Annotated in this window: 56 protein-coding genes and 6 pseudogenes (1 of these 62 running past the window's edge); 14 read left to right on the top strand and 48 right to left on the bottom strand. The window is 34.2% G+C overall.

Going from position 1 to position 57671, the window contains the following annotated elements:
* Positions 1–427, bottom strand: partial view of a methylated-DNA--[protein]-cysteine S-methyltransferase gene (locus CER22_RS14855; protein ID WP_046959201.1) — the 5' portion only. It extends 26 nt beyond the left edge of the window; the window shows 427 of its 453 coding nt (coding positions 1–427); the start codon lies at positions 425–427; its stop codon lies beyond the left edge, outside the window.
* 133 nt (positions 428–560) lie between these two features.
* On the opposite strand from CER22_RS14855, the gene namA reads away from it, so the two are divergent.
* Positions 561–1598 carry an NADPH dehydrogenase NamA gene (namA, locus tag CER22_RS14850; RefSeq protein ID WP_087982772.1) on the top strand — a complete coding sequence of 346 codons (1038 nt, stop codon included), beginning with the start codon at positions 561–563 and terminating at the stop codon, positions 1596–1598.
* 297 nt (positions 1599–1895) lie between these two features.
* On the opposite strand, the gene CER22_RS14845 is transcribed toward namA, so the two are convergent.
* From CER22_RS14845 to CER22_RS33070, 3 genes are all read right to left on the bottom strand, one after another.
* A complete protein-coding gene (locus CER22_RS14845) occupies positions 1896–2387 on the bottom strand; it encodes a DinB family protein (protein WP_088063107.1) in 492 nt (163 codons plus the stop codon).
* Positions 2388–2876: 489 nt separating this feature from the next.
* The gene (locus tag CER22_RS14840; protein ID WP_048559679.1) at positions 2877–3536 is read right to left on the bottom strand and encodes an oxidoreductase; all 660 of its coding nucleotides are present in this window, start codon (positions 3534–3536) and stop codon (positions 2877–2879) included.
* Positions 3537–3651: 115 nt separating this feature from the next.
* A complete protein-coding gene (locus CER22_RS33070) occupies positions 3652–3801 on the bottom strand; it encodes a hypothetical protein (RefSeq protein WP_000540925.1) in 150 nt (49 codons plus the stop codon).
* 267 nt (positions 3802–4068) lie between these two features.
* Between CER22_RS33070 and CER22_RS14830 the strand changes: the two genes are divergently transcribed.
* Both CER22_RS14830 and CER22_RS14825 read left to right on the top strand, forming a co-directional pair.
* Positions 4069–5019: a metal ABC transporter substrate-binding protein gene (locus CER22_RS14830; RefSeq protein WP_088609006.1), complete on the top strand. Its 951-nt coding sequence runs from the start codon at positions 4069–4071 to the stop codon at positions 5017–5019.
* 135 nt (positions 5020–5154) lie between these two features.
* Positions 5155–5625, top strand: coding sequence for a GNAT family N-acetyltransferase (locus tag CER22_RS14825; protein ID WP_088063105.1), 471 nt, complete (start codon positions 5155–5157; stop codon positions 5623–5625).
* 97 nt (positions 5626–5722) lie between these two features.
* Here the strand turns inward: CER22_RS14825 and CER22_RS14820 are convergent, their stop codons facing one another.
* Entirely contained in the window at positions 5723–6673 is a 951-nt protein-coding gene (locus CER22_RS14820) for a CobW family GTP-binding protein (RefSeq protein ID WP_000613417.1), read from the bottom strand.
* Between the two features lie 165 nt (positions 6674–6838).
* Between CER22_RS14820 and CER22_RS14815 the strand changes: the two genes are divergently transcribed.
* A complete protein-coding gene (locus CER22_RS14815; RefSeq protein WP_088063104.1) occupies positions 6839–7741 on the top strand; it encodes an aldo/keto reductase in 903 nt (300 codons plus the stop codon).
* Positions 7742–7765: 24 nt separating this feature from the next.
* Here CER22_RS14815 and CER22_RS14810 read toward each other — a convergent pair whose 3' ends face one another.
* Together CER22_RS14810 and CER22_RS14805 are read right to left on the bottom strand one after the other, a co-directional pair.
* Positions 7766–8350, bottom strand: coding sequence for a GNAT family N-acetyltransferase (locus CER22_RS14810; RefSeq protein ID WP_088609005.1), 585 nt, complete (start codon positions 8348–8350; stop codon positions 7766–7768).
* Positions 8351–8434: 84 nt separating this feature from the next.
* Positions 8435–9898: a flavin monoamine oxidase family protein gene (locus CER22_RS14805; protein WP_098649353.1), complete on the bottom strand. Its 1464-nt coding sequence runs from the start codon at positions 9896–9898 to the stop codon at positions 8435–8437.
* A gap of 240 nt (positions 9899–10138) precedes the next feature.
* Here CER22_RS14805 and CER22_RS14800 point away from each other — a divergent pair, with 240 nt between their 5' ends.
* Both CER22_RS14800 and CER22_RS14795 read left to right on the top strand, forming a co-directional pair.
* Positions 10139–10330 (top strand): DUF3896 family protein, encoded by a 192-nt coding sequence (locus CER22_RS14800; RefSeq protein ID WP_048543153.1) that lies wholly within the window; start codon positions 10139–10141, stop codon positions 10328–10330.
* 105 nt (positions 10331–10435) lie between these two features.
* Positions 10436–11437 (top strand): LLM class flavin-dependent oxidoreductase, encoded by a 1002-nt coding sequence (locus CER22_RS14795; RefSeq protein WP_048543155.1) that lies wholly within the window; start codon positions 10436–10438, stop codon positions 11435–11437.
* 45 nt (positions 11438–11482) lie between these two features.
* Here the strand turns inward: CER22_RS14795 and CER22_RS14790 are convergent, their stop codons facing one another.
* From CER22_RS14790 to CER22_RS14780, 3 genes are all read right to left on the bottom strand, one after another.
* Entirely contained in the window at positions 11483–12427 is a 945-nt protein-coding gene (locus CER22_RS14790; RefSeq protein WP_088063102.1) for an alpha/beta hydrolase, read from the bottom strand.
* 207 nt (positions 12428–12634) lie between these two features.
* Positions 12635–13090: a DUF3939 domain-containing protein gene (locus CER22_RS14785; protein WP_060490081.1), complete on the bottom strand. Its 456-nt coding sequence runs from the start codon at positions 13088–13090 to the stop codon at positions 12635–12637.
* A 107-nt stretch (positions 13091–13197) separates the two neighbouring features.
* Entirely contained in the window at positions 13198–13641 is a 444-nt protein-coding gene (locus tag CER22_RS14780; RefSeq protein WP_000105195.1) for a Dps family protein, read from the bottom strand.
* A 241-nt stretch (positions 13642–13882) separates the two neighbouring features.
* Between CER22_RS14780 and CER22_RS14775 the strand changes: the two genes are divergently transcribed.
* Positions 13883–14923, top strand: a complete 1041-nt coding sequence (locus CER22_RS14775) for a YkvI family membrane protein (RefSeq protein ID WP_087982788.1) — start codon at positions 13883–13885, stop codon at positions 14921–14923.
* A 36-nt stretch (positions 14924–14959) separates the two neighbouring features.
* Here the strand turns inward: CER22_RS14775 and CER22_RS14770 are convergent, their stop codons facing one another.
* The 6 genes and pseudogenes from CER22_RS14770 to CER22_RS14745 form a co-directional block, all read right to left on the bottom strand.
* Positions 14960–15328 carry a DUF3979 family protein gene (locus tag CER22_RS14770; protein WP_000965083.1) on the bottom strand — a complete coding sequence of 123 codons (369 nt, stop codon included), beginning with the start codon at positions 15326–15328 and terminating at the stop codon, positions 14960–14962.
* 296 nt (positions 15329–15624) lie between these two features.
* Positions 15625–15930: a hypothetical protein gene (locus CER22_RS14765; RefSeq protein WP_000539573.1), complete on the bottom strand. Its 306-nt coding sequence runs from the start codon at positions 15928–15930 to the stop codon at positions 15625–15627.
* 195 nt (positions 15931–16125) lie between these two features.
* Positions 16126–16761, bottom strand: a pseudogene (locus CER22_RS34290) (methyl-accepting chemotaxis protein); the annotation flags it as partial.
* 306 nt (positions 16762–17067) lie between these two features.
* Positions 17068–17913: pseudogene (locus CER22_RS34285) on the bottom strand (HAMP domain-containing protein); the annotation flags it as partial.
* A 401-nt stretch (positions 17914–18314) separates the two neighbouring features.
* On the bottom strand, positions 18315–19364 hold the full coding sequence (gene rsgA, locus CER22_RS14750) for a ribosome small subunit-dependent GTPase A (RefSeq protein WP_088063100.1): 1050 nt from the start codon (positions 19362–19364) through the stop codon (positions 18315–18317).
* A 152-nt stretch (positions 19365–19516) separates the two neighbouring features.
* Positions 19517–20072 (bottom strand): annotated as a pseudogene (locus CER22_RS14745) (DinB family protein).
* 196 nt (positions 20073–20268) lie between these two features.
* On the opposite strand from CER22_RS14745, the gene CER22_RS14740 reads away from it, so the two are divergent.
* Together CER22_RS14740 and CER22_RS14735 are read left to right on the top strand one after the other, a co-directional pair.
* Positions 20269–20616 (top strand): DUF4257 domain-containing protein, encoded by a 348-nt coding sequence (locus CER22_RS14740; RefSeq protein WP_060490074.1) that lies wholly within the window; start codon positions 20269–20271, stop codon positions 20614–20616.
* Between the two features lie 84 nt (positions 20617–20700).
* On the top strand, positions 20701–20925 hold the full coding sequence (locus tag CER22_RS14735; protein WP_000162604.1) for a hypothetical protein: 225 nt from the start codon (positions 20701–20703) through the stop codon (positions 20923–20925).
* A gap of 45 nt (positions 20926–20970) precedes the next feature.
* On the opposite strand, the pseudogene CER22_RS34110 reads toward CER22_RS14735, so the two are convergent.
* The 3 genes and pseudogenes from CER22_RS34110 to CER22_RS14720 form a co-directional block, all read right to left on the bottom strand.
* Positions 20971–21157 (bottom strand): annotated as a pseudogene (locus tag CER22_RS34110) (hypothetical protein).
* A 152-nt stretch (positions 21158–21309) separates the two neighbouring features.
* Positions 21310–22485: an MFS transporter gene (locus CER22_RS14725; RefSeq protein WP_088063098.1), complete on the bottom strand. Its 1176-nt coding sequence runs from the start codon at positions 22483–22485 to the stop codon at positions 21310–21312.
* A 49-nt stretch (positions 22486–22534) separates the two neighbouring features.
* Positions 22535–23470, bottom strand: coding sequence for an aldo/keto reductase (locus CER22_RS14720; protein WP_088609004.1), 936 nt, complete (start codon positions 23468–23470; stop codon positions 22535–22537).
* A 109-nt stretch (positions 23471–23579) separates the two neighbouring features.
* Between CER22_RS14720 and CER22_RS14715 the strand changes: the two genes are divergently transcribed.
* Positions 23580–23888, top strand: a complete 309-nt coding sequence (locus tag CER22_RS14715; protein WP_064474209.1) for an ArsR/SmtB family transcription factor — start codon at positions 23580–23582, stop codon at positions 23886–23888.
* 304 nt (positions 23889–24192) lie between these two features.
* Here the strand turns inward: CER22_RS14715 and galT are convergent, their stop codons facing one another.
* The 4 genes from galT to CER22_RS14695 form a co-directional block, all read right to left on the bottom strand.
* Entirely contained in the window at positions 24193–25689 is a 1497-nt protein-coding gene (gene galT, locus CER22_RS14710; RefSeq protein WP_088609003.1) for a UDP-glucose--hexose-1-phosphate uridylyltransferase, read from the bottom strand.
* A 210-nt stretch (positions 25690–25899) separates the two neighbouring features.
* Entirely contained in the window at positions 25900–26850 is a 951-nt protein-coding gene (locus tag CER22_RS14705) for a serine protease (protein WP_088063095.1), read from the bottom strand.
* A 275-nt stretch (positions 26851–27125) separates the two neighbouring features.
* Positions 27126–27413 (bottom strand): AbrB/MazE/SpoVT family DNA-binding domain-containing protein, encoded by a 288-nt coding sequence (locus CER22_RS14700; RefSeq protein WP_048543174.1) that lies wholly within the window; start codon positions 27411–27413, stop codon positions 27126–27128.
* Positions 27414–27528: 115 nt separating this feature from the next.
* The gene (locus tag CER22_RS14695) at positions 27529–29409 is read right to left on the bottom strand and encodes an ABC transporter permease (RefSeq protein WP_088063093.1); all 1881 of its coding nucleotides are present in this window, start codon (positions 29407–29409) and stop codon (positions 27529–27531) included.
* Between the two features lie 270 nt (positions 29410–29679).
* On the opposite strand from CER22_RS14695, the gene nadE reads away from it, so the two are divergent.
* The gene (gene nadE, locus CER22_RS14690) at positions 29680–30498 is read left to right on the top strand and encodes an ammonia-dependent NAD(+) synthetase (protein WP_087982839.1); all 819 of its coding nucleotides are present in this window, start codon (positions 29680–29682) and stop codon (positions 30496–30498) included.
* Between the two features lie 45 nt (positions 30499–30543).
* Here the strand turns inward: nadE and CER22_RS14685 are convergent, their stop codons facing one another.
* From CER22_RS14685 to CER22_RS14670, 4 genes and pseudogenes are all read right to left on the bottom strand, one after another.
* The gene (locus CER22_RS14685) at positions 30544–31005 is read right to left on the bottom strand and encodes an NUDIX hydrolase (RefSeq protein WP_088609002.1); all 462 of its coding nucleotides are present in this window, start codon (positions 31003–31005) and stop codon (positions 30544–30546) included.
* Between the two features lie 30 nt (positions 31006–31035).
* Positions 31036–31234, bottom strand: a pseudogene (locus CER22_RS14680) (DUF4083 domain-containing protein).
* Between the two features lie 99 nt (positions 31235–31333).
* A complete protein-coding gene (locus tag CER22_RS14675) occupies positions 31334–32494 on the bottom strand; it encodes a transglutaminase domain-containing protein (RefSeq protein WP_088609001.1) in 1161 nt (386 codons plus the stop codon).
* 145 nt (positions 32495–32639) lie between these two features.
* Positions 32640–33392: a YwqG family protein gene (locus CER22_RS14670; protein WP_088063091.1), complete on the bottom strand. Its 753-nt coding sequence runs from the start codon at positions 33390–33392 to the stop codon at positions 32640–32642.
* Between the two features lie 224 nt (positions 33393–33616).
* Between CER22_RS14670 and CER22_RS14665 the strand changes: the two genes are divergently transcribed.
* Together CER22_RS14665 and CER22_RS14660 are read left to right on the top strand one after the other, a co-directional pair.
* Entirely contained in the window at positions 33617–33769 is a 153-nt protein-coding gene (locus tag CER22_RS14665; RefSeq protein WP_060490062.1) for a YjcZ family sporulation protein, read from the top strand.
* 87 nt (positions 33770–33856) lie between these two features.
* The gene (locus tag CER22_RS14660; protein ID WP_000686805.1) at positions 33857–34822 is read left to right on the top strand and encodes a patatin-like phospholipase family protein; all 966 of its coding nucleotides are present in this window, start codon (positions 33857–33859) and stop codon (positions 34820–34822) included.
* A 109-nt stretch (positions 34823–34931) separates the two neighbouring features.
* Here CER22_RS14660 and CER22_RS14655 read toward each other — a convergent pair whose 3' ends face one another.
* Together CER22_RS14655 and CER22_RS14650 are read right to left on the bottom strand one after the other, a co-directional pair.
* Positions 34932–35099 (bottom strand): DUF3933 family protein, encoded by a 168-nt coding sequence (locus CER22_RS14655; protein ID WP_087982849.1) that lies wholly within the window; start codon positions 35097–35099, stop codon positions 34932–34934.
* A gap of 12 nt (positions 35100–35111) precedes the next feature.
* On the bottom strand, positions 35112–36554 hold the full coding sequence (locus tag CER22_RS14650; protein WP_088063088.1) for an aminotransferase-like domain-containing protein: 1443 nt from the start codon (positions 36552–36554) through the stop codon (positions 35112–35114).
* A 118-nt stretch (positions 36555–36672) separates the two neighbouring features.
* Here CER22_RS14650 and CER22_RS14645 point away from each other — a divergent pair, with 118 nt between their 5' ends.
* Positions 36673–37287 (top strand): LysE/ArgO family amino acid transporter, encoded by a 615-nt coding sequence (locus CER22_RS14645; protein WP_048543181.1) that lies wholly within the window; start codon positions 36673–36675, stop codon positions 37285–37287.
* 53 nt (positions 37288–37340) lie between these two features.
* On the opposite strand, the gene CER22_RS14640 is transcribed toward CER22_RS14645, so the two are convergent.
* The 19 genes and pseudogenes from CER22_RS14640 to CER22_RS14550 form a co-directional block, all read right to left on the bottom strand.
* On the bottom strand, positions 37341–38570 hold the full coding sequence (locus tag CER22_RS14640; RefSeq protein WP_088063087.1) for an MFS transporter: 1230 nt from the start codon (positions 38568–38570) through the stop codon (positions 37341–37343).
* Positions 38571–38807: 237 nt separating this feature from the next.
* The gene (locus CER22_RS14635; protein WP_000113545.1) at positions 38808–39014 is read right to left on the bottom strand and encodes an alpha/beta-type small acid-soluble spore protein; all 207 of its coding nucleotides are present in this window, start codon (positions 39012–39014) and stop codon (positions 38808–38810) included.
* Positions 39015–39140: 126 nt separating this feature from the next.
* A complete protein-coding gene (locus tag CER22_RS14630; protein WP_088609000.1) occupies positions 39141–39983 on the bottom strand; it encodes a sugar phosphate isomerase/epimerase family protein in 843 nt (280 codons plus the stop codon).
* A 37-nt stretch (positions 39984–40020) separates the two neighbouring features.
* Complete coding sequence (gene asbE, locus CER22_RS14625) at positions 40021–41004, bottom strand: petrobactin biosynthesis protein AsbE (RefSeq protein WP_142293485.1); 984 nt, start codon at positions 41002–41004, stop codon at positions 40021–40023.
* A 44-nt stretch (positions 41005–41048) separates the two neighbouring features.
* Positions 41049–41303 carry a petrobactin biosynthesis protein AsbD gene (gene asbD / locus CER22_RS14620; RefSeq protein WP_001250756.1) on the bottom strand — a complete coding sequence of 85 codons (255 nt, stop codon included), beginning with the start codon at positions 41301–41303 and terminating at the stop codon, positions 41049–41051.
* Positions 41300–42538 carry a 3,4-dihydroxybenzoic acid-AMP ligase AsbC gene (gene asbC / locus CER22_RS14615; RefSeq protein ID WP_088608998.1) on the bottom strand — a complete coding sequence of 413 codons (1239 nt, stop codon included), beginning with the start codon at positions 42536–42538 and terminating at the stop codon, positions 41300–41302. Before asbC ends, asbD begins: the two co-directional genes overlap by 4 nt.
* The gene (locus CER22_RS14610; RefSeq protein ID WP_142293484.1) at positions 42525–44363 is read right to left on the bottom strand and encodes an IucA/IucC family protein; all 1839 of its coding nucleotides are present in this window, start codon (positions 44361–44363) and stop codon (positions 42525–42527) included. The genes asbC and CER22_RS14610 overlap by 14 nt, the downstream gene beginning before the upstream one ends.
* A 58-nt stretch (positions 44364–44421) precedes the next feature.
* Positions 44422–46230, bottom strand: a complete 1809-nt coding sequence (locus tag CER22_RS14605) for an IucA/IucC family protein (RefSeq protein ID WP_088608997.1) — start codon at positions 46228–46230, stop codon at positions 44422–44424.
* A 297-nt stretch (positions 46231–46527) separates the two neighbouring features.
* Positions 46528–47049 carry a GNAT family N-acetyltransferase gene (locus CER22_RS14600; protein WP_097906846.1) on the bottom strand — a complete coding sequence of 174 codons (522 nt, stop codon included), beginning with the start codon at positions 47047–47049 and terminating at the stop codon, positions 46528–46530.
* Between the two features lie 96 nt (positions 47050–47145).
* The gene (locus tag CER22_RS14595; protein ID WP_000119502.1) at positions 47146–47826 is read right to left on the bottom strand and encodes an MgtC/SapB family protein; all 681 of its coding nucleotides are present in this window, start codon (positions 47824–47826) and stop codon (positions 47146–47148) included.
* Between the two features lie 159 nt (positions 47827–47985).
* On the bottom strand, positions 47986–48642 hold the full coding sequence (locus tag CER22_RS14590; RefSeq protein ID WP_087982867.1) for a YkyA family protein: 657 nt from the start codon (positions 48640–48642) through the stop codon (positions 47986–47988).
* Positions 48643–48656: 14 nt separating this feature from the next.
* Entirely contained in the window at positions 48657–49478 is an 822-nt protein-coding gene (locus CER22_RS14585) for a peptidoglycan-N-acetylglucosamine deacetylase (RefSeq protein ID WP_088608996.1), read from the bottom strand.
* A 100-nt stretch (positions 49479–49578) separates the two neighbouring features.
* Positions 49579–50034, bottom strand: a pseudogene (locus CER22_RS14580) (sensor histidine kinase); the annotation flags it as partial.
* An 82-nt stretch (positions 50035–50116) separates the two neighbouring features.
* Positions 50117–51118, bottom strand: a complete 1002-nt coding sequence (locus tag CER22_RS14575; RefSeq protein ID WP_000093639.1) for an LCP family protein — start codon at positions 51116–51118, stop codon at positions 50117–50119.
* A gap of 283 nt (positions 51119–51401) precedes the next feature.
* Positions 51402–53705: a glycoside hydrolase gene (locus CER22_RS14570; protein WP_088608995.1), complete on the bottom strand. Its 2304-nt coding sequence runs from the start codon at positions 53703–53705 to the stop codon at positions 51402–51404.
* A 213-nt stretch (positions 53706–53918) separates the two neighbouring features.
* A complete protein-coding gene (locus CER22_RS14565) occupies positions 53919–54128 on the bottom strand; it encodes a DUF6366 family protein (protein WP_088063078.1) in 210 nt (69 codons plus the stop codon).
* Between the two features lie 112 nt (positions 54129–54240).
* On the bottom strand, positions 54241–55134 hold the full coding sequence (gene thrB / locus CER22_RS14560) for a homoserine kinase (protein WP_088063077.1): 894 nt from the start codon (positions 55132–55134) through the stop codon (positions 54241–54243).
* Entirely contained in the window at positions 55131–56189 is a 1059-nt protein-coding gene (thrC, locus tag CER22_RS14555; protein ID WP_000276442.1) for a threonine synthase, read from the bottom strand. Before thrC ends, thrB begins: the two co-directional genes overlap by 4 nt.
* A complete protein-coding gene (locus tag CER22_RS14550; protein WP_087982880.1) occupies positions 56182–57477 on the bottom strand; it encodes a homoserine dehydrogenase in 1296 nt (431 codons plus the stop codon). The genes thrC and CER22_RS14550 overlap by 8 nt, the downstream gene beginning before the upstream one ends.
* Positions 57478–57671: the final 194 nt, after the last annotated feature.

Here is a 57671-nt window from a genome sequence, read left to right as displayed (position 1 = left end):
ATAACCACTCTTTCCTCCATAAACCACCAGCATATCCAACAAGCTTTCCACTCTTTCCTATTACACGGTGACATGGAACGATTATTGAAATTGGATTCCGACTATTTGCCCCTCCTATCGCCCGTACAGCTTTCGTATTTCCAACCTTCTCTGCAATATCTAAATATGAAGCACTTACGCCATAAGGGATAGTATAAAGCGCATCCCATACATTTTTTTGAAATACTGTTCCCTCAGCAGATAGCGGGACTGTGAACTCTTTTCTTTTCCCCTTAAAATATTCATCTAGCTCATTTATACATTGATCTATTATTTCATTTTTATGTTCTTCTTGTCTCTCATCAACAAATATAACAGACGTAATTCCTTTATCGTTCGCTGTAATTTCCAGCAAGCCTAATTCACTTTCATAATAAGCCTGGTACATATGTCATCCTCCAATTCAATTCATATTAATTATTGTAACACGAATAGACAAAATTTTTCGTATAAGCGTTTTATTAGGGAAACAAAAACAAGAATGATACAATGTAAGAAAATTCAATCTAGGAGGCTATTGGATGAATTCTGAACTTTTTTCACCTTATACAATTAAGGACGTTACATTAAAAAACCGTATCGTTATGTCACCTATGTGCATGTATTCATCAGAAAACGAGGATGGCCAAGTAACTAATTTCCATCACGTTCATTACGGAACAAGAGCTGCTGGTCAAGTTGGTTTAGTTATGATCGAAGCAACAGCCGTGTTACCTGAAGGAAGAATTTCTAATAAAGACCTAGGTATATGGGATGATAGCCTAATTGAAGGCTTACATAAAACGACAACTTTTATACATGATAACGGCGCAAAAGCCGCCATTCAACTTGCTCACGCCGGAAGAAAAGCTGAATTAGAAACGGATGCTCTCGCTCCATCCGCAATTCCGTTTAATGAAACTATGAAAATCCCAGTAGAAATGAGTATACAGCAAATAAAAAAGACCATATTAGCTTTTCAAGAGGCTGCAATACGATCCAAACAAGCTGGATTTGACGTTATTGAAATACACGGCGCTCACGGTTATCTTATTAATGAATTTCTTTCTCCACTTTCTAATAAACGGACCGATGAATATGGAGGTTCACCTGAAAATCGCTATCGTTTCTTACGTGAAATCATTGACTCAATAAATGAAGTTTGGAACGGACCGTTATTTGTTCGTATTTCAGCAAACGATTATCATCCTGACGGTTTAACGGTTCAAGATTACGTTCCATATACAAACTGGATGAAAGAACAAGGAGTAGATTTAATTGATTGTAGTTCTGGAGCTGTTGTTCCGGCACACATCGATGTATATCCCGGGTATCAAGTGCAATATGCTAAACATATTAAAGAACATGCTAACATTGCAACTGGGGCTGTTGGTTTGATTACGAATGGAGTACAGGCAGAACAAATTTTAAATAATAACGAAGCAGATTTAATTTTTATCGGACGTGAGTTACTTCGCAATCCTTACTTTCCAAGAATAGCCGCCAATGAACTTAGTTTTGAGTTAGAAGAACCGTATCAATACAAACGAGCACCGGGGAAACTCCATACAAATAAATAAAACCGAGAATAATATGTACTACTGAATCTAGAGGAATAAAAAGTATACTATAAGATAACGTATGTTATTTCATAATATCGTTTTAAGGTGGATCAACATTTTGCTTGATACACCTATTTTTTTATGTATTTATCTCCCTTTCTGAATATGTGACAGGGTTAAAAATCGAATTCCACAATCATGATTACGAAAAAAAACAATTCCTCAGATTAAGTGAGAAATTGTTTTTTCATATAGTAGTATTCTACATATTAATTCGTTTGTTTCGTTTATAACTCCAACAATTTTAAGTATCATTTACAAATAAGAACGATGCGCTGGCCATGAACCTTGAAGCTTGCGAAGTTGCACAATTTGCCCGGTATGATAAGCATCGTGCAAAAGGATGTTCATATATTGTTGCCAAATTGGTAGAGAAGGAGTTAATTGATTTAGTTCTGCTTCTTGAAGGGATATTAATGCAGATTGTAAGGCATCATGCACTTGAATTGTTCGCAACACTGTTTGTTGCCAAGCATCCTCATCATTACGTCCACCTTGGACAAACGTTTCATCATTATTTTGTGGCGCCACAAATGTTTCATCTTGATGCAAGCGGGCAAGTAAGCGTTCTTTAAAGATAAGTAAATGGTTTACATTTTCCCAAATCGTATTACTAGCCTCTCCTTCTGGTTGCCAACATGCTTGTGCAGCAGTAAGGTGCTTTAACGCGTCTGATAAAGGTGGATACCATTCTTCTTCGTAAAACACTTGCTTAATTCCATTTTGCAACATTTCTTTTTTACTCATTCTTATATCCTCCTTTTGCAAATCTCCCAAAAATACGGAGTAGTACATATAGGACTTTTATACCTTCGGAACCCAATTCCCTTCAGATTTTACTCAAACAGATTATTTCCAAATAGAAAGTATATTCTATTTGATTTATTGGCATTACAAACAATGGATATATGATAGTAGTATATTTTCAAATGAAGTGAAACATTCTTATAAGACGAAATCATCCGTTAGTATAATACGACTCTAAAAATAGCATTGCAATAAACGAGGTCACTTGTCGTACTAGAGTTGGAGACGTATAAAGTGAAACTTTAATCCGCGGGGGTTTTGCTGTCCACAAATAGCGGGATAAGAATGCGATTTGCATAATAAATTATCGTAAAAAAGGAGTGGGATTCCCACTCCTTTTTTACTTTCTTATAATTGCTAAACTACATGTATTTACTATTCATTCAAGATTCAAACTTGATTTTTAATACATGCCATTTTTCACGTTTTTTATTCTATCGTTGTAATTTCATTTGAGTTATAAATATAAATACCCGTTTCTTCTCTCAATGCAGTTATATACATCCCTTTCGCCACATCTTTCGCTGAAATTGGTTTATACTTTTTGAAAGCCCCTTTAAATATAAAAGGAATGATACGAGATAACTTTTCAGCCATTCGTTCACCGAAACGAAATTCTTGTCGATTTCCTACTAATAAAGATGGCCTAAAAATGTGAATACCACCAATGACTAACTTTTGTAATTCCTCTTCCATTCTCCCTTTAACTTGCGAATAAAAGAAAAACGATTTAGGTTTTGCTCCCATTGAAGACACAACAAGGAAATTTTGTACCCCTTGTTTTTCAGCTAAACAAGCAGCTCGTAACGTATATTCATAATCTACCTTTTTGAAATTTGCCTTTGTTTTTGCTTTTTTGATTGTTGTTCCTAGACAACTAAATACGTCATCTACAGCAAAAAACTCTTTATATTCCTCTAACATCGAAAAATCTATTTGCTTTTGCTGTAATTTTTCATGTTGCCATTGCATTGGTTCCCTTACAAAAATAGTAACCGAATCGTAGTAATCTGATTCAAGTAATAGACGCGTTATCTCTTGTCCAACTAAACCACTTGCACCAAGTACTAACGCTGTTCGCTTATTCATATATGCATATACCTCTTATTTTACTTTTCTCTCCTTCAGTAAAATACAACTTTTAGGAGTTTCCTGCTCTCATTTTACCACAAGTAAAGCACTATGCGTACGCATAGTGCTTTACTCACTCTTTTTTCTCATCTTTCTCTCGCAATTTTGTTACTGTTGATGCATCTCCTAAATTACTTATTAATCTTCTTAAAAAAATTAAGACTAATGCTAATGGTAATACTACCGCTAATATCAATAAAATAGCTTCCATTAAGTAACCCAAACACTCATCCCCCTCTACACCCTCCTTTCAAATATATGAACGTAGCGTTGTCACATATGCATGCATTCCTAAAAATAATACATCCAAATTTGACAACTTTATAACAAAAACAAATCGGAATGATTATTATTTATTGCAACTTTATAAAAGATGTATTATACTAAGTTCGCAAACTAAAACGTAATTATTCCGTTTTGTATTAAAATGATATTTTTCTTCTATAATTGGGGAAAATATATCCGTAAAAAAAGAAAAGAGGAGAACTTCATGCCTAAAAGATTGACTATATTTTCATTCTTACTTATTTTCACTTTAATTTTTACTGGCTGCTCAAATAAAAAAGAAGGTAATGCCAAGAAAGACGGAAAGCTAACTGTTTATACTACTATTTTTCCTCTTGCAGATTTTGCAAAAAAAATTGGTGGCGACTATGTAACTGTTGAAGCGATTTACCCACCTGGTGCAGATTCACATACATTTGAACCAAGTCAAAAACAAACAGTACAAGTTGCAAAAGCCGATTTATTCGTTTATAACGGCGCTGAATTAGAACCATTTGCTGAAAAAATGGAAAAAGCATTACAAAAAGAAAATGTTAAAATTGTAAATGCATCAAAAGGTATTGAACTGCGTACTCCTACTGAAGAAGAGCATCATGATCACGGAGACGGCCATAAAGAGGATGAACATCATCACGATAAAGACCCACACATTTGGTTAGACCCTACTCTAGCAATGAAACAGGCAGAAAAAATTAAAAATGCACTTGTAGAATTACAGCCTGATCATAAACAAGAGTTCGAAAAAAATTTCGCAGCACTGCAAACAAAATTTACTGATTTAGATGATCAATTTAAAGCAGCTGTTGCGAATGCAAAAACGAAAGACATTTTAGTTTCTCATGCGGCTTATGGATACTGGGAACAACGCTATGGCCTGAAACAAATTGCTATCGCTGGTATTTCAGCTTCTAATGAACCATCTCAAAAACAGCTTGCTGACATTACAAAAACAGTAAAAGAACATAATCTACAATATATTTTATTTGAAACATTCTCTACACCAAAGGTAGCGTCCGTAATTCAAAAAGAGACGGGTACAAAAATTTTACGCTTAAATCATCTTGCTACTATTTCTGAAGATGATGCGAAGAGCAATAAAGATTACTTCACTTTAATGGAAGAAAACGTAAATACATTAAAAGAAGCTACTAACTAATCAAATTTTTAAAAGAAGCTGAATATGTCATTCAGCTTCTTTTTTATTTGTTCTTACTTGACTTGACCAAAATAACAAGTAAAATTATCCATATTAGCTTTTAAGCTATATTAATTTAGAAGGTGAGTTGGAATTATGACTCTTCACATTTGTGAAGTTACAGCAAAAAATTGGCGTTCGGTAGCTGCTTTAAACGTCGCAAAAGACCAGCAGCAATTTATTGAAAGCAATGCGTTTTCTCTAGCAGAATCATTATATGAGGGAAACGGAACGTCAGTAGGTTTATATGATGGAGAAACACTTGTAGGATACGCAATGTATGGATGGTATTGGGAAAAACGTAAAAGTGTGTGGTTAGATCGCTTTATGATTGACGAGCAATATCAAGGAAAAGGATACGCAAAACGTTTCCTTCGCATACTCATTCAATTCTTACAAGATAAATTTGAATGTAAAATAATTTATTTAAGTTTACATCCAGACAACAAACTCGCAATGGGATTATACGAGTCATTTGGTTTCCGTTTAAATGGTGATATTGATGACGAAGGTCCAGTTGTAGGTGTTGTAATGGAGTTACTATTAGATGAACATACAAGCCTGTGAAAACAGGCTTTTTATTATCCTTCGTTTTTTGCAATCTAGCATTTTTCTACAAAATACTTAGTTAAGTTAAAAAAATAAGCCTGCAATATATGCAGACTTATTTCACACACTCCCCGAAATGTTCTTGGAACCATTCTTTATTAATATCTTTTCCGATAAACACAACTTCACTTACTCGTTCTTCGCCCTCTTGCCACTCTCTATCATATGATGCAGCAAACAGTGTATGCACACCTTGGAAAACGATACGTTTATCTACTCCATCAATCGATAAAATTCCTTTGTAGCGATATAAATACTCCCCTAGCTCTTGAACGACAGCTGACATCCACTCATTTAGTTTTTGTAAATCTAACGGTCGCTCTTCGCGTAGTACAAACGACTTTACCCCTTCTAGATGATTATGCTCTTTATGAGGATAAATTTGTAACGTATCTTTCGTTTTAAACGTTTGAATTTGTAGTAACGATGGAATATCTACATCACAGTTAGTCGCCTCGATTAACTTTGCAGTTGGGTTAATACCTTGCAGTTCCTGCAATAGATTTTCCTTTTCACTTTCATCCACTAAATCTAATTTATTTACTAAAACGACATCAGCAAATGCAATTTGTTCCTTTGCTTCTAGTCCTTTTTCAAAATGTTTATGTATATGATAACTATCTACTACTGTTACAACGCCGTTAATTTGGTATGCAGATTGAATCACAGGATCTAAAAAGAATGTTTGAATAATCGGACCTGGATTTGCAAGACCAGTCGTTTCAATTACTAATCCATCAAATTCCATTTTACCTTCTGCTTTTACGTCCAGTAATTGTTTTAAAGCGACTAGTAAATCTTCACGTACAGTACAACATAAACATCCATTCGTCATCTCCATAATCTCTTCTTCGACATTCATAATCAGCTGATTATCAATACCAATTTGTCCTATTTCATTTACAATCACTGCTAATTTATGACCGTGATTTTCTGATAAAATGCGATTTAATAATGTCGTTTTCCCTGATCCAAGAAAACCAGTTAATATTGTTACTGGAATCATTTCGTACATCTCCTTATAGCTATATGTTTTTACATTATAGCATATAGAGAAAATCGTTTTTGTAGCAAAACATATTTATTGTATGTACGACACTGTAACTATATAATAATATGTAGCAAGAAAGCCTTTTCAAAAAATGATTCATTCATCAAGGAGGTACTTATAATGGAACGAGTTCAAATGGCCGAAACACTAGAATTTTCTCGTATTATTCAAGGTTTTTGGCGTTTAGCAGAATGGAATATGCCAAAGCAAGAGTTACTTTCTTTTATGGAAGCTTGTATGGATATGGGAATTACTACTTTCGATCATGCTGATATTTATGGCGGATATACGTGTGAAGGATTATTTGGAGAAGCGTTACAACTCAAGCCTTCCTTACGCGAAGACATGCAAATTATCACAAAATGTGGAATCGCTCCCCCATCACCAAAATTTCCAGAGAGATATGTTGCGCACTACAATACGAGTGCTGAACATATAATAAAAAGCGCGGAAGACTCACTACAAAACTTACATACAGATTATATTGATGTACTGCTCATTCATCGCCCTGATCCATTTATGGATCCAAATGAAGTAGCAGAAGCGTTCTCACGCTTAAAGCAAGAAGGAAAAGTCCGTCACTTCGGTGTATCTAACTTTTTACCTTCACAGTTTAATATGTTAAGTTCTTATTTAGATTTCCCGCTCATTACAAATCAAATTGAAGTATCTGCGATGCAGCTTGAACATTTCGAAAAAGGGACAATTGATTTATGCCAAGAAAAGCGAATCAATCCTATGATTTGGTCGCCTCTTGCTGGCGGAGAAATCTTTACTGGTCAATCAGAACGTGCTGTACGTTTACGTGAAACTTTACAGAAGGTTGCTACTGAACTAGATGTTACTAGCATCGATACAGTTATGTATGCATGGCTGCTTGCTCATCCAGCTAACATGATGCCAATCGTTGGATCTGGTAAATTAGATCGTGTTAAAACAGCCGCCCTTGCTACAAAAGTTAATTTAGATCGTCAACAATGGTTTACAATTTTCGAAAGCTCTAATGGACATCCTGTACCATAATACACAAAAAGAAGAGCTGTTTCTTTACAGCTCTTCTTTTTCATATGTATTTCTAGTCATGGCAAATACACACATATCCCTTAATCCATTTCCATCTACCGCTACACTCGCACTTTCCAATGTACCTTCTAACTTAAATCCTAATTTCTCAGGTATCGCTCTACTCTTCTTATTTAAAGAATCACATCGAATTTCTACGCGATTTGCTTTCAGCTCAGAAAAAGCATAATCTGTTATACCCTTTGCAGCCTCTACCATATAACCCTTTCCACTAAACCTTGAATCAATCCAATACCCAATTTCAAATTGAGGTATATCCCAATTAATACGATGCAATCCAGCTGATGCAATAAATTCACCTGTTTCTTTCGAAAAAACTAGTAATCTTAAATCCTCACGCTGTAAAAATTGAATATGCGATTTTCTAATGCTCACTTCTACTTCTTCCTCTGTTTGCTCTTTTTGTGCAAAAACCATCCAAGGTTTTAATTCTTTCATAGAAGCTTGAATTGCATCGTATACAGATTTACCGTCACCCGGTTTCGACATTCGAATAAATAGCCTATCAGTATAAAATTCAGAAGGAAAATCAAATAATAACGGATTCACTTTCAACACTCCTTTTAATTCTTTTATATATAATAATATCCATCTCAAACTATACAGTAAAGAAATTTCTGAATTTTATACATTTTAATTATTTACCTCTACCGCTACACGAACTCCAGATTCAATTGCACCTTGTATCCATCCGTGATATAACGTTGTATGATCACCTGCAAAGTATAATCTCCCCTCTGGTTTTATAATCGCTGGTTGTAGCTCAGATTCTTGACCTGCCTGAAATAGCGCAAATCCTCCAAGTGCATATGGATCCAATGTCCAACTTTTTGATATGCCAGACATGAACTCATCATATACTTGACCGCCTAATATGGTCGCTAAATTTTGTAGTGTGTAATAAATACGATCACCTTTTGATAACCCATCCCATAACAACGCATCATAAGACCATGTATAGCTTCCTAACATCATAGCAGGTCCTTTTTCTCCAATTCCGTGACTTGGATAATAGGCGTAACGAATTGGTAAATCCGTTATAATTCTGCCACCTAATTGTCCTTGTTCTTCCCAAAATCGACTTTTAAATTGAATTCCTATTTTCGTCGCTGGCATATAATGCAATTCACGAATCGCTTTCCATTTTTCATGAGATATAGAATTAAATGGATCTACTTCCACAAAGCGCATTGTCGAAAATGGAATTGTAATAATAACTAAATCCCCTGTAATACTACTATACTCAAAAGTTTCCTCGTTTCGATAGAAAGCTGTCACACCATTATCATGTTGTTGTAGCTTCATTAATTTTTGATTATATATAATATTTTCTTCTAATTGTGGTAAAAAGGACTTCGGTAATCTATCATTCCCGCCTACTATTTCACAAAATCCACTCTCCACTTGCATAATATATAAAAAGCGTAACGTCTCAACAAATGACCTTTCCAAAAAACCTTCTAAATCTAATAAAACACCAATCATCTCGATTGTTACTGGTGAAAAGTAAGTATTATATTGATAAGGGTAATACTTTAAAAATTGTCCTGTAGAGTATCTCCCAAAATCCTTTACTACAATATCCCAATTTTTCTCTGGGTTCTTTTTTATAAAATTTATAATGGGCTGCACCGCTAACATTAATAGCTCCTCAGACGTTTTCCCAACTTCATTCATTTCCACAGGATACTTTAATATACTTGGATCTTTTTCATATTGTTTTAATGTCGTTTTTCGGCCATTTACGTAAACGATATCTGTCTCATTCCTATTAATAAAAGGGCTTACCTGTAGCCCGAATTTTCTTATATATGCCATCGTTAATGTGTGCGAATACGGAATTCTCATTGCCCCAACATCTAAATATAATCCGGTATCTTCCATTCTAACCGTCTCTATGCGGCCACCTACCCGGTTGTTTGCTTCAAAAATCTTCACATCATGTCCTGCAGCTTTTAATAAAGATGCCGAAACCAACCCAGCCATACCGGCCCCTACTACTATAATTCGCTTCGGACGAGTCGTCTTCTTTAACCCTTTATTTATAACTTTTAACGTTTCATCCATCTCAGTGTTATACATTATATCTTTCTGCACAATTCCACCCCTTACTTCATAAAGTGAAACTATAATCAGTGGGGGGTCTTCCCCTACTGATTATTAGTTGAACCAATCGGGCTTTTATGGGCATTAGTGGTTTAGTGCATTTTATTCATAAATTCCTATAAACATAACAACATAGAAAGAGGAATATTCACTAAAAGTACATAAGAGTTAGCTTTCACACCTCTTCACGCTTCGTATAATATAGCAACAGCAAAGAAGGAGTGTTTAAAAATGAAACAAACTTACGACTACCACGCTACAAAGAAGTATTTAGAAGAAAAGAAACAACAACTATGCAACAAACTTAGTTGTAAGCATCTATCTAAAAAAGAGCGTGAACAACTAAAACTTGAGATTGATAACTACGAATATATATTAAATTTAGCCGAAATGAATCATTATGAACGAGGATTTTCTCGTTAAAAGTAAATATAGAATTTATCCACTTTTTATTTTGAGCATTTTATTACGCATTTTTCGTAAGTAAATATATAATAGGATGTACATTAAGATTGAGAGGTATATTCTATGATCAAATTAAGCGTATTAGACCAATCACCTATTTCAGATGGTAGTACAGCAGCCCAAGCTTTTTCACATACAGTTACACTTGCGCAAGAAGTTGAAAAACTCGGATATACACGCTTTTGGGTATCGGAGCATCACAACTCTGTCAGCCTTGCTGGTTCAAGTCCTGAAATACTTATTTCACATATTGCAGCAAAAACAGATCGTATGAGAGTGGGTTCAGGTGGTGTTATGTTGCCACACTATAGCCCATATAAAGTTGCTGAGAATTTCCGTGTTTTAGAAGCGCTTTATCCAAATCGTATTGATCTTGGTGTCGGCAGAGCACCTGGTGGTATGCCAATTGCAACTCGCGCACTTCAAGAAGGCAAAATGGTCTCACTTGATCAATACCCAGAACAAATTGCAGATGTTGCAATGTACTTACATGATCAAGTACCAGAAAACCATCATTATGCAAATTTAAAGGCTACTCCTGTCATTCCAACATCTCCCGAGATGTGGATGCTTGGTTCTAGCGGAGAGAGTGCAATGATTGCCGCAAAACAAGGTGCTTCTTTTGCATTCGCACAGTTCATTAACGGATACGGTGGCCCTGAAGTAATGAATGCTTATCAAGAACAGTTCCAACCTTCTTATTTAGGAGATAAACCAAAATCAATCGTCTCTATTTTTGTTATTTGCGGAGAAACGAATGAAGAGGCGGAAAAAATTGCTTCTAGTTTAGATTTATCAATCTTATTACTAGAACAAGGAAAGCGTACAACTGGTACTCCTTCTATCGAAACTGCACAAAATTATTCATACAGCGCTTATGATTTATTCCGTATAAAAGAAAATCGTCAACGTATGATCGTCGGTGATCCATCTTCTGTGAAAGAACAAATCGTAAACTTAAGCAAAGCGTACAATACTGATGAATTTATGATTGTCACAATTACTCATCGATTTGAAGATAAATTGAATTCTTATCGCTTACTAGCAAATGCTTTTCATTTATAATGACAAAAGGGAGATACATCAATTATGATGCATCTCCCTTTTTTACTACTTATTATTTTTGTCGTCTATATATTCAATAGCTTCTTTTAATAGTTCATCAAAATCCTTAGGATAATCATGATTTAAATTGGGTATAACTTTAAACTCATGTTCTATATTCTTATCTCTTAATAATTGTACAAATTGCTGCGTACATTCGAAAGAATCTTCATCTTGATCCCCACACACTATATATCCCTTTATATTTTTATTCTGTAACACTTCCAACAACTCATTCCATTCTTCAATCTCTGGAAGCCACGGCGCCACAAAAATAAAACCATCTACATCTATATCTTTTTGTAAAATTGTATACAAAGCTACTCTTGCGCCAGCAGAAAAACCACCAATTATTACACTTTCTACTGTATGATTTTCTATAAACATAACGTAATGCTCTTTTAATTCCTCTTTCCCTCTATGTTTATCATCCCAAACAAATCCATCTGAAAACTGAATTTGCGAAGATTGTGGTAAAGCTAACGTATAATCTTGTGTCAAAACAGATTTCCAATATGGTTCTATTATTTCTATATTTTCTTGATCCCCGTGCATTGCAATAAATAGTTTTCCTTCTTTATTGCTGTCTAAATATTTCACGTCTGCTCGTTCTGTTTTCTTTGCTAATTCTTCTCTTTCTTTACATAATTGAACCATTTTATGAAACTCTTCAAATTTATGTAGTGGTGTTAAATCATCGTCCGAAATTAAATACTCATTTCCGTACCAAAATCCATTGTCTATAATAGCTTCCTTCATTATCTGTAACGCTTCTTCTTCAAGCCCCGCTGCACTCGCTAGCGCATATTTAAAATTATATATTTGCGCTTTATTCCCCACTACACCTTTAGCATGCTCCATTATATAAGTGTACGCTTCCAAACTCCCTTTATTTGCGTAACAATGTAACGTTTCATTTAATAATTGAATGTAAGTCATACTATTTTTCATACATCCATTCCCCCGTAATCTTTTATAATATTTATTTCTCAAACCTTTATACCATTCTGTAATCACTGTATATAACTCACGCTAACAATACTTAATCATTACTTCTCTTCGTCCAATAAGTTTAGTATAAAATTTAATAAACTGAAAAATCAATATTTTACTAAACAAAAAAAGACAACAATATATTTATTGTTGTTTTCAATACATCTACCCACTCTTTTGTTTTTTTCTGTCTGGTTTACTTGAAACTAAATAGTGTTTTTCTGAAATATATAAGTCTCTTTTTAATATACGATTTAAATACGGCCCTAATTTCATCCCGCATATAAGGCGATCTTCACTACCTTCAACAATTGGAAACATTTCTTTTTCTGTTACGTATTGATCTACTGCTTTTTGTACGATATCAATTTCTTTAACTAGGTTTAGATTTTCTTCTGTATGTTCAAATACCTCAAGCGTTTCCTTCGTAATAAGAAAACTATTTGTTGGAAATGCAAGTAAATACGGCTTTAACAAATCATAATTTACTGTATAATCATCATTTACTAATACTGTATAAACAATATTAGCATTCGTTTCTAGAAATTTAGCCATCGCTTGTTCTAATTCATCTTTCGTAATTTCACGCTCTTCTTTTCCAGTTCTGAAAAAGCGAAACATTGCATCGCCTCCTTTTTACTATATTATAGCATAAAAGAAAACTGAAAAATGACAAAAAAAGCCATTGAAAGAATTTTTCAATGACTTTTTTCTTTATATACTTATATTTATTTTAAGAACGCACTTAGCATCCATACATGTTGTTCTAATGTTGTATGAATCGCTAACAACATGTCTGCTGATGTTTCATCGCCAGCTTCGCCAGCAACTTCCATACCTTCTTTTAATTCTTGAATAAGTGCAGAGTAATCATTCACTAATGTTTGCACCATTTCTTCTGCAGATTCCTTGCTTGTCCCTTCACTCACACTAGATGTTGCAAGATATTCTTTCATTGTCGCTAGCGGTTTACCTTCCAACGCTAAAATACGTTCTGCTAATTCATCAATATTTGTTCCAGCTTCATTGTAAAACTCTTCAAATTTCTCATGTAACGTAAAGAAGTGTGGTCCTGTCACATACCAGTGATAATTATGTAGTTTCACATATAACACATTCCAGTTTGCTACCTGCTTGTTTAATACTTCAACAACATTTGTTTTCGTACTCATACAATCCACTCCTCTTATCATTTCATAATGTTTATCTTTTAATAACCTAGTTACATGTTACCATACATTTCCTATCCTTTCGAACGATTGGCTCATATGTAACAAAGTTTTAACACCTTTAATACTTCCCTAATATCTTTTAATTCATGTATGTTTTCAAACACTTCATACGTCTAATTGTCCAAGCTCATACATATGCATAATAGTAAATCAAGCTCATCGTAGTAGAAAGAGGGATAACATGGACAATCAACAATGGCAAGTAGCAAAGAAGGTCGCTGCTACTTATATTGGAACAGTCGTTGGAGCTGGATTTGCTACTGGACGAGAAATCGTTGAATTTTTTACAGTGAACGGATTATATGGAACAATTGGCATATGTGTAAGTGGATTTTTTTTTATTTGGCTTGGCACAAAGATGATGTTACTTTCATCACAAATCGGTGCATTTTCAGCGCAAGAATTTAACAAATATTTATTTGGGGATGTAGTTGGCAATGTTGTAAACACACTATTATTACTCGTATTATTTGGTGTAACGAGCGTTATGTTATCAGGAGCTGGGGCGGTATTTGAAGAGCAACTTCGTTTACCAAGACAACTTGGTATTTTCATTATATTGATCGCCTGTCTCATTATAGGTAGTCGCGGATTACAAGGGGTTTTTGAAGTTAATACACTTGTCGTACCTATTATGATGATTTTTATTATCGGACTTGCTATTACAACTTTTTTTCACGGTACAACTCCTATTAGTGACACTATTCCTGCAGAAAGCTGGAATATGAAGTGGATTACTAGTCCTATTACATATGTCGCCTTAAATCTTTCTCTCGCCCAAAGCGTTCTCGTCCCGTTAGCCAGTGAAGTAAAAGATCGAAAGGCCATTTTATGGGGCGGTATTTTAGGCGGTGCAGGACTTTCTTTAATTTTATTATGTAGCCATTTAGCTATTTTATCAGTCGATCAATTTTATCAATATAATATCCCAATGGCTGAAGTCATAAGAAAATTCAATGCAACTTTTCACTTTTTCTTTGTTCTTATCATTTTCGGTGAAGTGTTCACAACTTTAGTTGGTAATGTGTTCGGAATGACAAAACAAATTCAATCCATCACCAGATGGAAAAGTAACAATATTATTTTCTTCATTTTACTAATTAGTTATTGCTTTAGTTACATTGGTTACAGTGAATTACTCCACATTCTATATCCTATAATTGGATGGGTCAGCATCATTTTACTGCCAATTATTGCTTTTAAACAACTTCAAAAAACATAAAAGAAGCATCCATGTTATTGGATGCTTCTTTTATGTTCATTCACAATCATCGCATACTTCCCAGTACGGCCCCATTTCGAGTGCTAAATATGGCTTTAATTGCAACCGAATCATCCGACTAGGCATACGTTCTAAAACGAATTGAATTCCTTCTTCCTCTTCGTCTAATTCAACTTTTGAAATCGCAATTCTTTGCATAGTAGAAATAGGCATTCCATCTTTATATAAAGTGATTTTCACCTCATCATATTCATTAAAATACAATTCAACACTCATTTGATTTTTCAACAGTTCATCAACAATTTCATATTTATCATTTCGTTCCTGGATTATATATTTCCAGCCGCCTCTACCTTCTTCTTTCGGAGCTGCTTGAAATAATGTCATCAAATCCTCGTATAGCATAAGATAACCCCTCTCTTACTAAAAAACGATGAGTATTTTATATACCCTTTATCTCTATCACTATCCATATGTATTGTACCATATATCGTCGTTTTTACCGTATTCATTTGCTTCATAATTGCATGTAAAACACCTGATTCTCTTCATTATTATATGAATTGTCTCTCATTATATTTCTTAATATGCTTCTAACGCTTTCCAATCATATCAAACATAAGTAAATGCACTCTTTGTCCATCCTCCGCTTAGTATTTCCTTACAATCACAAAAAAGAAGAGTGACTTTTATCACTCCCCTTAAAAGAATTTCCCCGTAGCTACTAACGCTAATACTAGTATTAAAATTGTAAATAATAATGATACGATGAAACTAAAAATAGGTAATGCTTTCTTTTCATTCTTCTTAAAGAGTAACTTTAAACTAAGAAAGATGTTTACTGGTACAAGTATAAAATAAAAATATTTAACAATTTGCACCGAACTATTCGAAAGTGTTTTTAAAATAAACACTTCAATTAGAAAGACAATAAAAAATGAAATACTTAACCAAAATGAGACATAACTAAGCCAAGAATGTCTTTTGGTACCCCAATAAACTCCCATAGTAATCTCCTTTATTTGCATTTTATACGATTATAATTATACACAAAGCAAACAAATACCTCTATTTTTCGACAAATATCATACAAAATATACCTTTAAATATTATAAAGATACTCTCAATCTCATTTCATTTTACATAATAAAAACAGACTACTCCAATAGCATACTGCTATTTTGGAGATAGTCTGTCCTCTGTTAAACTTTAAATCTTTCAATTAACCCTTGTAACTCTTCAGCCATTTGAGATAATGTACCAGCCGCCGAACTAATCTCCTCAATGGACGCTAGTTGTTCTTCTGCTGATGCTGCAACGTTTTGAGTACTCGTCGCATTGTTCTGTGCTGTCATTGCAATTTGACCTACTGAAATAGACACTTCATTTGCACCTTTTGACATCCCGTTAGCCGTTTCAACCATCGTTTTAATTTGATCTGCAATTTCATTTGTAGATAGTAAAATCTCAGTAAAGTTTTGCTTCGTTTCATTCGCAATAACAAGTCCAGATTGAACTTCTTCATTTACATGCCCCATTGATTTTACCGTCTTACTCATGTCATCTTGTATTTCACATATTAATTTACTAATTTCACTAGAAGATACACTAGACTTCTCCGCCAATTTACGTACTTCATCTGCAACAATCGCAAATCCTCTTCCGTGCTCTCCTGCTCTTGCAGCTTCAATTGCCGCATTCAAAGCTAGAAGATTCGTTTGATCTGCAATATTTTGAATGACTTCTAGTATGTCACCAATTTGTTTTGATTTATTATTTAGCAACTGTATAACTTCATCTGATTGTGAAACAGATTCTGCAATAGACTGCATTTGATTTACTGTTTTTCCTACTAGTTTCCCGCCATCTTCTGCTTTTTCACGAGTATGAGCAGAAGCCGTACTAATTGATGATGAACTATTTGCTACATGCTGAATTCCTTCTGTTACATCAAATAATAACATTGCACCATTTTCTACGCTCGTTGTTTGCGTTGTTGCCCCGCTCGATATTTCATCCATTGCCATTGTAATTTGCTCAGTTGCTTCACTCGCTTGTCTTACACTTGCCGTTAGCTCTTCTGATGCTGCTGCAACATGTCCAGCCGACGTATTAATTCTTCCAATTAACGTTCGCAATGCATCTGTCATCTCATTGAATCCTTTTGCAAGTTGGCCAATTTCATCATTAGAATGAATCTCGATTGTTTGCGTTAAATCTCCCTCACTTATTTCTTTAGAAGTAGCAACTAATCTTTTTAATGGCTTCGTTATAGAAAGTGTCACAAAATAAATAAGTGCTCCGCCTATAACTAATGAAATGAACATAACAATTAACATATTATAAAATACAGGCTGCGCAGCTTCAATTATTTCATTTGAGTACATCGTTCCACCGATTTTCCAACCTGTTTTTACATTTGTAGCAAATACCATTTGTTTTTCGCTGCCATCATACATATATGAAAAAGCACCATGGTTATCTTCATAAATTTTCTTCGCCCAAGAATCAGCTGCTTTTTCTCCTGATTTTTCTTGAGGATGTGCAATTATTTTTTGTTTTCCATCTAAAATGAAAGCATATCCCTTTTTACCGATATTGATTAACTTTGTTGTTTTTAATAAATTATCTAAACTTAAATCTATTGCTACAACACCGTTTTTATCTTCTGCTTGTTTTGCAATCGTTACGACAATATGTCCATTTCCTTGCGCCTTATATGGCTCAGTAACGACAATACCCCCTTGTTTTGCCACTGCATCTTTATACCAAGAACGTTCTGTTGGATCATAGTCTGCTGCCATTTGTATATTTGGTTCTTGCACAAATTTCTTATCATTCCCAGCAAAGTATACTTGTTCAACATCTTTATTCAAATTAATATATTGAGATAACATTTTTCTTAATTCATCTTGATTATCCCCTTGATACATATTACCTTGAATCACCCGTGCAAAATTATTTACATCATTAAATTTCGCCTCAATCATTTGATTGATTAAATTATCTAATATTTTTATATTGTCGTGAGCACTGCTCGTAATTTGTGATTCAAAGTTCTTTTTAGCTGTTTGATAAGACATGCCTCCAATAATAGAGACAGCCGCAATTAAAATGACAAAAAACGAAATTAGTAGTTTTTTTGCTACTTTCATATCACGAAACCAATTTAATAGTCTACCCATTACAAACCTCCTGCTTTTCAATTTCAATAGTTAAATCTAGCGAGTTGTAAACATTTCCCATCCCTAAATTATTATTTTCATAATCTATTACGATGAATACTTTGTAAAGTTTAAACAATTAAATTCTCTTTGTCTATATATTTGAATAATATTATTATAAAATTTACAAATACAAAAAAAGCCAAAGGGAACCACCCTTTGGCTTTTCATATTTTTTTATGCTGTTTAGAAATCTTTTTCCACTTATCACGCTCTGCTCTCGCAAGAATAGCATCTTGTTTTCTCATAAAATACGCCAGTTCTCTTTGTAATTTTTTATAGCTTTGCAAACGATTTATCGTAATAATTCCGTTATCAATTGCACTATGCACTGCGCACCCTGGCTCATTTTCATGTTTACAATCCCTAAAACGGCACGTTTTTGCTAATTCTTCAATATCAGAAAATGTTGTTTGAATTGCATCGCTTCCTTCCCAAAGCTGTAGCTCCCTCATACCCGGAGTATCAATAACTAAACCACCACTCGGTAATCGGAACAATTCACGATGAGTTGTCGTATGCCTTCCTTTACTATCTTCCTCACGAATATCTCCCGTTTTTGCTACTTCAAGTCCTATGAGTGCATTTAACAAAGTGGATTTTCCAACCCCCGATGACCCGACTAAAGCAATTGTTTTTCCTGAAGAAACAAATTGCTGCAGCGATTCAATACCAGTATGCTTTAAACTATCAACGACGAAGATCGGAACACCAATTGCCACAGCTTCCGTTTCAACAATTTTCTGTTCCACGTCTTCACATAAGCTACTCTTTGTTAAAACAATAACAGGCATTGCACCACTTTCATACGCTAATAGTAAATAACGTTCTATTCTTCTTACGTTAAAATCATGGTTAAGTGCATTTACTAAAAATAGATAATCTACATTTGCTGCTATTACTTGTTCTTCCGTTCGATTACCAGCCTCTTGTCTAGAAAAAGAGCTTCTTCTTTGAAAAATACGATGAATAATTGCTTTCTTTTCATTCTCTATTTTCTTTATATACACCCAATCACCAACCGCTGGATAATCTCCCTTCGTTACTGCTTCATGCCGAAACTTTCCAGACAGCTCTGCCATATATTCACCATCATTACAAATAATTCGATATATATGTTTATGCTCTAGTAAAATACGCCCTACTTCAAAGTTCTCTACAGCTTGTTCTTCAAAAAAAGAATCCCAGCCGAATGATTCTAAAATATTTTGATTCAAATTGATATCCTCCCTAGTTTAAGCTAAGCGGAAGGATCGTGCGCTCACTTATACAGTCTCGCCCTTTCCATCCACCTTTGTATTTGGTTTATGATTCATATACGTTATTTTCACCATAATACATCACCCCGTTCTCATTTTAATTACTCTCATTATATGGAATATTTATTTAAAAAGCTACCTTGTTTAACGCAATTTTCAAACATTTTTTTTCATCATTCTAATTTGTCCACGATGACTAATCTCATCTTCTAGCACATGAAACCACAGATAGTGCTGGTTATACGCTACACCGTTAGGCCACTTTCTTTCTGACATAAGCCATTCATCATCTTGTTCATTCAAATACTTCAGAGATTCTTCTCGAACACTTTGTAGAATTTGTATATAATACTGTATTTCATTACCACGGATTGTTCTCCCCGCTTTCCCTAAATACAGTGCGTCTTCCCATATTTCTAATTCTTCTTTTGTAAAGTCGCGCTCTTGAAATGAAATAAGTTGATGGGCTTTTTCTATAGCTGCTATATGCTTTAGTAACGCTCCGATGGAATTCCCTCCACTCGTCATAATGAAATCTACTTGCTCAACTGATAGATCGTTTATTTCCTGTAATGTTACAGCCCTCGTATGCTCCAGCATGCTTACTAATTCCCCTATATTTTTTGTATAACCATCCATACTTCTTATTCGATAATCTATATTCATCTCACGCACCCCTTTCTACATTCATATTAAGGAATAACCGCTTCATATAATAGACTGAAATATGTCAGATTTTTCTGTTATAATTAAATTGAATACGTAATAAACCCAAACAAACTTTCTCAATATGCTTCTATGAAATATTAAAAGGAATCAATATAAAAGAATCGAATCTTATTCACTAAAAGGAGTGGATTCGATGGAAATGTATCAATGGCTAACCGCTATACTCGTTGGTGGCATTACCGGTTTCGTTTCCCATCTAATCAATAACCAAGGTAAGTTATTGCTTCCACGCCGTTTGAAAACTTTTTTTCACTTTGGGTTTTTGACTGATATTTTCACTGGTAGTCTAGCTGCACTTCTTGGACTCGTTTTATTCGATGTTACCTTAATAAAAGAAATTATTAAAGTATCCATTGTGACTGCTATTTCCGGTCAGACTTTCTTACTGCACCAAGCGCTTGGTGGTGAGCAGGCTAAAAATAAACAAATTGGGAAAGCTGATGAGAAGATTCAAGAAATTGACAAATTATTACGACGTTAGTCTATACTTTCTTTAAAAATTATTGCTATAATAAACAATAAATATTTTCTATTGCGTCGTTTGTCAGAAGAAAGGGTGTTTCGTATGACAAAAAAGAAAATAGAAGATTTCTTAACAAACACTGAAAAAGAGGAACTGCTAGAAAACTATAAATGTTTACGAGAAGCCCGCACAAAAAGCGAAGCTAATTATTTTGGTGAAGCAGTAGACCATCTATTAAATAAAGCAAAACAACGAATTATTAAAGATGCAGGCATACATGATGAAAATGCAGCAACAGTTCAATCAAAGAGAAAAGCACTGTTTTAGTTACATTAGCTAAAACAGTGCTTTTTATTTAGAATTTTTTCACAGCTATTTCACATCTATTTCACAAATATAAGTAGTCCTATATGCTAAACTAAGTATATCCTTTTCCAAGGAACTATATGCCGATATATGAATCCCTATCTCTGTAGGGATTTTTTATTTTTGGATTCCTCATAACTTTATTACGATACCTTTATACTATTTGTCTATTTTCTTTAATCTCTGCACTCAAAGATCCCTTTGTATTATTACTCTTCTAATATTGATTTCATATGTGGTTTCTAACTGCTATTTTCATTGATAGACTAACTGCACTTCTTGCACTCGCTTTATTTGATGTCACCTCAAAAGAGGAGATATAGCTCTTTTTTATTTGTACAGGCTTTATGATACAATTCCTGTTTCACTATCTTCATTAAGCTTTTCACTTTTTCTAAACAAAAATAAAGCTCCTATATATAGTAACGCAGTAAAACTACCTATAAGTATAAAATTGTGAGATGCTGCAAATAGCAGTCCTGCTATTGCCGCTCCAATCATTTGACCAATATACATAGAAGCATTAGCAAGCGCGGCTCCTGTTCCTCTTGCTACACTAGATATGTTTTGTAAGTGCCTCATCATTAATACAAACAAAATTCCTGTCACAAAAAACAAAACAAAGAACAATAACTCCACCAATATAATGTTCTTTACATGAGGAAGTAATACATATAGCACTGCTGTAAATATAATTCCACCATAGAAAGAAAGGTTATAACCAATTTTATTTGTGATTCTAGGGCCAAAAATATTACCAGCTAAATTCCCTAATCCTAATATAAGCATAGTTGTACCTACTTCATGAACTTGTAAGCCAAATTGAATGGACAGCCATACACCAAAAAATGAAAATGCAGCAAAATTACCAGTTTGAAAAACAAAATATGCAAAATAAGAAATCGAAACCTTTGAATCTGTAAGTAATTGTTTATAGCGCTTTAAGATGTTTGTTTTACTTCCACCTATATGAACCGGTTGTATTTCTGGTAATACTATATAGATAAGAATTACAAGTAGTGTTGATAATATACCAATGACGAAGAATGGTGTTGTATAGTGTATCATTGCCAAATACGATCCAACTGGCAACCCTAAAATTTGAGAGATTGCTAACCCTGCTGTTACAATTCCAATTGCCTTTACAATTTGCTCCTTCTCTATAAGGAGCGGAATAGATGCCCACACTTGTGGAGATACAAAGGCTGCACTTACACCTGCTAAAAATCTAAATGCTAGCATCCATAGAAAACTCGGTGCCATTCCACATAAAAACGTACTTAACGCAAAAAAACTCATTCCTATTACCATCACTTTTTTTCTGTTTAAGCCATCTGATATAGGACCAGCAATAAGCGCAAATCCAGCGTATCCTAAAGCATATGAACTCACCATCCACCCTGACAGCTCAGTTGAAACATGATACACCTTCTGTAATGTCGGTAAAAGTGGTGAAATTAAGAAAGTATCTGTACCTATCATAAACATGATCGTAAAGAATACAGCTAGTACTCTTTTCATTTAAACCTTCTCCTTTTATATAAAAAGAGGGAAGTCCCCCTCTTCTCAACTAATCTTCTAAAATAGATTTAATTTCTTCCATAACCTTTTCATTCAATGAAACTTCCACCGCTCTTACACTTTCTCTTATTTGCTCCGCTCGTTTCCCACCAGGAATAACAGTATCAATGCCTTTTTTATTTAATAGCCATGCTAAAGCTAAATGTGATACTTCAAGATTCATTTCTTTAGCTAAACCTTTTAACTTCTCAACTTTTTTAAAGTTACTCTTATATGTATTTTCTTCAAATAGATTTACACTTTGACGCCAATCGCCTTCGTTTAATTTAAAATCTTCTGTATATTTTCCACCTAGTATCCCAAAAGCAAGAGGCCCGTATGGTATAAATGAAATACCTGATTCTATACAATACGGCAAAAGTTCTTCTCCAGCAGTACGATCCAACATATTATACGGTGATTGTACAACATCTATTTGTTCGTGCTGATTCGCTGCTTTTAATTGCTCTACGTTTACGTTAGATATTCCAATTGCACGAATTTTACCTTCTTCTTTTAGACGAGCAAGCTCTCCAATTGAATCTATGTAACTTGTTTCTGGATTTGTAAAATGTAAATAATATAAATCAATATAATCAGTTTGTAATCTTCTTAAGCTATTTTCCACAGCATTTCTTAAATAGCTTCGTTCATTATTAATATAAACTTCTCCATTTAATAACGGCTGTATTCCACCTTTTGTAGCAAGTACAACTTCTTGACGTTTTCCTTTCAATACTTCTCCTACCAATTCCTCTGATCTACCGAGACCGTATGAATCCGCTGTATCAAAAAATGTAACCCCTCGCTGGATAGCTTCTTCTATTAATCGTTTTCCTTCTTCTTCGTTCACATTAGCATATAAATTATGCCCCCCTACAGCGTTTGTTCCTAACCCCAACTTCGAAATATGTAACCCTGCCTTTTGTAATTTTGTATATTTCATTTTTTCTCCCCCTATATTTCTATTGTTCGAACATATTCGAACAATAGAAATATACCACTTTATATGTTATAGTGCAAACTATATTAACTGATACAAGTAGGTGAAAAAAATGCGTACTCTTTATCATCCAAACCGAGAAGAAATTCAATTCTCTTCAGTCTTATACGCACTTAGCGATCAAATTCGTTTACAAATTGTAACAATGCTATTAGAGAAAAATGAACAATCTTGTGGTGCGTTAAACATTCCAATTGCGAAATCAACTTTATCTCACCATTTCAAGGTTTTACGTGAATCCGGTGTTATGTATACACGCATTGAAGGAACACAACGTTTCATTTCAATTCGTGAAGATGACTTACATGCTAGATTCCCTGGTTTATTAGACGTCGTATTACATGCGACAGAACCATACTAAAAACATCTCATATTCATATGAGATGTTTTTTAGTATGGTTCTATTCTTTTAATAAAATGCAACTTTAATCAGAAGGAACTTTGTTCATCACACACTAGAAATATATACGCTTCATTCTTTTTCACTTTATTTTGTACTGGATCCTTTGGACACTTTAATTATTTGATTACATTTTATACACATCATTAATATAGGGCCGCCTATCTGTTTCAATTCCTGTAGTTGCTTATGCTCACACTCCTCCATATTATTACCTCCCTTATCATATAATTAGGTCATTTTGTAATCACCATCACTACTAAGTTCATTCCTTATTTAACCTCTGAATAAAACGTTTAAATGCCGATATCCCTTCGTCATCTCGTTTAAAAACGCCAGCATCTTCAAGCGCCTGTATAAATTTCTGTCCTAATTCTGCTCTTACTATCTCCTGTACATTTTGTTCATGTATCCGATGGTAATATTTGATTTTTAATTGTTCAGCCCATCGTATATGAAGCGTTGGAATATCACTTGGAATGTTAAGTAAGAATTTTTCCACTTCCTGAAGTTCTGTTTTTAAACGCGCCGGAAGTACTGCTAACCCCATTACTTCAATTAGACCGATATTTTCCTTTTTAATATGCTGTATTTCCGCATGAGGGTGGAAAATACCTAACGAATGTTCTTCACTTGTACGATTGTTCCGCAAAACAAGATCCAATTCGTACATACTATTCCGGTAACGAGCAATCGGAGTTATCGTATTATGTGGAATATCATTCGTAAATGCAAATATATTAACAGATGGATCACTATATCCCTTCCACCTCTCTAATATGTACTCCCCTGCATTTACTATTTGTTCTATGTCTTTACTTCTTAAGCGAATAACTGACATAGGCCATTTAATAATAGAACATTGCATTTCTGGAAAGTTAGTTAGTTCAAAAATTAGGTCGTTTGATGCATTTGCCATAGCAAATTCATAGTTTCCACCTTGATAATGGTCATGTGTTAGAATAGATCCTCCTACAATAGGCAAATCAGCATTAGAACCAAGAAAATAATGCGGGAATTTTTCTACAAATTTTAACAAACGTAAAAATGTTTGACGGTCAATTTTCATATCACGGTGTTCTGAAGACAATACAATACAGTGTTCATTGAAATATATATACGGAGAATACTGTAGAAACCAGCTTTCATCTGTAAGATTCATACGAATCATACGATGATTCGTGCGTGCTGGATGTCCAATTCTGCCTCTATATCCTTCATTCTCAATACAGAGTAAACATTTTGGATAATTTGTACTTTCCAATACTCTCTCTCTAGCAATTTGTTTCGGGTCTTTTTCCGGTTTTGATAAGTTAATCGTTATATCAATGGGTCCATATTCCGTATTTACTTTATAATTTATATTTTTGGCAATTTGCTTCATTTGGATATAGTTGCTGTTTTTACTTAACTCATAGAAGTAATTTGTCGCAGCCTTCGGATTTTGTTCGTATTTTTCATAAAATAGAGAATTGATAACGGACGGTTTGGACATAAAAACATCCATAATTGCACTTGCTAAAACCTCCTTCTCGTCCATTACTGTCTCAATGACTTTATGCATACAAGCATATTCAATTAACTCTTCCAATAACTCCGAAATTGCTTTCTTTGCGGGCGCGGGCGCTGACGCTTCCACTACAAAGTCATCTAAACGAAGTAAGGAAAGGATTTGATTCCTTGTATATATTTCATCTTCTTTTTCAATCAGTTGAACTTCAATAGCACGATCAATTAACTGCTGGATAGCTTGATATATCATCAGTATATACCTCCTCTAACCTTATAGCGGTTTTCGTTGTTACGATGCCAGTTCTATGTACCTTTTATCATTTTATGAACAGATCTATGGGATAACCACCACCCTAATAAACATTTCATGAAAAAGAAATAAATACTAGATTCCACGATATATTCGACAAAGCCATACAAAAAAACATCTCATAAAATTATGAGATGTTTTTAGTATTTGCTATTCTTTTAATAAATCTATTAATCCATTCCCTTCAGATGTACGTTCATACCCTAAAGGTACAGTTCTTTTAATAAGTTGTGCATATATTTCTGGCTCTGATAACTTTCTACCATATTCTCTCTCACACTGCTTAATGAGCAATGCCAGCGCTCCAGCGACATGCGGTGTCGCCATAGAAGTTCCACTTAATACCGCATATTTCCCTTCAGGATACGTAGATAATATTTCATCACCTGGCGCCACTAAATCAATTTCTTGATTCGAATTACTAAAACATGCGATTTTCCGTTCTAAATTGACAGCGCCGACTTCAATTACTTCGGAATAAGCACCTGGGAAATCTAGTTCCTCTGTATTATCATTACAATCTCCATTATTCCCAGCAGCACATACGACGAGAACATCTTGCTTTACTGCATTTTGAATCGCTTCATGTAATTCTGGAACGTCCTGCGGGCCACCAAGTGACATTGAAATAACTCTAACTCTTTCTTTATTAGGCCCTCTCCAATTTACAGCATAATGAATCGCCTCAATAATTTGCTCATAACTTCCAGAACCATCTCCCGCTAAAACCTTTAACACTAACATTTTAGCAAGTGGTGCAACTCCTAAAACACCGACACCATTTTCAGTCGCTGCAATTGTCCCCGCTACATGAGTACCGTGTCCGTTATTATCAAGATAAATATTTGGATCCCCTTCGTAATCTTTCGTGAAATTTCTTCCACCGATAATGCGATCCTTTAAATCTATATGATTCACATCACAACCTGTATCTAATACGGCAACAACAATATCATTTCCTTTCGCACTCTTCTCCCATACTTGTGGAGCATGAATGAGTTGTACACCTGGTGGAATTTCATTTACTTGTTCAACCACCTTATCTACTGTAAAAGGAATCAATTGTATACCTTTTTGTTTATTCGCTGTACTACTATTCATCGTAATCCCTCCTGAAAATATATTATTTTCATTTCAGACCACTTTTGAAAAGGTTTAAATGTAACATTCGTTTTATTCGTTTCGTTTTCCTTCCTTAAAAATATTTCTCAATATAGCTTACTAATTCTATACTACTCTTTTTATTTATCTCGTAATTTTTATTCACCAAAAATTCGATTGGTACAACCAATAACCAAAATAAAAGGACCAATTTAATGGTCCTTTCATAGTTTTTAAAGAATGATATGAAATTTTAAAAATAAAATAAATTAAGACTAAGCCTCACTCTTATTTAAAAACTTCTCTATTTCTTTTATTAAATGTTTCGCTCCATCTATACTAACAGTAATGTTTCCATTTGCTAATGATATGTTTTGATTTGAAACATCACCTGTTATTTGACAAGCATTGTAAGGTTGATATTTTTGTAAAATGACTTTATCTTCTTCTACGAAAATTTCAAGTGGTGATTTGATTTGTATTCCTAATACTTCTCGTAACTCTTTAGGAATAACAATTCGTCCTAATTCGTCTACTTTTCGAATAATTCCTGTTGCTTTCATATTACTCCCCCCTTACTTTCTATTAATTTTTCCACCTCGCTCTTTCCATTTTATCACTTTTTGGTAATACTTGTATCTTTTTAGAAAATTTTGTACTCAAGTTAAAAATACACATTTAACTAATACGTAATCTCTCTTTCAATTGTTTTAAATAACGAGATCGTATGAATAAGAAATATACAACTTGAATTCCTACGAAAACACTTAATACAATCGCATTTTCTTTAAATAATGAGTACTCAAACATCTGTCCCAGTGCAGTTAACGCTACTGCCCCGTGTAATGTTGCAACACCTATTGGAACGAAGAATAATAGTGCTAATCGAATTGTAACTACTTTCGATAATTCTCCGCTCGTTAAACCTACTTTTCTAATCATTTCAAACAAACGAGTATCATCCTCTAAATCAGAAAACAAACGGAAGTAAAGGAAGCTTCCTGCACATACGAAAAATACTATACCAATAAAGAAACCTACAAATAAAATTGGTCCTGCTATTTGTAAACTTTGGTTTTGTTCGTACTCTTCTGCACTAAACGTTGCATGTTCTTCATAAGTCTTCATTTGATGAGTAAGCTCTTTACCAACCTCTATTTCATCTTTCGTTCCTTCTGTTTTGTACACATAATCTTTTTCCTCTTTAAATCCATCTTGTAATGCATCATATTGATTTTTAGAGATTACATAAACGTTACCTCTTAGTATTTTACTTAATGAAGAAGTATTAACTTTTTTCACTTTTAAAGATTCATTCAAATGTGGTAAAGTAATTTCTTTTCTTTCTTTCATCGGTGGGCCTGGTATATCGACTGATAAAAATAAAGCTTCTTTATTTGCTACAGTTTGAAATGGTTCTCCTGTTAACTTCGCATATTCCTTATAATCTGATTCTTTTATGAAAATAGCACTTCTTAACGACTGCTCCTCCGCCCTTTTCGTTGAAATAGTAGCTTTAGAAGCTGTTATACTATGTTTCTTTAATCCTTCATCAATCATCTTCAAATGCTGTGATTCATTACTATTTCCTTGCTTAGAATGATACTGAAACGCAATTGGTCTCTCCATAATCCCTTTCGTCATGGACGTGAAACCTACTAATGTACCTATTGCTGAAAATGCTACAGTTGAAATAATAGTTACAATAAAGAACATTCTGGCGTTGTCTCTCATACGGTAAGCTAAATCTGATAACGTAACAATATTTGTCTGTGTCCAATAGAAACGTTTACTTTTTTTACATAGTCTAATAATAAAGACACTCAACTGCTTGTACAGCAAATATGTACCAATAATGACTACCGTTGTAACAGGAATCATCATGACAAATACCATTGCACCGTGTGACATAAGCGCTCCCGCATATCCCGCACTAAGCAATATGACCGCTAATATAGAAGAAATAATGGAAGCTTTCGGTTCCGGCTTCGCTTCTGCTGATCCTCTAAACAATTTCATAATTTTATTTTTCCGAATCATTCCTGCACTAAACAATGAAATGATCATAAATAATACGAAAAACATAATGCTCGTTACAACAATGGCTTTCATTGGTATGTAATAAGCTAAGGAAATATCTAATTTTAATATCATCGGAGCTACAAATATTAACATTCCGGAAAATAGCATTCCTGCAAGTATTCCAAAAATAATAGCCCCTATCCCAATCATAATATTTTCAAAGAAGATAAGACGCTTTAATTGATATTTCGTCATACCTAACATCATTAAAATTCCTAATTCACGCTTTCTCGTTTTTAAAAACATTCCCATCGAATATAAAATAAAGAAAAACGTAAATAAGTAAATAATGGACTGTGCAAAAGACATACTTACGAATACGTATCGTCCCAATTCTCCAGCACTTAATGCGGGATGAAACGCAAAAAATGAATAAACAAAAAAGGCCATAATGGCAAATGCACTACTTAAAAAATATGCTGAGTATGTTCGTCTATTTCGTGTTACATTTCGATATGCGAGTTCTCTAATGTTCATATTCCTTCTCCACCCTTCTACTAACTATGTTCTTATATTAGTAAAGTCCGGAAATACCTTCCATCGATTCAAATGACAAAAACCTTACATTATTGAAAGGTTTAAAAAAAATTGCTTAAACGAAAGAGTTTCATTATAATGACTACATTCATATTCATACACGCATCCTATTGTATATTCGTTAGTTTTGCGAAATAATAAAGGATAGAAGTATGTACCAATATACATATAAACTTATTTACCGCTTTAATATGAATAGGAGGAAACATAATGACATTACAAGAACAGATTATGAAAGCATTACATGTTCAGCCTGTAATTGATCCGAAAGCAGAAATCCGTAAACGTGTTGATTTCTTAAAAGATTATGTGAAAAAAACAGGTGCAAAAGGATTTGTACTTGGCATTAGTGGCGGACAAGACTCTACATTAGCTGGACGTTTAGCTCAGCTTGCAGTGGAGGAAATTCGTAATGAAGGTGGTAACGCAACGTTTATCGCCGTGCGTCTTCCTTATAAAGTGCAAAAAGACGAAGATGATGCACAATTAGCATTACAATTTATTCAAGCTGATCAATCTGTTGCATTTGATATCGCTTCAACAGTTGACTCTTTCTCAAACCAATACGAAAACTTATTAGGTGAATCATTAACAGATTTCAATAAAGGTAACGTGAAAGCACGTATCCGTATGGTTACACAATATGCAATTGGAGGACAAAAAGGTCTACTTGTTATCGGAACTGATCACGCGGCAGAAGCTGTTACAGGATTCTTTACAAAATTCGGAGATGGTGGTGCAGACCTATTACCATTAACGGGTTTAACGAAACGTCAAGGACGTGCTCTTTTACAAGAATTAGGTGCGGATGAGCGACTTTACTTAAAAATGCCAACTGCTGATTTATTGGATGAAAAACCAGGTCAAGCTGATGAAACGGAGTTAGGTATTTCGTATGATCAACTAGATGATTATTTAGAAGGTAAAGCAGTTCCAACTGACGTTGCAGAAAAAATTGAAAAACGTTACACAGTGAGCGAACATAAAAGACAAGTTCCAGCATCAATGTTTGATGATTGGTGGAAATAAATAAAACATAAAAAAGAAGCTAATCTCATTAGCTTCTTTTTTATGTTAACGATACACCCCTACTCTTTTCTCTAGTAAGTCCTGTAAACAATCCTCATGTTGTTGATTAAACAATGGTGGCATTTTGTTTAGCGGGAAAAACTTCAATTCCAACGTTTCATCACCGTCTACTTTTTGCTCTCCACCGGCAATTGAGCATGAAAAGAATATTAAAATTGACTGGGCATTATCTCCATTTGGATATGCTTGAAAATATTTTGTATACACCCCGATAAGCTCATTTATTTCCACGTCATAACCTGTTTCTTCTTTTATTTCTCGAATCGTGGTTTCTGCGGCAGATTCTCCAATTTCCATTGCACCGCCAGGAAATCCCCAAGCGTTAAAATCACCTCTTTTTTGCAGTAATACTTCTCCATGTTCATTCAACACACAACCACCCGCAAAGTTTATGAGAACACAGTCGTGACCTACTTTTTCACGTAATTCTTTTATATAATTAGCCATCCTCTTCCCCTTTTCATACATCTTCTATCATTATTTCTTATCTTTTTCAAGCAATTCAATCATTCGATCTAGCTTATTATTCATATTAATTACATGTTGTTTTTTTGCAGCGCTGTTTTTGCAATAATTTTCTAAGGAACAAAGTAAATGATAGGAAAAACAAAACGATAAGTCCGATTACTAAACAAGTATATATCAATGTAAAAATATTACTTTCGAACAAATTCATTCAAATCCCACATCCTTCCTTTTTATATTTTATCACACAATTCTGTTTTTTGAAGTGATACATAATAAAAAGAGCACCTTTTACAGATGCTCTTTTTAATTAATAAGTAAATGTAATTGTCGCTAATGAATAATCTGCCATCGCACTATATGGTGCTACTTCATAAGATACACGTTTTGCACCTTTTGGCCAATTTATTTCATTTAACACTTTCTTTATATCTTGCATTGTTCCATCCATCGATTGCTTATATCGTACTTCTACCTTTTCTGGCTTAGAAGCGAATTGTTGCTGTAATTTTTTCTTAAATTCACTATAATTATCTGCCCCGTATTGTGCAGACAAATATTTTAAATTTGTTTCTTTTAACATTTGTTCATACGCAGCAGTCTTTGAACTACCCGTTTTTATTTTGTTTGTTAATTCATTAAAGTAACTTGCAGTTGCCGCCGGATATTTACTACGATCCCATTCATGATCTTTACTTAATTGCTCATCAGACATATTAAAATATGAATATGTTACACGCCCAGCTTTATCTGGTACTGGATCATCGAATGTCGTATCAATGTGGTACCATTTGTTTTCAATGTTTACTAAATTCCATGCATGAGCTTGTCCATTCCCTGTGCCTGTTACAATATGATTTTGAATACCTGCTTCTTTTAACAACTCATACGTTAATAACGTATAGCCTTGACAAACGGCAGAACGATTCGCTAATGCTTCATATGCTGTATACGCTTTATAAGACGTATCATAAGATACATGTTTTACAACATAATCGTGAATAACTTTTACTTTCTCATGCTCATCCATCCCTGTTTTTACAATTGAACCGATAATTGCTTTTGCCTGAGATTTTACATATTGTGTTTGCTCTTTTGATTCACGGTATTTCACTTCCAATGTAAACGTATAGTTTCCTGGTAACCCTTTAATAGAATATTTAGTAGACGCTACATTATATTTTACATACTCATCTGCATCTACAATTTTATTAAACTCGCCATACAATTGGTCCATAACATTTCTAGCATTTCTATCTTTCTTTTTATATGTGATTGTAATATTTTCTTCTCGATTATCAACCTGTTTTTTTAATTCTTTTCGGAAATCATCTAATAGCTTTGCATCTGATTGTGTTGTCGCTACAGACGGATTCGTAGCTGCATAAGATACCGTTGACGCGTGTAAGCCTCCCATTACTATAGTTGAACAAAGCAGGGTAGCTGTCACATACTTACTTGTCTTTCTCATCTCGTCACTCCTTACATTCTATAACTATACGAAAAAGTATCGTATAGTTTCAGAGTATACAATACTTTTCCGTATAGGTCATATGAGATTATGCATATTTAACATTGTAAAAAGGTTGTTCTTTTTACAAGAACAACCTTTTTCATTAACAAGTTTGTAATACACAACACGCATTTTCAAAACGTCGATTTTTTAAGTCTTCATTTCCAATACAGAAATAAAGCATTCCTAAATCTCCCCACATCATATTACAATTTTTAGTATCTGAATCGATTTGGAATAAAAGCGTCATTTGCTGCGGGTCTATCCCCATATATTCTCCTGTCTCATATAATACTTCCTCTTGTACAGAGAATGGTTCACCAAACATTTGATGGTTATCATAGTTGTCTGGGATTAGTTCTTCAAGCAATTGTAAGAAACGATCTGAATCAGCCTCATCTTCAATGAAAAGCTCTGGCAATTTATATGTCAGTTCAAAAGTAGTTGCACACTGGTTATAATTTGTTTGCAATTCATCTGCTCTTCGTAATTGCTCTACAGGAACATCATAATAAAGTACACGCCCCGCTTCAGTTGGATTCACATCTTCTTCAAAGTAATTTTCAATGCTAAAGAAATATAACATCCCTGTCTTAGGAAGATTGTGACCCATACCAACATTTTGTAAATCATTTAAATTAAATTGAGCGATAAATTGTAATGGATTTCCTTTGTGCATTGGGTATTCCAATGTAGCTGGCAAGTCAGGAACTCCTCCCATTTTCGAACTACCTACCGCAACTGTTTCCTCCTGCTTTGGCACAACTTTTACACAAGGAAATACAGTGTGAATAAGTTCCTCTTTTAAATGTGTCAGCCCATATTTATCAATTAATACTTCAATTTGTTTATTCATAAATTCTCCTTATATTTACATACTTATTTGTATCATCGCACAAAAATTATACTCCATTCTTTGTAAAAACAACAAGCCTCCAAAAAAACGGGCTCTTCCTCCATACGCGAACAAGTTTAAAAAAGCATAGTATACATTGTTCCTACAAACACGATAGTTCATTATTTCTTCCAGTACATTTTCCCCTCGTTCATTTTTATTTTTAATTTAAGGAGGAATTCCACATGGGTTACGGATATAGTTGCGGCGGTTACGGTGGTAGTTGCGGCGGTTACGGTGGTGGATGTGGTTATGGAGGTTTCGCTTTATTAATCGTTTTATTTATCCTTCTAATCATCATCGGAGCTAGCTGTTGGGGCGGCTTTGTAGGCTGCTAGTAAATTTAAAAACTATTGTAAAAAAGCACGTACAATACGTGCTTTTTTGCCATTTTCAAATCTTTTATTCGAAAGGAAGTATGATTAATGAAGATTGATGGTGTTTTTGAGGGGGGCGGTGTACGCGGAATTGCGCATGTAGGGGCAATTTGCGCGTTAGCTGAAAAAGGCTATGAATGGGAACGTGTAGCTGGAACATCAGCTGGTTCCATTATCGCTGCGCTCCTAGCAGCAGGATATTCTTGTTCAGAGTTAAAAACGATTATAACTGATATCGATTATAATAAATTTACGAAGAGAACCTTTATTGACAGAATCCCCTTTATCGGAAAAGGATTAAGCGCATGGACTACTCTTGGTATTTACTCTAATATATTTATAGAAGAATGGATTGAAGAATTACTTCGCAAAAAAGGAGTTCACTTATTCACAGATTTACCTGATTTAAATAAGCTTAAAATTATTGCTTCTGATATAAGTAATGGTAAAATGGTTATCTTTCCTGATGACTTACCAAATTACGGATTTTTAAATTATCGCTTCTCTATTGCTAAAGCTGTAAGAATGAGTAGTACAATCCCCTTCTTCTTTGAACCGGTAAAATGGAGAACCCCTAAATGGAAGCAACCTTGTTATATGGTTGATGGAGGGATTTTAAGCAATTACCCAATTTGGATTTTCGACTCACCTTCCTCTCCTCGCTGGCCAACATTTGGATTTCATTTCGTAAAAGATGAGATTCAAGCTGATCCTGCCCATTATAACGAGCCTATCTCCATGTTCAAAGGACTTTTTAAAACAATGATGCAAGCCCATGATTTACGTCATTTAGATAAGGAATCAAAAGCAAGAACGATTACAATTCCAACAGGATCCATTACAAGTACCAACTTTGAGTTAACAAAGGAAGAAAAAGAGTGGCTTTACAATTCTGGTTATAACGCCGCAAATAAGTTTTTACAATCTTGGAACTTCAGACAATATATTGATGACTATAGAAACGGAAATCAGGACCGAAAAACAAATCGGTATTTCCGTCAACTTGACTCATAATACTATTATTTTTCATACGAGAACACGTAACGCTTTCAAAAAAAATAAGCCTAGTAATATCATAGATTACGAGGCTTATTTACTTCCTGCATAAATTATTATACGTCTCTTAAGGATACGTTAACCCTTTAGCTTCTTCCGCAGTAATAACGGTATATCGATTTCCCGTTCGTAACCCTAACAATTCTGCTTTTTCAATTGCATCCTGCTTCGTCTCCGCATAAGCAGCTAAATATTTTTCTCCATTAATAATTTGGCAAATTACGTATTGTTTCATTACTTTCTCCTCTTACTTTTTCATTAGTTGTGCAAGCTTTTTTATACCTATTTCAATTTCTTCTAACGTTGCGTATGAATAGGATAGACGCAAAAATTGGTTTGCACTTCTATCATACAAAGTACCTGGATTTAATAAAATCTTTTCTTTCAAAGCTTTGTCAAATAAGCTACGGTTCGAAACGGGTACATTCATATGTAACCAAATATAAAAACCACCTGTCGGTTCATACCATGTTGCTATATCACGACAATATTTCTCTAACATTTGCAACATAAAATCTCTACGTTTTTTCAACTTAGTTCTTACAAACTGTAAATGTTCATCATACAATCCATCTGCAAACCATTCCGCTGCAATTTGCTGGGATATAGAACTTGAACCATAATCTGTTTGCATTTTTATGTCTGCCAATCTTTGAATGACTGGCTCAGATCCAACAATCCATCCAATTCTTAATCCTGGACTAATGACTTTAGACATACTCCCAATATGTAGTACAATTCCGTTTTTATCATATGCTTTTAAAGGCTTTGAAACAGGCTCATCAAACCATAAGTCTTGGTACACCGCGTCTTCTATAATAGGCAAACCAATTTCGTTACATATTTCCATCACTTCTATTCGTTTCTTCGCATTCATACTAAAGTTCGTCGGATTATGAAAAGACGGAATTGTATATAAAATAGATGCATTAAATTGCTTCTTATATTTCGTAATATATGATGCATGTAAACCGTTCTCATCCATTGGTATACCAATTAAACGCATTCCTGCTGATTGAAAAACATTAAGAGAATATAAATAAGATGGTTTTTCTAATAAGATGGATGCCCCTTTTGGAAGAAGTCCCATAGAAATAAGTTGCAACGCTTGAATTGCTCCTGAAACAATTAATATAGAATCAGGAGTTACATCTATACCATGTCCTTTTAAATAGTCCGCAATTTTCTTCCTTAAATAGAAATTCCCTTTTGGTTCTTCATACCCAAGTATCATGCTCGACTTTAAAAGCTTATTCATAATATCTTTCATCTTTTTTTCAGGTAAAAGACTCGGCGCGAGCTCACCTGTTCCTAAACGAATTACATGCGGATAAAATTCAGCTTGATTAATCTCTTGAATAGCAGGCAGATTCGGATAATGAAGTCCTGTTTCTACATAAGACTGCCAGTTAGGCGGGGGCGCGTACGTTGAAGCATTCTCATTATTATTTACAACAATTGTTCCTTTCCTGCCATTCCCTTCAATGTATCCCTTTGCCACTAGTTCATCGAAAGCCATTACAATTGTACTCCGGTTCACACCGAATGTATGTGCCAAATCTCTTTGTGAAGGTAATTTCGTTCCAACAGTCCATTCTCCATTAACGATTCTTTCTTTTATATACGTTTCTATTTGTTTATACAGAGGAGTCGCTAGAGACATATTCGGTTTCCAAACAAATCTTTCCATCATATCACCTTATATTCTTTTTGGTTGGTAACCTCTCCAACCATATGGATGGATACAAATTTTCATTTCTTCTATACAATATACACTATCATACTGAATTAAAATAGGAGGTAATATGATGAGTGAAGCAATTATTCATGGTATCATTCTTGCATTTGGTCTTATCATTCCATTAGGTGTCCAAAATGTTTTCGTCTTTAACCAAGGTGCGAGCCAACCAAACATTTGGAGGGCAGCCCCTGTAGTATTAACTGCCTCTATATGTGATACGTTACTCATATTGATTGCAGTGCAGGGTGTCTCCCTTGTACTCCTTACTTTTTCTTGGCTAACTAACACGTTATATATAATTGGATTTTTCTTTCTCCTATATATGGGCTTTGTTATTTGGAGAAGTAACCCTTCCAACGATATAAAAAAAGAAAACAGTATGCCATTAAAAAAGCAAATCCTTTTCGCTGCATCGGTTTCGTTATTAAATCCACATGCAATTTTAGATACAATCGGTGTAATCGGAACAAATTCTATTCAATACATAGGAAGTGAAAAATGGGCTTTCACACTTGCAACTATTATCGTTTCGTGGATTTGGTTTATAAGCTTAGCTTTAGCGGGGAAATTTCTAAAAAGAATAGACTCAACCGGAAAGACAATCGTATTATTAAATAAATTTTCTGGCCTCATCATATGGGGCGTCGCGCTTTATATGTTAAAACAAGTTATGTATTCTTAATGAATGAAAGAGAATTGCATGTTACTGAAAACATCATGCAATTCTCTTTCAAATTATGAAGTAGGTTCCGGTTTCTGTTTTACGTTCTTTGCATCTTTTGCTGGTTTAATCCAAATCATTGCTATAACAGCACCGATACCAGCGAAAATACTTGTTACATAAAACACTTCATGGTCAGCACCTTTCATGAAAAAAGAGTATAGAGGTGGGCCGGCTGCTACACCGATAAATCGCATGGAACTATAAAAAGATGTAACCGTTCCCCTTTGCTCCTTTTCAATTCCTTGTGTAATTAGGGAGTCTAAACATGGGAGTGCCATACCAATTCCTATCCCCATGATAACGAGACAAAGAAGTAGTAAATAAATCCCTTTTATAAATAAAGGAATGATGACTGATGCAGCTGCCATTAAAAAACCAATATAAATACACTTCTTCATTACATTTTGATTATCTCCAATTTTTTTACCCGCCATATATGAACTAAGTGACAGTACAAGTAACGGGATAGCAAGTACACAACCTTTCCATATACCATGTATGTCATACTTTGATTCCAGTATCGTCGACAAATAAAAGAGAATTCCGAATAAAATAAGCATAATAATTGCACCTAATACAAAAATGGCAATTAACCATCTTCCCTTTTCTCGAAATGTAGAGATAATCGATTTTATAAACTCTTTAAGTGGTGGCACTTCTCCTTCTTGTTTCTTTGCCTTTACTAGAATAAGTAATAAAACAATTGATACTATGCATAAAACTGGAATTGCCCAAAATGGTAAGAACCATACAATGGCAGCAAGAGCAGATCCTAAAATAGGGCTCAGCACTTTTCCAAATGTATTGGATGTTTCAATGATTCCTAAACCTGTACTAACTTGTTTTTCATCCTTGTATAAATCACCAACACATGGTATAACAACTGGCATTGCACCAGCAGCACCAATACCTTGAATCGCTCTACCGACCAATATCCAAGTGTAGGGATTATCAACTTTCCATGATACCCAACCAGTTATCGCTCCTCCTATAGCCGCAATCAGCAAACTCGGAACCATTATCATCTTTCGTCCCCATCTATCTGATAAATAACCAGCAATCGGTATAAGAAGAATGGCTACGATAGAGTAAATTGTAATAATCATGGATACTTGAAACGATGAAATATGTAATTTCTTTTCGATTGTCGGTAGAATTGGAATGAGCATTGAATTCCCTAATGTCATAACAAGTGGAACTGATGCAAGCGCAATTAAACAACAGTTTTCTTTTTTTAACATGTTGGCTTCGGAACCCTTTCATCGTATATTTCTGACCATATAATAGCCCTGCTGGAACGTAATTTTTCATTCCACCAGGGCTATTACATCTTTACTACTTCCCATTTACAACAAAAGAAATTGGGGAAAATATAGTATTATTCCTATTCTTTGAATCCAGTTCGCAATATATTCATACCAATTAATTGAAAAAAAAAGAAAGGAAGAATCCTTCCTTTCTCCTATAACCTTCTACAATTAGCGAGTATATCCGCCACCAAGTTGTTGTTCTGCCATCGCTACTAGACGTTTTGTAATTTCACCGCCTACAGAACCGTTTGCACGTGAAGAAGTATCAGCGCCAAGTTGTACACCAAATTCTTGTGCAATTTCATATTTCATTTGATCTAAAGCTGCTTGTGCTCCATGTGATGCTAATTGATTAGAGTTACGATTTCTAGCCATTACCAATCACCTCCTTATTTATATATAAATTGTGTTAAATTTCAATTTAAATACATGGTAATTTTTGGTTATTTATATTTTTTAAAAAAGAGTCTCTACAATGAGAGACTCTTACATCATTTTATATTAAGAAGTTACTACTTCTAAATTTCTATTTGTTAATACTTTCATTTCTTCTTTTAATATATCTTTCGCATTATGTCCAAACCATTCGAGTGAAGCAAAATGGTCAGTATCTCTCACTTCCTGAATAATCTCATCATAATTTACCACACCTTCAAATAATGGAACCATACCAATTCGACTTCCCGCTGCTGCATATACATTATTTGGTTCAAACACATGCAAATAATCTGCTGACGATATATTCTTAAAATGGTAATGTTGTATCCACGGCTTTAGTCGATGGAAGCTGTCTATTGGATCTGCACCAGACTCCCATATATGAAGAAAATCAAGGTTTATTTTCAAATTCGAATGATCTACTTCTCCTAATAATTCCAAAGTAGAAGGCAGCGTATCCGTTAACGTATTTGGATGTGTTTCTAAAAGTACATACATATTATGCTGAGCAAATACTTCACAAATCATGCGAATACGATTCACATACTCTTTTCTCTCCTGTTCCGAGAAACCTTCGCTACCTTTTTGTCCAGCAAACGTACGAATTTTGTTTGTTTTAAACCAATTAGCTAATATTGCAAGTTGTTCACATTTCTCTATCGTTTTTTCAAAATCTGCCGATAATGATATGTCTAAGTAATCACTTATCATCGTAATTTCCAAGTTTTTATCCTTTAAACAATTCAATTCTCGTTCTGTCGTTTCATACTCTTGCATATACAAATTTCGTGCATGAGTCCCCCACAATTCAATTCCTTTAAAACCGTTTTCATATGCAAATTGAACAATATCAGTAAATGAAATTAATTGATGACGAAAGGAAATAGTACATAATGAATATTTCATAGGTTTGAACTCCCTTATCTTAAATTCAGTTAGGTTTTTAAAATGCTAAGACAGACTCGTTTGTTTTCATTTCTTTCCATGATAAAAACTGTCTCTCTAATTCAGCCTTAATTTGCAGTTCAATTGCATTCATTTCATCCAACTTTTCAACAATTGATAATAACATGCCTTTATTATTCGTCATCGCCATTTTAATTGCTCGATACTGTACATTTGTAAATCCTTGTACAATATCCTCTACCCGATCACACCAATAATCAAACTCTTGCTCCGAATATTGCAACGTTTCACGGAAGTATGCAAAGGCATGTTCATAACTATATTTACGAATTGCAAGTACTGGTATTTGCTTCACTGCCGCTACAAGACCAGAAAGCGAATAACCTTCTTCTTCATTTGCCATTTTTATAATTAAATTTTTCAATTCCATAGTCAGTTCATTGTCATTTCTTTTGAAAGTTTCTATGAAATAACTCGCTACCATTTCTTCTGTTGGCTCCTGAATTTCTTCTACATCAATGAAATACCCTCCACCAAATGGGTTATCTTGAACAGAGTGAAGCACTTTTTCTCTTTCCATATTCCCTTCCCAGCGAAAATCAGGATCTAGCATGAACCATTCTTCATCTTTCTCTGTCTTCGATATCATTAAATAATGCGGAAACGGTTTTTGATGAAATTTATTTTCCCTCTCTGGCAATAGAGACATATCAACCATTACAATGACATAGCGATTTTCTGGCTTGTTTTCTACTAATTGTAAAAACGTTTCTACATTGCTATCTTTACCTTTTGCATGATCATACCATTCGTTCACTTTCATACCGTACAATTTTTCATACCATAATAAATAATTATCATGGTTAATATTTTCGGAGTGATACGAGATAATGCCGCCTTCTGTTATATCAAAATCTCCGTCCCATAATCCAAAATAAAATGGACGGAAATCTATTTCGCTACGCCTTTTTATAATTTCACAAAAACAACTCACTAAACAGTGAACTTTAATTGAAGTCATATTCTCATCCACTTTCCTAAAGGTTAATTATTCACATTTACTACTTATACCGGCTGTAACTCCTCCATAAAATCAAGCAAAGATCCTACAGTAAGAAATGCTTTTGGGTCTACCTCATCCTCTGGAACGCATAGCTTTACATCCATTTCTATGTAGACTATGAGTTGTAACATCATTACCGAATCTATATATAAATCTTGGTTTAAACGCATCGTTTCTTCTAAATGCGTTACATTTTTTAGCTCCATTTTTTCTGTCATAATTTTCAACACTTCATTTTTTAATGTTTCACGTCTCATGTTGTAACCTCTCCCATCTCTAGTAATTTTCTACTTACTTTTCCAGTTTTATTTTTCGGAATTTCAGTTACACGTTCAATCTCATGCGGAACTTTATAAGATGGTAAATGCTGCATACACCATTCTCTTATTCGCACTGGATCAACATGAGAGATTACTTTCGCTTTAACAACTTCGCCCATCACAGGATGTTTTCCCCGATATACAATTGCCTCTTGAACGCCTTCTAGTCGAAGCATTGTTTCTTCTACCTCTATCGGAAAGACTTTTAATCCTGAAACGTTAATCACATCATCCATGCGCCCCATAAAATGAAGACCATGCTCAGATTTATACCCCAAATCTTTCGTGAAAATTTCCTTATCTTTCATTTTCACTACGATTTCTTCGGGCATATTTTCATCTGAACCTATACTTATACTCGCATGAGGTAGTGGATTACCTAAATCTAAATGGCTTTTCATATCATGACATATACTAATACAACCTGCTTCAGAACAACCGTATTGCTGCATCATATATGTTGTCATTTCTTTTAGTTTATAAAATAATGCTTCTGGTAAAGGTGCTCCGGATGTCATAATTTTATGAAACTGAAACGTTCCTTGCGGGAAACTCCCCATAATATGTAACATAAGCGGTACTGCATAAATGATATGTTTTTCTGTATTGCGAACTATATTTAATGCGAATTTAGGGTTTTTATTCGTAATGATGATAGGTTTGCTTCCTCGCGTAATTGCAGATAACGTACCACATATTAGTCCGTATGAATGTGAAACAGGAGCCATAACGATCGGCACTTCATCTACTTCACAGTTTAAAGCTTCATTATAAGCAGTAATTTCTGTATCCACTTCCGCCCATGCTCTACGAATCAGTTTTGGTTCTCCTGTTGTTCCAGAACTATATTGCAATAAAGAAGGCTCTTCTAGTAAAGCGTTCACTACTTCTAATTTCGTAAAATCGGGATATTCTCCATATAATATCCCGATACAATTTGCACGCTTTGCCATTTCAATAGCCGTTTCTTTTGGCGTATCTTCATGTATAAGCAATACTGATGATTTCTTTTCTTTTAAGAAAAACACAAGCGTAATAATATCGAATGGATCTTTCAGACAAAGCGCGAATCTATTTCCTGCTGCTTTTTGAAATTGTTCCATTTCCTCATAAACTTGTAATCTCAAATCAAAATCACTTTTGCTATACTCTTGTTTATTAACGATTAGCATAATTTCCCCCTGTAACAACTGATTTTTGTTTGATAAGTTGTCTTGCTCTATACAATGGATTTGGAACTTCATGAACAAGCGAGTCCACATCCATATATAATCGTCGCTTCGTTAATTGCTCAGCATAGAATGTAGGAGTGTATAGCTGAATACTTTCAAATCTATCTTTCAAGTGTGGATATTTTCTAAAATGATTTTCAATTTCTTCGACAACTATCATCCAAAAAATTTCTTCTTTCCAATCATATTCGTCTGCAAGTACGAAAGCTAATTCTCCTACATTAAATAAGAACAGTGCATCTAATACCATCTCTTGTAAACATTCAATACGATCCATTTCAAAGAAATCATTCATTTTCCCATTCGCATACGTTTTATGCATTTTAGTAAAGTCTGGACATTTATTCATTCCTTTTAAGAATGGACGATAAAACTCAAGTCCTTCATGGAAATCCTTTAATGCAATACGGACAGGTAGCCCTTCTTTATGAACTAAAATCATATTTTGTCCGTGTGATTCTAATGCGATTCCATACTCTACAACAAGATGTATAACTGGTATGATCGCTTTTTGAATCAGTAATCGTAGCCAATTTTCTATCCCGTATTTGTTTAACCATGCATCAATAACTGGTGTCCCGTCTTTCTCCTTTGCATATAAGCCGTTAAAGGGAAGCGCATCCTCTTGCTCATCTAAATATTTATGAACGCTTTCACGCCAAATGCACCCTAATGAACCATATGTGGCTTTCTTATTCGTATCATACGTTACACTCGAAAATTCCTTTAACAAAATAATGCGCGATTCATCCCTTAAATAAGAATCCTGACTTACGACATCACTTAACCAATTCGATATAGCTGGTGCACTCACAACTGAATATGGTTTCAGCGTACGGAGTGTTGAAGTGTTAAGTATGTTCAGCGATAACTTTACATATGGTCTCTTTGGATTCGTAGCATTTCTTAACGTCCTCATCGATTGTTGCGCGCAATAATCATCCGCCGATTGTCCTAAATAAATTATATTTTTATCCTGTATATGGTCAGCGTAATTTGGAATGATGAAATTCTCCCACTGCCAAGGATGAACAGGTATAAACACGTACTGTTTTGGATTACATCCCGCACTGTGAATTCGTTCCATATACGTTTCTAATGTATGCTCGCCTATCTCACCTTTTAAAATATTGTCATAGATCATTTCATTTTCATAACCTACAGTCGCATACTTCTTATGAGCTGCAATCCATATAATTTTTATTGGTCTCATAAATTCATATCCATATTGAAAATTGTCACGATATTGAAACCCAATGCGTGCTTTATAGCTAGGATGATATGGATGACCGTCTATTAAATGGCTTTCAAATTCATCGTACGATTTTTGGGTATATTTCACCTTATTATGTCTTTCATATTGTACAATCGTGTCTTTAAATATCGTTTGTTCTAATTCATGAATAAAAGAATCTAATTTCGTTTGTTCTACGTTAACAATTCGAAAAACTTCTTCCAAAAATTGCGAAACTGATTGTATTTCTTGTTTTTCCTCTTGAACTCTTATTACTAATGAATCTATAGAGATACGTCCAAATGTCATTCGTTCTCTTCCGTAACATTCATACGTGACACTTTTGTTGTCCTCATCAAGTCCTTGAATAAGAAAAAGAATTTGTTCTTCGTTTTCTATGCGAATTGGCGTAATAATCCCCTCATAAATTAACGACTCTACTAATTGACGTAACACTCTTCTTCGTACTGAAATGTAATCTTTTGATTCAAGCGCTTTCAATATTCTCTTATGATACATGTCCACTCTCATAACTCCTCCACCTTATGAAAAATACCATTATTTGTATTACGTGAAATTTTAACGTTATTTATGAACGGACAGCCACTTCTCTAACGAGCGGATTCTGTACCTGTACGTAAATTGCTTGTTCTAAAGGATTACTTAACTCATCGACATCGAAAAATCTCGTTAATAAATTTGCTTTACATGCCAACTTATCCTCTTCTAACAATTCTCTTAAAAAGGTAGAAGGTTCACGGTTATACGAAAGGAACGCTTCAAGTACAGATCTTAATTCAGAGAGAAGAATTTCCTCCTTAATTAATCCTGCTGTGCCAAAACCGTTAATGAGACCAAACATATGATTGAAAATTAAGTAGTAACGAAATCTCTCATCTACAATATAATCGTCATATAGATTTCCAGTACGTTCTCCAATGCCAGCCAACTCATTATTAAGCGTCTCTTTCATTGAATTACAGAAATAAAACCCTTGATTATCACGGAAATAATATTTGACCGGATAACCATCCTTTAGCTGAACAACACTATTTTGCTGATGCGCTTCTACTGCAACACCATAACGTAAGTACATCCATACCATCGGCTTTAAAGAAATATTCATATATCGTCTAAACCAATCTAAACTTACTTCTTCACAGCTTCTACTTTCTACATCTGCTAGTCGATGAATAATATTCGATAAACGAGTACGTTCTCCAGGTATTGCATCTTGAACTAGTCCAGCAATTAAAGTAGCGTCATTTGCATGTTCACCATAAAAAGGGTTCTCTCGTATAATTACTTCAAATCCAGATTCTTTTGCCCCGTAATTTAATGTAATAAATGCTGGATCACAAATAAAATCAAAACCTGGAAACTTATCTAACACTTCACCAATTGCTGTATTTAGCATTTCCTTTCCTTCAAGACCACTCTCTAGTTCCTTCAATTTATTAATACGCATTGAATTTGTTACTTTTACTGGGAATGAAAACTTAAGCATATATTTTGATTGGGGATGATATAACGTCCTAAGGGATGATGTTGCCATATAATACTTACCGACAGGACCGATATATTCAAGTACTCCTTGATCTATCCACTCCTGTACGTATGATTGGTGTAATAGCCATTCTGCCTGAAGCGGATGAATTGGAAGTAATGAATATTCATCTTCATTACAATACTTCGATATAAATTCTTTACAAACCATCTCATCATTACGTAACTCTTCTTTTAGAATTACTGTTGTAGAATCTAACAATAATGATTTTTCATTTACTATATTTTTATGTGCCCTAAAATAATGAAGCTGACATTCTCCTTTTAATTCTGGAGAATACATTGCGCTTTTCCATTCCAAAATACCTTGTCTACTCTTTGGGGTTGGATGCGTTAAATGTCCAAATAATAAAGATTGCTCCGCTTCTATAAAGGATGTATGGAAACCGTATAATGCAGATGTATCTTCTATTCTCTCCTTTGTAAATTCTTCAATATTTTGACAACTACAAATAACTCGAAGCATAAGTTCAGCAGGATTCGTCCCTTCTCCGTAGTTGATAGACATCTCTTTTATTAAGAATGTAATAACAGTAACGTAATCTGCTTTTATAACATTCTTATTTTCTCCCATTTGATAATAAAATTGTTCTCCAAACAAATGGCGATCTGTTGCTGATTTATATATAACTTCTCCATACAAAGTAATGTTTTGTGCCGATAACCGACAACATAAATAAGTAGAGCCAGTATCTCTTTGAAATGAATTGTAGAAAATATCCTCTATCCTTTTATCCGCTGTAATCCATTCTCCACTTCCTGTTTCTCTTAAATAACAATTTAAAAAACTTTGTATTGTTGCATGTTCCGCGATTTGTTTCGCACGCTGCATACTTGTCCTCCTCTTTATATGAACGCTATCGTAATTTCATATTACAATCGATAATTGAATATCGTTATCAATTAAAATTTTAATTGATTATCATTATCAATTCAATAGTTTATTTCAGAATTTTTAAATCCGAATAAATATTTCTTTTTTTCAGCCTTTCTTTAATCTAATTAAAAATACACAAGAAAAATTCTCACTTTCAAACTACATACTTATTTATTTCATTAGTAATCCCCTTCAAAATAGTTAAACAAAAGAGGTATACATTAATTCGTATACCTCTTTCAAACATAAAGTTTACATAATAATATTATTTATATCCCTCCAACAATAGGCTGTCTCTTCTACCTGTACTCTCTCTAAAAATTTCGTATCAATTTTTTCTGGATTAAATTTTTCATAAAAATTTTTAGAAGGGTTATTCGTAACAACCCATACTAAAAGTGATTGCATATCATTGTTTATACATTCCGATAATAAAGCTTGAAATAACTTTTGTCCTATTTTCATTCCTTGATACTCTTGTAAAAGGTAGATTGCATATAATTCCCCATCACAATTATATGTACCACTTCTTTCCACTCCCCCGTCAATGAATCCGATTATTGTTTCATCTGACGTCTCTGCTACAAATCTATATTGGTATTTATCTTCTTGTTGAAAAATGTTTTCCCATTGTTTTTCTCGTTGCTCATATGTTATATTTTCTAAAAATTCGTCAGCAAATATCCCTTTATACGTTGTTTTCCAGCTATCAACATGCACCTTTGCTATACCTCGTATATCATCTTTTATCGCTCTTCTAATATGTATTTCCATCATTTCTCCCCCTTGTTATTCATCATTATATCAATTTATTTCCTTAAAAATCCAAATAAAAAAAGAGCGAATGCACTTCACTCTTTTTTATCACAATTATCTACTTTCCACTTCAACTGAAACAACACGATCAATCTCTTTCAGGGAACTATATAACTCTGTTGTATATAAATCTTCTGGAGCTAAAATAACCATTTCCAGTTGCTGAAATGCTCCATTATCTATATCTTTAATTTTCACTCGTTTCACATGCATACCTAAATTTTTAATTTGCTTAAATATACCATCTAACTCATGATGCTCTTTTACAGTAATTTTTATAGATAAATCCTTTTGTCTTAATGAATACGGACCTGCAATTTTCACAAGTTGTGGAAGTACGTTAATTGCTAAAATAATTAAAATCATAGCAACCGTCGCTTGTAAATAAAAGCCCGCCCCAATTGCTATACCTAAAGCTGAAGCAGCCCACACCATAGAAGCTGTCGTTAATCCAGAAATAACATCATTACTTCTTCGTAAAATAACACCTGCCCCAAGAAAACCAATCCCACTCACAATTTGAGCAGCTAGACGCATTGGATCCATATTTGTATGCCCTGGAACAGAATATACATGTACGGCTTCAATTGAAACCATCGTAATTAAACAACTTGCTACAGAAATAACCATACTTGTTTTCACACCAAGCGGTTTATTCTTTAGCTGCCTATCTATCCCGATGAATAATCCTAAAAAGAGTGCTAAACCTAATTTGAGTAAAAATTCATATGACATATTTCCATTCTCCTTACTTTACAATGTTTCCCTTGGAATAATTCACTATAACTCTTTTATGATATCAATTCCAGTCTTTTCTATTCATTTAACATAAAAAGCCGAAAAAACATTTGTAACGATGTTTCTCCGGCTTTTTATTATGCTTAAGATTCTTCTTTATTTCTGATCTTTAATCTTAATCTCTGCATCTTTGTAGAATGCTAATTTACTGTCATTATACTCTTTTGTAAAATTGTTAAATTGCTCTTTTGATTTTTGTGCTTCCACAGTTAATTCATTAACAGCCTTAACTTTTTCACCAATCTCCTTTAATTTCGTTTCTTTTACTTTTAATTTTTCATACAGTTCTTTTTCAGTCGCTAACGCCTTCGTATAATTTTCATTCATCTTTTGGAATGCATCATAACGGTTTTTATACGACTCTTCTACTGCTTTCGCTTGTTTTTGTAACTTCTTATCTTCAAGCTTCTCTATATTTCCTTGAACAGATTTTGTTTCTTTCTGAGCTTTTTCTAGCATTTCTTTCTCAGTTTTTAATACTTTTTCACGGTCATCTACATTTGCAGTAGCTTGCTCTATCTTCTTCATAACAGCGTCATTATGATCTTTACCTTCTTGTAAAATTTGAGAATATAGTTCTTGACCTTCATTCTCTAATTTCTCTAACTTCTTCGCTTCATCAACTAATAATTTTTCTTGTGTCGCTGCTGTTTCAAAAGCTGTATATAGATTTTCTTCTGGTTTTTCACCGAAACAACCTGTTAATAGTCCTACTGATAGTGCTCCAACTACTGCTACTTTTCCATACTTCAACGTTCATTCCTCCATTACATACGGTTATCATGCCAGAAATTCACTGGGAAGTGACTCTCTTCATGATAAGCTTCAAACTCATAACCCTTTTCTTTTAACCCTTTTAAAATTGCTGGCACAGCAGCAACTGATTGTGGGTGAATGTCATGCATTAAAATAACTTCCTGTGGTTTTGTTGCATTTGTTATTACATTTTGAGCAATTTGTGCTGCCGCTGCATCAACTTGCATTTTGTTATATCTCCAATCTAATGAATCAATTGTCCAATCCCATACTTTAAAACCGCCCTCTACTACTTTATTTCGAAGACCTTCATTTAATCCAGGCATCGAACCGTATGGTGGACGTGTTAATTTAGGTGATTTTCCAATAATATTTGCGATTAAGCTTTGATCTTCTTTCATTTCATTTACATACTCGCCATTTTTATATAACTTTGCAAAATTATGTGTCATACTATGCATACCTACATAATGACCCTCTGCATTTTCACGTTTCACTAAATCCGGAAATCCTTTTACATTCGCTCCAATTAAAAAGAACGTCGCCTTCGCATCATGCTGTTTTAACGTATTTAACAATTCAGCCGTATATTTCCCTGGGCCATCATCAAATGTAAGGTAAGCAACTTTTCTTTCTTTTCCATTAAAACGACTTGGTGCCGTTTTATTCATTTCTACTTTCGGTTGTTCACTTGCAAGCTGTACTACGTTTTCTTGTTTTGCAACAGCCTTTGCTGGTGAAGTAATGGATTGAAACATGAAATACCCAATAGCTACTGCTGCAATCGCTATTAAGCCGACTACTACTCGTTTAACTTTAAAAGCTTTTTCCATTCTATCGAATTCCTCTCCCTATTAATCTTATATATAAATCACCCAATATAATTATACATCTATTTATTTTATTACACTATATAAACAGACTTTATATGTATTATAATGGGAGTTTTATCAAAATGGTTGTTCCTTTTCCTTCTTTACTTATAATAATTAAGTGTACCTCCATGAAGCTCCACCATTTTTTAACGATAGCTAAAACACCTGTAGCACGGTTATTAATCTAGTAAAATGACTGTTCTATATATGGTAAATGCTCTGTAGCAATTCCAATCCCTTCGTCTTTCACCTTTATCACTGCTTGTCCTTCTTTTTTAGTCGCTTCAATATATACTTTACCATTTTTATGTGAATATTTAATGGCATTTTGAACAATATTCAAGAAAACTTGCTTTAGCCTATTTCGATCTCCTATCAATTCAATTCGTTCTATAGTTTTGATGAATTGCATTTGCTTCTCTTCAGCATTAGGAGTTAATTGCCAAATCGTCTCCTCTAGTATATCGTATAATTGCACCTTTTGTTTATATAAATTGAAATGATTTAAGTATAAGTTTTCTAAAATAAAAAATCGTTACAGAAAAGTTACAAATCCATCTCAATAAAAAAGATTGGCAAAGGCCAATCTTTTTTTATTATTCATTTCGAACTGGTTTTGGTGTTACACCTAAATGCTCATTTAATTTTTTCGAAATATCTTTTACATTTTTTTCGTTTGGAATGTAATAATAAATACCTCCGATACGTTTATCCGTACCTTCTATTTGCATTTTTTCCATTTCTAAATTAGATCCTGCCATATTTTTTGTAATCGCAAGCATATCATCGAAAGTTAAGTTCGTTTTCATATTTTTATCAACCGCATCAAGTAAAGAGCCCATTTTGCTAATTGATTGCACAGACATCGCTTTTTTTGCAATTGCTTCTATTACAAGTTGTTGTCTTTGTCCACGCATTGCGTCACTATCAATTTTACGCGTTCTTGCAAGTGCAAGTGCTTGTTCTCCATTTAAATGTTGGAAGCCTTTTTCTAAATGAATCATACCCGCTTGGTCTTTACTATCTTGCTCTGTGAAAGTAACAGGTACATCAATATCAATACCACCAAGTGAATCGACAATTTGTACGAATGATTCAAAGTTAAACTTCACATAATAATCAACAGGAACATTTAAAAATCTTTCCACCGTATCTCGTGTACTTTCAACACCACCAAATACGTGTGCGTGTGTAATTTTATCTAATTTCTTTCTAGATGGAATATATACACGTGAATCACGCGGAATACTTACTAATTTAACTGATTTATCATCTTTATTAATTGTTGCTAATAAAAGTGCATCTGTGCGAACAGCTTCACCATATTGACTTTTTCGCATTTCACTACCATCTACACCCATAATTAAAATAGAGATGTTATCCTTTAAAGGCTCAACTTCTTTATCACGTTTTGATGATTTATCAATTTGTGCATACGCATCACTTACAACAGCTTTTGCTTTATTATATATTAATGATCCATATCCTACTCCTCCAAAAATAAGTAGGAAAAATGGAATTAAAATGAACCATTTTATTGACCTTCTTTTAGAACGTTTTTTATTGCTTCTCGTATTTTGTTCTAATTCAGAGCTCATCTTCATTCGCCTCTCTTTCTCTTTCCCTAGTATAATGTATGTCTAGTATTCTTCATATTGAATTTCCTTTCAAACACCTTACATTTTTGTAAGGTTACATGATGAATCCAATATGTATTCCATTTCACATTATACTCTCGTGCTTATTTTTGGCAAGTCACTATTTTCCAACTTCAAATATTTAGCACTTCGCAACATTCGAAATTATAGATTTATAAATTTATTCGTTTCGAATCCTTCAATTTTCACCTAAAAAATTAGTAATGCAACAATACATTTCATATTATCTCTCAAGCGGTGTATACATTGTTTTTTTCCCATGATTATTAATGAAAGCGGATTTTGCTTTTAGTTTCGTCTTTTCTATTTCTATATCTTCATTCGAGAAATTCACAATAATTTTAATATCTTTTCCATAAGAAGCAGATTGAACTAATTTATCTTCTGACAAATATACAAAGTTCGTCATTTCTTCTTTTACTGCCTTTTCATGAACGTCATTCCAAACTTTCAGGTGCTGCGTAATTTCTTGTTTATGCTTATTCCACTCTACTTCATCTAAATGGTACAACGGAGGAACATTATACAATAATTCGTATAGCATACGGTTCCCTACCTCATCTTTTACTTTCAAACTTCCCCATTCCCAGTGGTGCGTTGTAATTACAGAATCATTGTATACTAATTTATATAATGGTACTGAATATACAGGGTTTAAATACACTTGTTTATATTCTTCTTTTAACGGTACTTGTTTTGCATATTTTTCTGGAACATTTTGATTCGGTGACCAATATCCGCCCACATAATACGGACTTGTTTTATTTTTCCTCATATCTTCATCGTCCCATTTAATAACCGGTGTTTCAATACCGTGAGCAAATGCAATCGTGCTACTTGCAAAGTCATTTCCGCCTTCTGAGCCAACTACCATACCTTTTTCTTGCGCAATATAATCCATTCGTTGCAATCTTGCTTTTAAATCTTGTTCTTGTGTCGTTATATGTTTGGCTGAATAGTCATCATAAATTTCACCTGTTGCATCACAATCAATAAACCATGAATTATATTTAGGTCCATTTTGTAAAATATCGTTCATTCGCTCTTTTACACTAGGAAGAGATAAAGTTGGATTTAACTTTCGCCCTCTACCTAAAAAGCCTTGCACTTTTTCTCCATTTTTCTTCGTCACAGTTCCCTCTTCATATAACGATGGATCCTGAAAAGAAGCTGTATTCCAATTTTTATCAGCTTTTTCGTGAATAGAATGATAAGAATCATACGGACCAACTAAATATCCCATTTTCTTAGCTTCTGTCACGAAATCAGGCTGCATATACCCTTGTTCCCAGTTCGGTAGCCCAATCCATGCATTGTCTATTCCTGATTCTTTCATTTCCTTTATAATATCCGTTCCATCTGCCTTACCCCATTTACTTACTTCTTCAACCGCATCACCGAGCGCTGACTTTAATATATGCTTATTTAAGTTATATAACTCCATCTTCGATAAATGGTCTATCCCTTTGTTTAATAACTCACTAGCGTTCTGATCAACCTTTTGAAAAATATCATCTTTATACAATTCCTTCATTGATAATACTTCATTTACATAACGTAAAATAACATTTTTTTGGTACTTATCAATGAAATCTTGTTTACTTACTTGCTCAAACACACTCAGTTCTCCAAGCTCCGAACTATTCTTTTGAATAAGCCCTTTTATATGACTAAATACAGGACTATTTATTTGCTCTCTTATTTTAGGCCAATTTACGTTACTGTCAGACAAACCATTTTGATTCCAAAAATAAAAATGAGCAGCACCATAAAGTTTTTCAATCTCTTTATTTTTTCTAGCCTTTTCTTGTAATGTTTTAAATTCACCTTTTTGAGCAATATTATCCTTATACAGTTTAGCAATACTGACTGCATCATTATTTGTCACATATAATTGAAATCCATATGCTTTATTTTTATTTATACTCGGGAATTCATGTATAAAATCAAATCCTATTTTCGGATCCGAATGAAATTTCAATTCATTATTAAACATATTGTTCGCAATAAATACAATTGAATATTTCGAACCATTTAACGCAAAAAACTTCATAGAAAATGATTCAGCAAATGAATATGCATCATCCTTTAAAAACTTCTTCCAATTTTCATCATTACTCGGAATTTGCTTACCTTCCCATAACGGAAGTGTATAATTTTCAGCTTGTACTTTCGGCCACGTAAAGCTTTCTGCACCAGTCGATTCCACTTCAATATTTAAGTGATCTTTTTTCTTTTCTAGATTCACTTTTACTTTTTGATCTGGATATTCCCAAGATGTTCGATCCTTGTCTTTTTTTACATTCGACACCTTCATTTTCGGTAACGGCTGTGACGCCTGTTCCTTTACACCATCATGTTCTACAGTTAACATGAAAGTCTCTGGATTTACATCGTAAGTAAACTCTTTATACGTCGCTTTCTTTACTTTAGAATCTTGTACAGCCTTGTTACCTTTTACATCACACCCGACTAAAGTCGAAAATGACATCGTTGTAAGAAGACATATTGCTATCATTTTTTTCATCTTCTGCACCTCCACCACTGAATATACAGGGGCTTTGTTACAGGAATGTGGCAAAAAAATAGAACTAGCATAACGCTAGCTCTATTTTGAGTATTATAAATAAGTGTGTATGAACAACTATAATCTGCTTAAAGTATATGTAGTACAATAACCGTGTTTTTTCATCCCCACTAAATATAAAAGCAAATAATTCGAAGCCTTAACACTTATTTTTCAACTAAAAAAATAAGTGTATATAATATACCCTAAAACTAGCACTAAAATTACTAGCGCTGTACCTTTCCAATTCATACCACCCGTCATATCAACTGGACTACCTGATTCAGCTCTGTTGAATCCATCATTTAAAGAACCGGTAGGATTATTTTTCAATTCACTTTGCCTTATACGTTCTCTGTTTTCTTCTGGTGACTCTTTTTTCATACGATCACCTCCAAATTAATACACGCTTTACTAAATTATACATTATTACTTTTCTTTTATATGCCAACTGAAAAGATATTTACAACAAAAAAAGCTAGCAATGCTAGCTTTTTTATAGTTCTATATGTTCTTCTTTATTTACAGTAATTCCTCTATGATCGATTTCTAGCACACACACTTTCATAGACGTAAATACTCTCGCTAATTGCTCAGCAATTTCTTGACGCTTATCATATGGCGTTAATATAAAAATGGATGGACCTGCACCACTAAGCGCTGTGCCGTATGCTCCAAACTCTTTTGCACATTTACGAATTGAGGGTAATAGCGGTACGAGTTCTAAACGATACGGCTCGTGAAAATGATCTCTTTCCATCATTTCACCTACAACTTCCCACTTCTTTTGACAAAACGCAGCTACTAATACGTTGCTGATTGCACTAGCCTTAACTGCTTCATGAAACGGAAACACATCTGGTAATACAGATCGGCTTTCCTCTGTATTTAACTCTTCATTTGGAATAAGAGAAATTACACCTAATTCCTTACTTTCAATTCTTACAACCGAAACATTCTTTCCATCAAGTGCTCCGATTACAGTTCCTCCTAATATAGAAGCCGCAACATTATCTGGATGCCCTTCAAAATTTGTTGCAATTTGAACTTTTTGATCAGTCGTTAAGTTTAAATTGCCAAGTTGATTCGCAAGCTCTATCCCTGCTACAATTGCTGATGCACTACTTCCTAGTCCTCTTGTAAGCGGGATATTACTAGTAACTTCTATTATATGAGGTGATAAAGAAGGACATACTTTACATGCCGTGCTAACGATTAAATTTTTATCATCTGTCGGAATTAATTCTTCAAAGGAATGGATTACTTGCCATCTATCAGCTTTTTCTTTTACCACCACATCTAAATATAATGACAAAGCTATTCCTACTGAATCAAATCCAGGTCCAACATTCGCTGTACTAGCAGGAACACGAATACTTAATGGTATCACGACATAATCACCCCTTTAATATGTTCTTTAATTTGTTCTATATTATTTGAAACACTTGCAATATCTAATGTATTAGAAGAAATTGCGATATCAGGATCTTTCAAACCGTTTCCAGTTAAAACTGCAACAACTGTCTCTCCTTTTTTGATTTTTCCAGATTGAACATGTTTAATTACACCTGCTAATGAAGCATTTGATCCTGGCTCAGCGAAAACCCCTTCCGTTTTTGCTAATAATCTATACGCATGTAAAATTTCTTCATCTGATACCATATCTATTTCACCGTGAGACTGTTCAGCAGCCTCTACTGCATATGACCAACTTGCGGGGTTACCGATACGAATCGCTGTTGCAATTGTTTCAGGTTCTTCAATGACATGTCCTTTTACAATAGCAGCTGCTCCTTCCGCTTCAAATCCGTGAATTCTTGGCTTCTTATAGCCTTTTTCTTTCTCATATTCACAGAAACCTTTCCAGTATGCTGTAATATTTCCGGCATTCCCAACAGGAATCGCTAAAACATCTGGTGCACTTTGCAACTGGTCACAAATTTCAAATGCTGCTGTCTTTTGCCCTTCAATTCGATAAGGATTCACTGAGTTTACTAATGTAATCGGCTCTTCCGCAGCAATATTTCTTACAGCCTTAAGTGCATCATCAAAATTTCCTTCTATTGAAATGATTTCAGCTCCGTAAGCGACTGCTTGCGCTAATTTTCCATGTGCAATCTTTCCTTCCGGGATTACGATTATACATTTCATTCCAAGGCGTGCCGCGTATGCTGCGGCCGATGCCGAAGTATTACCTGTTGATGCACAAATAATTGCCTCCGAACCTTCTTCTTTCGCCTTCGCAACAGCCATTACCATACCACGATCTTTAAAAGAACCTGTCGGATTCGCACCTTCGTACTTACCGTATAACTGAATCCCTAATTGTTTTGATATATTTAATAGCGGAATAAGAGGTGTATTTCCTTCCATTAAGCTAACATCAGGTGTATTTTCATTCACCGGTAAATAAGAAGCATACTGTTTTAATAATCCTTTATACATATTGTTTTTCCTCCTCAATAATGTAATAACTGTTTATTTCACTTGCGACACTTTCTATCGCTCCTAGAACTCGTTCAAATTGATACTTTGAAGTTTGATGTGTCACAACAACGACTTCTGCAAGTTCACGATTTAAAGGTAATTGAATAACTTCTTTTAAACTTACAGAATAATTAACGAAACATTCTGTTATTTTTTGCAACATCCCAGGTTCATCTCGTAATGAAATACGTAAGAAATATTTCGAAACGACTTCTTCATCCCCCTGTAATTCATACGGTTCTGGTTCTTTTAATGCGCTTTTATTTTTCTGAACTTGATTCATATTTTTAACGATTGAAATAATATCACTTACTACAGCAGAACCAGTTGGTAACTTCCCAGCTCCAGGTCCGTAAAACATTACTTCTCCTACTGCTTGACCATGAACATATACTGCATTAAATTCATTATTTACATTCGATAATGGATGATGACTTGGTAAAAGAGTCGGTTCTACACTTAAATGAATGGCTGACCCTTGTTTCTCTGCTTTACCAATTAATTTCATAGTAAATCCTAACTTTTCAGCCATTTGTAAATCTTCTTTTTCGACCTTTCGAATCCCTCTTACTTGCACATCATCTAAAGAAACATTCATCGAAAAACCTAAGTTTGCAAGAATGGCTACCTTTCTCGCCGCATCTAACCCATCTACATCCGCTGTTGGATCCGATTCTGCGAAACCTAATTTTTGTGCTTCCTGTAAAGCCTCTTCATACGACCATCCATTTTGACTCATCTTTGTTAACATGTAATTTGTTGTTCCATTTACAATTCCCATTATTTTTTCAATTTGATCTGAAGCTAATCCGTCTGTTAATCCTCTTAACACCGGAATACCGCCCGCTACACTTGCTTCATAACATAAATCACAATCATTATCGTTCGCCACTTGGAGAAGCTCTGCACCGTATACAGCCATTAAATCTTTATTTGCTGTTACGACATGTTTTTTATTTCGTAAAGCCTTAACAATATGTTGCTTTGCTTCTTCAATTCCGCCCATTACCTCTACTACAATATCAATATTTGGATCATTTAGAACTTCATCGACATGACTTGTTACTACGATTCCATCAATGCAAACATCACGTTCTTTTTCTAAGTCACGTACAACGACTGTCTTTACCTTCACTTCATACCCTGTATCAAGTGTAATTTTTTTATAATGTTCTTTCAAAATATGGACAACACCACTTCCGACCGTACCTAAGCCTAACACCCCAACATTAATAACGTTATTCATTTTCTAATCTCCTCCTACAATTTTATTTTTTATCTCTATCAATCACCTTGCTCTGCTTTTTAATCATGCAGGTGGTGGTTATTTCCGTACGTACAAATCGTTTCATTTTACTGCACCTCCTTTCAAAGTAAAAAAACACACTCATCCCTAGGAAAGGGACGAATGTGTTTTCGTGGTTCCACCCTTGTTCCAAT

This window comes from Bacillus sp. K2I17 (genome assembly GCF_002209985.1).
Lineage (GTDB): Bacteria > Bacillota > Bacilli > Bacillales > Bacillaceae_G > Bacillus_A > Bacillus_A wiedmannii.
This window is presented reverse-complemented; position numbering and strand designations above follow the sequence as displayed.

Excerpts from the sequence above, each read along its gene's own strand:
- namA (WP_087982772.1), top strand. The coding sequence starts at position 561 with ATGAATTCTGAACTTTTTTCACCTTATACAATTAAGGACGTTACATTA.
- CER22_RS14845 (WP_088063107.1), bottom strand. The coding sequence starts at position 2,387 with ATGAGTAAAAAAGAAATGTTGCAAAATGGAATTAAGCAAGTGTTTTAC.
- CER22_RS14840 (WP_048559679.1), bottom strand. The coding sequence starts at position 3,536 with ATGAATAAGCGAACAGCGTTAGTACTTGGTGCAAGTGGTTTAGTTGGA.
- CER22_RS14830 (WP_088609006.1), top strand. The coding sequence starts at position 4,069 with ATGCCTAAAAGATTGACTATATTTTCATTCTTACTTATTTTCACTTTA.
- CER22_RS14825 (WP_088063105.1), top strand. The coding sequence starts at position 5,155 with ATGACTCTTCACATTTGTGAAGTTACAGCAAAAAATTGGCGTTCGGTA.
- CER22_RS14820 (WP_000613417.1), bottom strand. The coding sequence starts at position 6,673 with ATGATTCCAGTAACAATATTAACTGGTTTTCTTGGATCAGGGAAAACG.
- CER22_RS14815 (WP_088063104.1), top strand. The coding sequence starts at position 6,839 with ATGGAACGAGTTCAAATGGCCGAAACACTAGAATTTTCTCGTATTATT.
- CER22_RS14800 (WP_048543153.1), top strand. The coding sequence starts at position 10,139 with ATGAAACAAACTTACGACTACCACGCTACAAAGAAGTATTTAGAAGAA.
- CER22_RS14795 (WP_048543155.1), top strand. The coding sequence starts at position 10,436 with ATGATCAAATTAAGCGTATTAGACCAATCACCTATTTCAGATGGTAGT.
- CER22_RS14790 (WP_088063102.1), bottom strand. The coding sequence starts at position 12,427 with ATGAAAAATAGTATGACTTACATTCAATTATTAAATGAAACGTTACAT.
- CER22_RS14785 (WP_060490081.1), bottom strand. The coding sequence starts at position 13,090 with ATGTTTCGCTTTTTCAGAACTGGAAAAGAAGAGCGTGAAATTACGAAA.
- CER22_RS14780 (WP_000105195.1), bottom strand. The coding sequence starts at position 13,641 with ATGAGTACGAAAACAAATGTTGTTGAAGTATTAAACAAGCAGGTAGCA.
- CER22_RS14775 (WP_087982788.1), top strand. The coding sequence starts at position 13,883 with ATGGACAATCAACAATGGCAAGTAGCAAAGAAGGTCGCTGCTACTTAT.
- CER22_RS14770 (WP_000965083.1), bottom strand. The coding sequence starts at position 15,328 with ATGCTATACGAGGATTTGATGACATTATTTCAAGCAGCTCCGAAAGAA.
- CER22_RS14765 (WP_000539573.1), bottom strand. The coding sequence starts at position 15,930 with ATGGGAGTTTATTGGGGTACCAAAAGACATTCTTGGCTTAGTTATGTC.
- CER22_RS14740 (WP_060490074.1), top strand. The coding sequence starts at position 20,269 with ATGGAAATGTATCAATGGCTAACCGCTATACTCGTTGGTGGCATTACC.
- CER22_RS14735 (WP_000162604.1), top strand. The coding sequence starts at position 20,701 with ATGACAAAAAAGAAAATAGAAGATTTCTTAACAAACACTGAAAAAGAG.
- CER22_RS14725 (WP_088063098.1), bottom strand. The coding sequence starts at position 22,485 with ATGAAAAGAGTACTAGCTGTATTCTTTACGATCATGTTTATGATAGGT.
- CER22_RS14720 (WP_088609004.1), bottom strand. The coding sequence starts at position 23,470 with ATGAAATATACAAAATTACAAAAGGCAGGGTTACATATTTCGAAGTTG.
- CER22_RS14715 (WP_064474209.1), top strand. The coding sequence starts at position 23,580 with ATGCGTACTCTTTATCATCCAAACCGAGAAGAAATTCAATTCTCTTCA.
- galT (WP_088609003.1), bottom strand. The coding sequence starts at position 25,689 with ATGATATATCAAGCTATCCAGCAGTTAATTGATCGTGCTATTGAAGTT.
- CER22_RS14705 (WP_088063095.1), bottom strand. The coding sequence starts at position 26,850 with ATGAATAGTAGTACAGCGAATAAACAAAAAGGTATACAATTGATTCCT.
- CER22_RS14700 (WP_048543174.1), bottom strand. The coding sequence starts at position 27,413 with ATGAAAGCAACAGGAATTATTCGAAAAGTAGACGAATTAGGACGAATT.
- CER22_RS14695 (WP_088063093.1), bottom strand. The coding sequence starts at position 29,409 with ATGAACATTAGAGAACTCGCATATCGAAATGTAACACGAAATAGACGA.
- nadE (WP_087982839.1), top strand. The coding sequence starts at position 29,680 with ATGACATTACAAGAACAGATTATGAAAGCATTACATGTTCAGCCTGTA.
- CER22_RS14685 (WP_088609002.1), bottom strand. The coding sequence starts at position 31,005 with ATGGCTAATTATATAAAAGAATTACGTGAAAAAGTAGGTCACGACTGT.
- CER22_RS14675 (WP_088609001.1), bottom strand. The coding sequence starts at position 32,494 with ATGAGAAAGACAAGTAAGTATGTGACAGCTACCCTGCTTTGTTCAACT.
- CER22_RS14670 (WP_088063091.1), bottom strand. The coding sequence starts at position 33,392 with ATGAATAAACAAATTGAAGTATTAATTGATAAATATGGGCTGACACAT.
- CER22_RS14665 (WP_060490062.1), top strand. The coding sequence starts at position 33,617 with ATGGGTTACGGATATAGTTGCGGCGGTTACGGTGGTAGTTGCGGCGGT.
- CER22_RS14660 (WP_000686805.1), top strand. The coding sequence starts at position 33,857 with ATGAAGATTGATGGTGTTTTTGAGGGGGGCGGTGTACGCGGAATTGCG.
- CER22_RS14655 (WP_087982849.1), bottom strand. The coding sequence starts at position 35,099 with ATGAAACAATACGTAATTTGCCAAATTATTAATGGAGAAAAATATTTA.
- CER22_RS14650 (WP_088063088.1), bottom strand. The coding sequence starts at position 36,554 with ATGGAAAGATTTGTTTGGAAACCGAATATGTCTCTAGCGACTCCTCTG.
- CER22_RS14645 (WP_048543181.1), top strand. The coding sequence starts at position 36,673 with ATGAGTGAAGCAATTATTCATGGTATCATTCTTGCATTTGGTCTTATC.
- CER22_RS14640 (WP_088063087.1), bottom strand. The coding sequence starts at position 38,570 with ATGTTAAAAAAAGAAAACTGTTGTTTAATTGCGCTTGCATCAGTTCCA.
- CER22_RS14635 (WP_000113545.1), bottom strand. The coding sequence starts at position 39,014 with ATGGCTAGAAATCGTAACTCTAATCAATTAGCATCACATGGAGCACAA.
- CER22_RS14630 (WP_088609000.1), bottom strand. The coding sequence starts at position 39,983 with ATGAAATATTCATTATGTACTATTTCCTTTCGTCATCAATTAATTTCA.
- asbE (WP_142293485.1), bottom strand. The coding sequence starts at position 41,004 with ATGACTTCAATTAAAGTTCACTGTTTAGTGAGTTGTTTTTGTGAAATT.
- asbD (WP_001250756.1), bottom strand. The coding sequence starts at position 41,303 with ATGAGACGTGAAACATTAAAAAATGAAGTGTTGAAAATTATGACAGAA.
- asbC (WP_088608998.1), bottom strand. The coding sequence starts at position 42,538 with ATGCTAATCGTTAATAAACAAGAGTATAGCAAAAGTGATTTTGATTTG.
- CER22_RS14610 (WP_142293484.1), bottom strand. The coding sequence starts at position 44,363 with ATGAGAGTGGACATGTATCATAAGAGAATATTGAAAGCGCTTGAATCA.
- CER22_RS14605 (WP_088608997.1), bottom strand. The coding sequence starts at position 46,230 with ATGCAGCGTGCGAAACAAATCGCGGAACATGCAACAATACAAAGTTTT.
- CER22_RS14600 (WP_097906846.1), bottom strand. The coding sequence starts at position 47,049 with ATGGAAATACATATTAGAAGAGCGATAAAAGATGATATACGAGGTATA.
- CER22_RS14595 (WP_000119502.1), bottom strand. The coding sequence starts at position 47,826 with ATGTCATATGAATTTTTACTCAAATTAGGTTTAGCACTCTTTTTAGGA.
- CER22_RS14585 (WP_088608996.1), bottom strand. The coding sequence starts at position 49,478 with ATGGAAAAAGCTTTTAAAGTTAAACGAGTAGTAGTCGGCTTAATAGCG.
- CER22_RS14575 (WP_000093639.1), bottom strand. The coding sequence starts at position 51,118 with ATGAGCTCTGAATTAGAACAAAATACGAGAAGCAATAAAAAACGTTCT.
- CER22_RS14570 (WP_088608995.1), bottom strand. The coding sequence starts at position 53,705 with ATGAAAAAAATGATAGCAATATGTCTTCTTACAACGATGTCATTTTCG.
- CER22_RS14565 (WP_088063078.1), bottom strand. The coding sequence starts at position 54,128 with ATGAAAAAAGAGTCACCAGAAGAAAACAGAGAACGTATAAGGCAAAGT.
- thrC (WP_000276442.1), bottom strand. The coding sequence starts at position 56,189 with ATGTATAAAGGATTATTAAAACAGTATGCTTCTTATTTACCGGTGAAT.
- CER22_RS14550 (WP_087982880.1), bottom strand. The coding sequence starts at position 57,477 with ATGAATAACGTTATTAATGTTGGGGTGTTAGGCTTAGGTACGGTCGGA.